The sequence below is a fragment of the Paenibacillus xylanilyticus genome (assembly GCF_009664365.1).
In the GTDB taxonomy this organism is placed as follows: Bacteria; Bacillota; Bacilli; order Paenibacillales; family Paenibacillaceae; genus Paenibacillus; species Paenibacillus xylanilyticus_A.
This window is the reverse complement of sequence record NZ_CP044310.1, coordinates 1,158,700-1,216,370: the sequence shown is the minus strand read 5'-3', so window position 1 is coordinate 1,216,370 and position 57,671 is coordinate 1,158,700. Positions and strand designations below refer to the sequence as shown.

The following is a 57,671-nucleotide window of genomic DNA, read 5'->3' as shown; positions in this document are numbered from 1 at the left end:
TATCCAGAGGAACTTTACCTGCTGGTGCCGGGAAGGCTTCATTTAACCGTTCTACTTCTTCGTTTGTTAAAACGATATCCATGGCTGCGGCATTCTCTGCCACATGAGACAACTGTACTGCTTTGGGAATCGCAAGCACATCGCCATCCCGGATAACCCAGGACAATGCGATCTGTGATGCGGTCACTCCACGTTCAGCAGCAATACTTCGTATGACCGGATGCTCCAGCAGCTGGGTGCGCAGCCTGCCTCCCTGAGCGAGCGGGCAGTACGCCATTACGGGAACATTCCTTTCCCGGAGCCAGGGCAGGAGATCCCTTTCAATGCCGCGCGATGCCGCATGATACAATACCTGATTCACGGCACAATGCTGGCCAGCCGGAATATCCCACAGCTCCTGCATATCCTCCGTGTCCAGATTGGACACGCCCCAGCGCAAGATTTTACCCGCATGTTTCAAGTCTTCCAATGCTTGAACCGTCTCTTGCAGCGGTACGCTTCCCCGCCAATGCAGCAGATATAGATCCAATCGGTCTGTACCCAGACGCCGGAGACTGTTCTCACAGGCTGTGACCATCTGTTTGCGATCTGCATGATGCGGATAAACCTTGGAGACCAGAAAAACTTCATCCCGGCATTCCGCTATCGCTTCTCCGGTGACTTCTTCCGCCCCGCCCTCAGCATACATCTCTGCGGTATCAATCACTGTCATGCCAAGTTCAATCCCGTTACGCAATGCTCTTACCTCCTGCGCACGGGCTGAACGGTCTTCTCCCATGTACCAGGTACCCTGCCCTATAGCAGGCAGGGATGTACCGTCAGGAAGCAGAACGGTACGGTTCTTCGCTCCATGTGTTGCCATTTTGCATTCCTCCTATTCTTATGAGGTATTTTGAAATCATAGTTTGTCGTGCTGGCCTGGCTTGTATATTTCACTCGCACGCTTCCATCGTCCCACCATCATGATATACAGCTGTTCCAGCGGCAACGACAGACTGCTCTGGGCTATACTCACCGTAGCATCTACCATCTGTGTATTCACGGTCATCAGCTTGCGCTTCACACCGGTCTGACGATCCAGGAAGGCTTGCTCATCCTTGAGTTTAACACCGATCATCGACTGCCCCATTAACTCATACATGAAAATGTTCTCTACATCTTTCCAAGGAATGAAGCCTCCCGAGGTATACGAGGAGGCATCCACGAATCCTTGCTCATTGACGACAAATGAAGGTTCCTTCTTGATCATCTTCACCAAGCTGTATGCAAGACAGAGTCCAAAAAACAGGACGGAAACCAGGCCTACAACCGCGGAAATTACAGAATCCCCTGTATCAGAAGAATCGCTGAACATCAAAAAAAATCCGGCGGCCACAAAAAGTGCAGCTCCGGCCGCAAGCCATCCCATTCGTTTACGGCTCGGATATTCCACATGCTGTTGTTCATAGGATGTCGACAATCTCGTGCTCCTCCTTTAATTTGAACGAAATAGGCAATGCTTATATCTTCTATATCAGATTAGAAACGTTAACAGACAAAAAACACATAGGTTATTAACCAAAACAAACCAACTTCAAACAGGAAAATCCAGCCCTGATCCATCGTGTTCATGACAATTCCACCATTAGGATTCGCCATACATTCAGCAATTCCTCCTGGTTAAGATATAAGCCAAGCAACGATCTCCATTCGTGCAGAAGCATGTTGTCCTCCCCACTGCTTTCCTTTAATATAAATGGAAAGGTTAGGAAATTACATTACCGAAATCAAGGTGGGAGGATAATCAATGAACAGTCTGCGTGGCATCACATCGGAAGATCTCTATCAGATTACATGGGTGAACGATCCAACCCCGTCTCCTGGAGGCGAACAGCTGGTATATGTAAGTCGGAAGACAAATGACAACCGGGACGGTTACTCTTCTCACCTGAGACTCCTGCATCTGAAGAGTCAGAAGGACAGAGGATTTACCTCCGGTGACAAGGATCACTCGCCCTCCTGGTCGCCGGACGGGTCACAGCTTGCCTTTTTACGGGAGCATGAGGGAAAAACACAAGTCTGGATCATCGCCGCAGATGGCGGAGAAGCACGACAAGTCAGCCAGTTGAAGCATGGAGCAAGTTCCCTCATCTGGTCTCCGGATGGCCAGACATTACTTGTGAAATCCTCTGTTGATATGCACAGTGAAGCAGAAGAAGAATCCAATACAGACAACAAACTGCCGCAAGAACTTGTTGTTGACCGAATTCGCATGAAATCCGACGGCGGAGGATTGTGGAATGGCAGACGCTCTCACCTCTTCCACATCTCGGTTGACGGCGGTGAAGCCACTCCCGTTACCTCCGGTCATTTCGACGTCGGTGATTATGCATGGTCACCTGACGGAACGTCCATTGCCTGGATTGCCCAGCTGCCGGAAGCAGGCGAGGAGCATAACGATTTTGCACTGACCAACCATGTGTACCGCGCAAATCCAGATGGGTCTGACATAACGCAGCTGACTCCGGAAGGGCTCACCTTCAGCCGATTGACATATGCACCGGATGGACAATCCCTCGCCCTGCTTGCCAGTGACCGCTCGTACGGAAATGCTACTCTGGTGAAGCTCTATACACTTCCGATCTCGGGCGGTCAGCCTCTGTGCCTGACCCGTGACTGGGACGTACAGATGAATCATAGTATCGTTGGAGATATGCGTGCCCACCTGACAACAACGGGGCCATTATTCACTAGGGACGGCTCTTCCATTCTCTGTCTGGCTACCGTTCATGGCAGCGTTCGAATCGCACGTGTTGCACTGGATGGCAGTCAAGCGGAGTATATACTGCCTGCGGAGAAAGAGTTTTATCAGTTTGCAGAACTGGAGAATGGTGACATTGTAGCAGCTGCTGCCGACACGCAAAGCCCAGGAGACCTCTTTTGGTATCCCCATCCGGATGATCACGGAGCCGAGTCCATCCAGCTGACTCGCAGTAATCCCCAGCTGGAAGGAGAGATCCGGCTCAGTGTACCGGAAATGTTCTGGTTTGATACCTCGGATGGGCTTCAGCTGCAGGGATGGATCATGAAACCAATCGGCATGGTAGACGGTGTCAAAATCCCAACCATTCTTGAGATTCACGGCGGTCCTCACATGATGTATGGCTTTACCTTTATGCATGAATTCCAGATGCTTGCTGCGCAGGGCTACGCAGTCGTCTATACCAACCCGCGTGGTGGATTGGGTTATGGGCAGCAGTTCGTGAATGCCTGTCGTGGTGACTACGGCGGTGGCGATTACCGCGACCTTATGGAGACCGTTGATTATGCCTTGTCCACCTATGAGTTTATTGATGAAACCCGCTTGGGCGTTACCGGAGGCAGCTATGGGGGCTTCATGACCAACTGGATTGTTGGACATACTGACCGGTTCAAGGCAGCCGTCACGCAGCGGTCCATCTCTAACTGGCTCTCTTTTTACGGTGTCAGCGACATCGGATATTTTTTCACCGAAGATCAGATTGGCGGCAACGCGTGGGAGGATACGGAACTGTTATGGAAGCACTCCCCTCTGGCTTATGTAGGGAATGTAAAAACACCTCTGCTGATCCTGCATGGTGAACAGGACCTTCGGTGTCCGATTGAACAAGCTGAGCAATTGTACATTGCCCTGAAGCGCCGCAGACAAACGACCCGTCTCGTTCGTTTCCCTGGGGCTAATCATGAACTTTCCAGAGGCGGTCACCCGCATCTGAGAGTGAGACGTCTTGAGCACATAGCCGGATGGTTCAACGAGCACTTGTAATTATTTTTTTCCATGGGACAAGCCAAGTAGAGATACAACCATCGCAGGAAGGAAGTCATCGGGAAGATGGCGCTGCGATGGTTTTTTTATTTGTTGAACTAAACGTTTTAGCCAAACAGCAGGTTTAGTTGCAAGAGTTAGAGTTGAAAGAGATCAGAAGACAGACTACATAGATCCCCATTGAAGTACATGCTCAGTTGAATAAACCCAAGGAATTTGGACCATACCGTAAGGGGTTTGGAAGCAGGTCAAAAAGTTGCGAAAATAACGAATTTATTAGATAATTATCTGTCGATTGTGGTCGAATGAACGGATTAGAAGGGGGAACCTAATGATGAAAAAAAACACATTTGATGAGCCGATTAATCGTCTCTCTACCGGTTCGGAGAAATGGGACGCACTTGAGGAAATCTTTGGCGTGGCCGATGCACTGCCTATGTGGGTGGCGGATATGGATTTTGCTGCACCACCATCTGTTATTGAGGCATTGCAGACACGGATGGAACATGGCATTTTCGGTTATACCGTGCGCACGGATGCATATCACGAAGCCCTGAGAGGATGGATGGAACGACGCCACAACTGGAAGATCAACGATGATTGGGTTGTGTTTACACCTGGAATCGTTCCAGCCCTAAGCATTGCCGTTCAACGTTTTACGGCACCGGGTGATGCTGTTGCGATTCAAACTCCAGTCTATGCCCCCTTCTATGAAGTGGTACGTGGCCAGGGCAGAGAATTGATGACGAATCCCCTCCGTCTCGAAGACGGGCATTACACCATGGATCTGGAACATCTGGAATCCTGCCTGCAGACAGGCCGGGTGAAGATGCTTATCCTTTGCAGCCCTCATAATCCTGTTGGACGTGTATGGTCTCGCGAGGAGCTTGAAGGCCTTGCTGCCCTGTGCGTGCAATATAATGTACTTGTGGTGTCGGATGAAATTCATGCCGATCTTGTGCACCAACGCGGCACGCATACTCCGCTGTCCCAGGTTTCGGAGGCCATTGCCGACCTGAGCATCATCTGCACGGCACCAAGCAAAACATTCAATATTCCCGGTCTATGCACCTCGAATATCATCATTCCGAATGCCTCCTTGCGTGCATCCTTTGCCCAGGGCGTCAAAACGATGGGCCTCGCCAGTATCAGCACACTGGGCGCCATTGCAGCCGAGGCTGCATACAACGGAGCCGAACAATGGCTGGACGACTGCCTTGCCTATATTCGGGGGAACATGGAATACGTTCAGGAGTATGCGGCGAAGCACATGCCTGATGTTGGCATTGATTTGCCGGAAGCGACCTATCTGCTCTGGATGGACTTCAGCAAGCTGGGTGTTCCCCAGGAAGAGCTTGTACGGCTGCTCCTGAACGAAGCAGGTCTCGCCCTCAATGACGGCACCGTCTTCGGATCGGAAGGCACGGGATACATGCGGATGAATGTCGCCTGTCCACGGTCCACGGTTGAAGAAGCGATGCGCAGATTATCCCTGATGGTGAATCAATTGAACAAACAAAACTAGTGCCTATAAAATAAGCCATCTTCCTCGATCAAGTCGAAGGAAGATGGCTTTTCTTATCATTACAGCTCAGATACAGGCATGGGCATGATTCGGTCACAGAGTCTGTTTAGCAGGTCCAGGTCATGACTGATCACAAGCAGCCCCAAATTACGCTGTCGCGCCGTTGCCATTACAGTATGCCAGATCTGGGCTTGCGTGATGGCATCCAGCATCGTTGTCATCTCATCCGCAATCAGGTAACGCGTTTCCTTGCCCAGTGCGCGGGCCACGCAGAAGCGCTGCAGCTCTCCACCAGACAATTCATCCGGTCTGCGATCCAGCCATTCAGGCTGAATGCCGAGAGCATTCAGAACGGGATGCTCGGCCATCTCGGCTTCATGTAGCACACGGCGCATTCGCCAGCGTGGGTTGACTGCTTTTTCCGGGTGCTGAAATACAAGTTGAACCGGACAGACTCCAGCTCGTGGAAGCGGCTTCCCGTCCATCAGCACTTCTCCTGCCATAGGTTCTGCATACCCTGCCAGGATGCGTCCCAGGCTTGTTTTGCCAGATCCACTGGGTCCCCACAATCCCACAACTTCTCCCTGCTCCAGCTTCAGGTTCATATCCCGAAATAACCAATGGTTCTTGTCGTATCCATAACCGGCATTCCGTGCTTCAAGTGGCATGAATACACCTCACTTCTCCGCCTCGCAGCGTCCTCAATTCAGGATGTTGATCTGTACATGCAGATGTCGCAGCAGTACAGCGGGGTGCAAACGGACAACCGCTTCCCTTCCGCTGATTCGCCAGCGGCTGAGAGCCCGGGATGGGCTGGAAACCATTTTGCGGCAAAGCATTCCACAGTGCACGTGTATAAGGATGTCTCAATCCATCTCCTGTGTCCGTAAAATCCTTGACCTGTGCGATCTCCACACAGGAACCGGCATAGAATACAGCGATATGATCTGCTGCGGTCAGTGCCGAAGCTATGTCATGGGTAATCCACAGGATGCCTGCCCCCCGGTCAGCCATTTCCCGGAATTGTTTCATCGTATCTGCCAGCACTTCGGGATGGATTCCCGGTGTCGGCTCATCGGCAATAATCAGCTTGGGCTCACCGGAAGTCGCCGTTGCCATGAGTACCCGCCGAGCCATGCCTCCGGAGAGCTCATATGGATACTTCTTGCTGGTTCCCTTGGGCAATTGATAGCGATCTGTAAGTTCTCTCTCTGCCTTATGCATCTGTAACCTGGTAGATACCCGGCGCTCACCCGGCTTTCGGTGAACTGGCTGAACCTGCTTCCCTACCTTGAGCAGCGGGTCCAGGTGAGTAACGGATTGGGGAATGTACACCAGTTCATCTCCGCGCAGACGAAGCTGCTGCTCTCTCGTCAGCGGCTCCTCAGCATAACAGATCTGTCCCTCAAGCCTGGCACTGGCAGGAAGGATGCCCATGATTGCTTGTGCCAGCACGCTTTTGCCAGATCCGCTTGCCCCTACGACAGCTACAATCTCGCCTTCGTTTACGGTCAGATCCAGATCCTGAATGACCTCGCTCTCTTCATATGCAAACCAGCCACGAGCTCGTCTGAATGAAACGGAGACCCCTTTTACTTCAAGAAGAGCCATCGTTATCCTCCCTCCCTTGAACTACCTGTCCCTGTCAACACTTTAAAACTGTTCCCGAGCACATCAAAGGCACGAACGACCAATAACAGCGCCAGCCCTGGGAAAAAAGCAAGCCACCACATGCCTGCGGACAGATATCTCATCGACTCTGACAAAATAATCCCAATGGCCGGCTGCTGAGGCGACAGCCCGAGCCCCAGAAACGTAATTGCAGCCTCATGCAAAATGGCATGAGGGAAGATCAGCAATGTACCCACGAACAACTGTGGTACCAAGTGAGGAAGCATGTGCTGTGTAGCAATCCTGAACCGGGATTGGCCCAGCCTGCGGGAAATATGAATATAATCTGCCGACTTCAGCTGAATCATCTCCGCACGAACAATCCGGGCCAGATTCGGCCAGTGCGTCAGGGCGATGGCTGCAGCCACACCAGGCAGGCCTCCACCGAAGACAAAGGCCAGCATCACGAGGGACACCAGATGAGGTACACTCAGGAACAGATCAATTAGCCATGAAACCAACCTGTCGGCAAGCTTGCCTGAAGCAGCGATCAATCCCAGCACGAGTGCCACGATCCCTCCTCCGCACGCAGCCAGCAAACCAACCTGAATGCTGGTCGTTAATCCCTTCAGCGTACGCATGAACATGTCCCGTCCCAACCAGTCCGTACCGAAGGGATGTGCCCATAACGGGGCCAAATTCCGCTCTTTCAACGAAGTTAGCGTGGACTCTGCGGGGAGCACGAACCCTGCCAGCCATACGATAACAACCCAGCCGAGTGCCAGACTCCCCCAGATCAAGGCCCGTTTGCGCGGGTTGGCATAGCTCCGCTGCTTCTCGAATCCAGACACGCCTGGAGACAATTCGGCTTGACGCCTCCACCGTTTACCGTAATTCCGCTTCTCCGTTTCTTCAGATCCGCCCGATCGCAGCCGCGGCACAGCACGAATGGGTCTGGAGGACTGCTCCATTTCCTGCTTCATGTTAACAGTTCCTCCTTCATCCGCGGATCAATGAACCGATAGAGTATGTCTGCCAGCAGATTGCCAGTAAAAACAAAGATCGTACTGCACAGTACAAGTCCGAGCAGCAGCGGCACATCCCCTCGCAGTCCAGCCTGAACGGTGGCCTGTCCCAGGCCCGGATAAGAAAATACCTGTTCTGCAAGAACAGCCCCTCCAAACAGTTCACTGAATGAAGCAAACTGCAGCGTTAACGCAGGCAGCACGACATGTCTGAACCCATGCCTGCGGAACAGCTGCACGCCACGTTCGCCCCTAGCTCTGGCGAAGAGTATATAGTCCGAGTCCAGCACATCCAGCAGCTTCTGGCGGGTATGCAGAGCAATGGCTGCCACACCGGTCAGACTCAGGGTTAATGCAGGAAGAACCATATGAATGGCTCGATCTGTCCATGTCACCTGATCAGCTGCCATCCCTGCGGGAACACCCAAGCCAACCGGAAGCCAGCCGAGCCACACGCCGAACACCATAAGCAGCAGCAAGGCAATCCAGAATACCGGAGTGGAAGCCAGCGTATAGCAATACCAGCAGATCAAGCGATCCAGCATGGATTCCCGTTTCATTGCTGCGACTACACCCAGACTGAAGCCAATCAGTCCGGATAAAATCCATGCCACCGCCATAAGCGCGACAGAATTCAGGAATCGTTCCTGAATGATATCCGCAACCGGCTGTCTGTAGATCATCGACGTTCCCAGATCACCCTGGAGTAATGCCTGTCCCCAGGTGAACAGACGCTGGGCAGGCGGGTCATTCAATCCCCACCGCTCTTCAATCAGACTTCGCTGCTCGGCGCTCACTCTGATCATGTCTCCCCCGATGTAGGCCTCAATCGGGTCCACAGGCGAGAACTGCATCAATATAAAAGCCACCACGCTGACTCCTGCCAGCAGTGATAGGAGTCGCAGCAGCTTCACCCCAACATACCTTCCCCATTCAAGAATGCCTGTCATACCATCTCTCCTCAATGTCGGTCAGAACTCGCACTATATTGCCTACTTCGAGTTGTCATCCCAGGACCATTCCTCCAGATTGGATGTCACCGGCCAGCCATGTCCATGGGGGTGAATCTGTTGTTCACCAATGTTCAGGCCATCCTTGACCAGATACAGGTGATCAATATTGACCAGCCATGCCCAAGGGGCGTCGCCCTGATAGCTGAATCCCGTCTTCCCGTCCCACTCTGCCTTCTGCCAGAACGGAAGGGCTGCTTCTTCACTCGTAGCTTGGAGGGCCTGCTGCATCCAGCTATCCACCGCCGGGTTGGAATACAGCCCCACATTGTAGTATCCCTCCCCCTTGTGCGTGCTGCTGTACAGATTGTAGGTTTCCAGCGGGTCATGACTTCCCCATCCGAATAACACGGCATTGGCGTAAGCCTGCTTTTTCGTCTCTTCACGGCTCTTGCCTTCCACATTGATTTTGATACCAGCCTGGGCCGCCATATCCGCAGCAGCAAGGGCAAGGGATTGTCTGGTCAGATCTCCTGCAAAATAGAGCAGGTTGAACTCGGCATCCATGCCGTTTTTCTCCACCACGCCATCACCGTCTGTATCTGCCCAGCCGCCAGCCGTCAGTATCCGCTGCGCTTCTTGGACATCCGCATCTGCAAATACAGCGTCCGGATTACCCCAAGGCAGATCATCACTGACCGAGTATGCAGGACGACCATGACCCTCCAGCACGCCTTCAACCAACGCATTACGGTCAATGGCTACGTTCACCGCTTGGCGGATGGCAAGGTCGGACGTCACATCGTTCCCAGCAGGGAAACCGTCAGCAGAAGTACCGCCCGCAGGCTGCATCGGGAACATGATTCCCCGGTTATCCACGGTTTTGACCGATTCCAGCGTCATGCCGCTTACCTGCTGCTTGCTGAAAGCGGCGGGAATGGCTGCAATGTCGACTGAACCCGCTTGGGCTGCCGCGAAGGCTGCATCCTCGTCCAGATAGAGAAATGTCAGTTTGCGGAATGCAGACTTTTGACCGTAGTATTGCTCGTTTGCTTCCACAATGGCCTGTTGTCCCTTATCCCACTGCACCAGCTTGTACGGGCCGGAGCCGACAGGATGCTCAGCATAATCGGAGCCATAGGCATGTTCAGGCACAATTCCAAGTGTAGTCAGAATACTGATAAACGTGGACTGCGGAGACTTCAATGTAAAGACGACCGTTGTTGAATCGGGGGCCTGCACTTTGGCCATATTTGTCAAATCAATCACCGATCCGCTGCTGGCCGCTGTTTCAAATGTGAACTTTACATCTTCCGCCGTCAGCGGTTCACCATCCGAAAACTTCACGTCATCCCGCAGCGAAACGGTCCATGTGAGCCCGTCTTCACTAACGGAATAATCTGTTGCCAGGTCATTGACCAGTTGCAGCTTAGCATCCCTTTTTAGCAGAGTACTCTGAAAAAGCGGCGAACCATACTGCCCCCAGCCCGTTGTCGGATCAAACCCGCCTTCCGGCTCTGTGCCTACCGCAAGCACCAGCTCATCCCTCGGGTGAGAAGCTGCAAGTGCCTGACTCTCCTGAACCGATGAAGCACCTTGCGTACATCCTGCGAGTCCAACTGCACACAATAGTAAAAGACTAAGCCCTGCCTGACTTGAACGTTTTCTCCATGAAATCCCGTGCATGTTTCCCTGTTCCCCCTTTTGAAATTGACCCCTTGCTCTCCTCTAGTAGATGCAGTATTTCTTCCAACCAGATTCGTTCCAGTTCATATTCGTGTTACTATTTTTAGCAATTGTAGCACAATAACAAAATTACGTGTCAATAAAGTTGACTTCAAAATCCATATTTTTTCATTAATAAAGGTGTTCAGAAGAATTGGTCTGGAATTATGGAGTTTCTCAAATCAATAAGTAAGAATAGGTGACAACAAAAAAGACTGTTGGTGATGAACCATCAGTCTAACTGAATAAGGATATGAAGTTACAGGATGACGAGCTATATATAGAGGGCTTCACTCCTAAGTTACCAAATGTCATACTCCCAAAGCGTGGTCAATGAATTGAATAACTACTTTACTGACTTCTCTGCGGATTCACTTAGTGCACTAAGTGAACCAAATACCCAAACAAAGGCTAGTAGATAAATCAGTTTAACTTGGATATCTTCGTGAAAAATCAGAATACATGAGAATAGAATAACTCCTGCAATCATTTGAATAGACATCATTGATCTTCTGAAGTAGATTGGAGCGAAAAAACATATGATACCCGCTAGAAAAATAAACGGTTCTTCAGCCATGTGCCTGCACTCCCTTAGTTTTATAAGAAAGATGTTCAACCGGTAGCCACTCAAATTGAAACATCCTACAAAAAATATCTGCAAACTCACTTATTTTTGTACAATGGATTCCAGCTATTATTATGATATTATAACAAGGTAATATGTTCCAGATCATGGTATATTTTTATTATTAAAATCGTATAAGGAGAGCGCCATGAATCATACATAGTTGAGATCACCGAAATCAGAGAATGAATCCAGATACTAATTTTAAGGAGTTTACTATGCCTAATCCATTTGTAAAAAGTTTAATCGTATTGTGTTTGATGCTTTTAGTAATACCGACAACAACAATTTTGGCAGCCCCACTCGTTAAGGATCCCGTTTTGGCACAAGTCATTCGAACAGATTTGAAGCTATCGGGTAAAAAAGAACTGAAAGCAAGCCATTTGAAAAAATTAAAATCCCTATATGCAATGGATGCAAAGCGTAAGATTTCAAGTCTGCAAGGACTTGAATATGCAGTTAACATAGTGGAATTAGTCCTACCTGGCCATCAAATTAAAAATATAAAACCACTCTCCAAGCTGACAAAAATAAACCTATTGTCTTTAGACGGAAATCAAATTACAGATCTATCTCCTCTTGCAGGATTACGCAATTTGGAAAGTTTATTAATTAGCGATAACCAAATAAGAAGTCTAGAACCTTTAAAAAACTTGCGCAATCTTACAAGTTTGCTTGCCAGCGGAAATCAGGTATCGGACTTAAGGCCACTTCAGAAGACGAATCTCGAATGGATCATTATGGACCATAATCGGATTCAGGATTTGACACCATTAAAGAACCATCCAACTTTACAATATCTATATCTGCAAGATAACCTCATTCAGGATATTGCTGTGCTTGAAACCATACCTCATTTAACCGAGGTATATTTGGGCAATAACCCGCTGAATGAGCATGCGGAACAGGTCATAAAAAATCTAGAGAAAAACGGAGTCATTGTAAGCCTGGAGATCACTGAGGCTGATGAATCAAAATAAGTTAGTTTGAGAAATTCATTAGTTCGAAGTTAACCTGCTCTTCATACAGCACAAATAAGGCCGTTATATATTAACGACCTTATTTGTACATGGATCAAATTAAATCACATGAGCGTATTTCCACTGCTAAATTGATTTTTAGCTCAACTATTAATTGAATTCATTAACTCGAAGAAGTATTCAGGTTTATGAGTCTTATTAAGGTTATACCAGGAATGCAATGTATCTGGTGCAAATACATCTAATGTTTTCAGTACTTCCATCGCAAATTCCAGAGGAGCTATTCCTGATGCAGTAACTACATTCGTATCAGATACCGCTGATTCCATCTCATAGAACTTTTCTCCTTTATAATTAGGACATACCATTTTAGTATATTCCAAATTATTACTTGTATGCTTTCTGGTGTCTAAGTATCCCCTATTCGCAAGAGCGTCCGTTGCACCACAAATGGCAGCAACAATAGTGCCAAGCTCTAAAGCTTGACCGATTCTTTCCAGGATAGGCTGATGAATTTCTTCATTCCAGGTAGTCCCTCCTGGCAAAATTAAAAGATCTTCACTCTCGAGAGTACATTCATTAAGGGAAATCTCTGGTTTTATACTCAGTCCTCCCATCGTAGTAATCATTTCTTTATTAGCTCCTACTGTAATTACTTTTAAAGGTGCTACCTCTTTTTTGAAATATCTTCCCGAGTTTAGTTCAGCCACTAAATATCCATATTCCCAGTCCGACATCGTATTAAATACATATAGATAAACTTTTTTGGTTTGCATCCAATAACACTCCAATCCCAATTGATATAGCCAACTGTAACATGACTTCACTGACAACTAGCGTCAGGGAAGTCATCCATTTTGATGAAAATCTATTAATTCCGACAAAACTTCAATCATTCTTTTCTTAAGGCTTATGGGCTCAACAATTCGAATAGATTTACCGTACGATAAAAGGAAATAAGGAACATATGTATCTAACATATCTTTCTCAAAATGAAATACGGCTTGATGAGAAGTCCGCTCTTGTAAATAATGTCCTATAAACCAATGTTGGCAAATATCAGCTAATACACTTGTATCCCCTTGAATAACCAAAGAAATAATCTCTTCCTTATCTTCTATGGTTGGAAGAAAATTTTTCATGAAAAAAGCACGTGCTGAAAAATGTTCTGGCTGGTCAAACTTATTTTCGGTTAACATTAGATCTTCAATTCGATCTACTCTAAAACTACGGATATCACTCCTAAGATGACAAAATCCAATCACATACCACTTATTATTCCAATAGATAAGTCTGTACGGATCAACCAATCTATCATGTGTTTGCTTTCCTCCACTTTTATGGTGGAGAATTTTTACTGAGTACCCGTCTGCCACGGCCTGCTCCAACTCCTTCAAAAAAGGCTGCATAGAGGGTGAACTTAATCGACTTATGACTTCAAGACTAGTTAAATGTTGGTTTATCTTGGTTTCCTGCTCTTGATTGGAGTATTTACTTAGTTTTGAAATGGCCCTATTTAATGCTTCACCTCCATAATATCCGGCTTCTTCTGCAAAAACTGCAGCATGAAATAGTGAAGTTTGCTCCTCAAAATCAAAAAAAAGAGGAGCCTCAATAAAATTGTTCATTAAAGTGTATCCACCGTTATGTCCTGGTTCTGAAATGATAGGTACACCACTTGTTGAAATGGTATCGATATAACGATATACAGTCCTTATATTCATCTCTAACTTTTCTGAAATTTGTTTTGCTGTAATTTTTTCACCTGATCGAAGCATCCATAGAATGGCTAGCATGTTGTCTATTTTAGGCATGTCATTCCACCCCCATATAAATTCTCTTGTTAGTTTAAAACATGTTCTCCAGAGAGCTGTTGAATAAGGTCAGAACCCAGCAATAGAAGCCACGAGTTCCAATTAATTTCGCATCGGTTTTGCTGAAAATCCCCCAGCGACAACCCGTATCCTCCAGATGAAATCTTATGATGTCTTCTGCATCATCTAGGGTAAGAACAACCAGCTTCAACCGATCTGTAACGATGTCAGGAAATATTATGGACAATTCTGATGGCCTCCGTTAAATCAATTTTACCAATATTTAGACTAACACATCATGCAGCTATTCTGCTTAATAGCTTAAGGAAGATTAACAATGGATGAACTGACCCTGTGTTTCATCCACACCGCTTGTTTAGTGTCTGAATATTACTGTATTTAGCTTAATGAAAACTACCGCTAGAGTATGAGGTTATAGAAGGTGGGATGGGAAAAATGGCTACTTTATCAACTGGGCCGATTGAAAACAATCCCGTTTCCGGGGTTAGACCGACACAACAGGTTACGATTAGATTGGCCAATCGTGCTGCGGACTCTCTAACTGTATCTGTCCAGGGGTATGTGCTTAGCACAACAAGAACACTGTATGTGAGCGAAGTAATCAGTATCGCCCCTAACGAAGCATTGACCAGAAACTATTTTGCGGATTTAGATGCTTATGAGTTTGTTTTTGAAACAAGCACGGAAGGTGCAGAGCAAGTAGGGATTTCAGTGTGGGGCAAACAAGCCTCTGGACAATTGGTTGATGCCCATCGTGTAGTAGAACACGAAAAAAACAGTTAAGAAAAGTCTGGCAGATAAATCTGCTCAAAAGAAGGAGATGTGGCGATGAGCTTTTTATCGACAGGGCCAATAGAAAATAACGCTGTGAACGGTGTAAGACCGACTCAAACAGTTACCATCAGAATCGATAACCGCAGCGATGTGACAGCATCATCCGTACAAATACAGGGGTATTACATGAATGGTGGATTGAGAGTTCTGTATGTCAGTGAGTCCTTTGACATCGCCCCCAATCAAGTAGTAACCAACAATTATTTTGCAAACTTTGATTCGTTCGAGTTTACCTTTACAACAACCACGACGGTTAATGATCCTATACAGGTATCCGTCTGGGGTAAGAGCAGCACAGGCTCTTTAGTAACTGCCCATCGCTTGGTCTCTTCCGAATTGCTGGGTGATATTCCAGGCCTCACCGGTGTCACAGGTGCAACGGGGGCTCCGGGGGCTACCGGTGTCACAGGTGCAACGGGAGCTCCAGGTTCTACCGGCGTCACAGGTGCGACGGGCTCTCCGGGGGCTACCGGTGTCACAGGTGCGACGGGGGCTCCGGGCTCTACTGGTGTCACAGGTGCAACGGGGACTCCGGGGGCTACTGGTGTCACAGGTGCAACGGGGACTCCGGGGGCTACTGGTGTCACAGGTGCGACGGGCTCTCCGGGGGCTACTGGTGTCACAGGTGCGACGGGCTCTCCGGGGGCTACCGGTGTCACAGGCGCAACGGGGGCTCCGGGCTCTACCGGTGTCACAGGTGCAACGGGGGCTCCGGGCTCTACTGGTGTCACAGGTGCAACAGGCTCTCCGGGGGCTACTGGTGTCACAGGTGCAACGGGGACTCCGGGGGCTACTGGTGTCACAGGTGCAACGGGGGCTCCGGGCTCTACTGGTGTCACAGGTGCAACGGGGGCTCCGGGCTCTACTGGTGTCACAGGTGCGACGGGGACTCCAGGGGCTACTGGTGTCACAGGTGCAACGGGGGCTCCGGGCTCTACCGGTGTTACAGGTGCAACGGGAGCTCCGGGCTCTACCGGGGTCACAGGTGCAACGGGGGCTCCGGGCTCTACCGGGGTCACAGGTGCAACGGGAGCTCCAGGTTCTACCGGCGTCACAGGTGCGACGGGGGCTCCGGGCTCTACTGGTGTCACAGGTGCGACGGGGGCTCCAGGCTCTACTGGTGTCACAGGTGCAACGGGGGCTCCGGGGGCTACTGGTGTCACAGGCGCAACAGGGGCTCCAGGTTCTACGGGGGCTACTGGAGCGGCAGGTGCTGGCGCCATCATTCCTTATGCGTCCGGACTTCCAGTTTCGCTGACTACCGTATTAGGGGGGCTTTTGAATACCTCCAGTTTAGTTGGATTTGGTAACAGTGCTTCAGGTGTAAGTGTCAACGGAGGAATCATTGACCTCACAGGCGCCGCAGGCACCTTGCTAAACTTTGCTTTCTCCGCATCCCGTGCAGGAACGATTACTTCACTGGCCGCTTATTTCAGTACGACAGCTGGACTAAGCTTGGTTGGATCTACCATAACCATAACTGCACAACTATTCAGATCTACCACACCAAATAACTCCTTTACGGCCGTACCGGGTGCTGTAGTAACCTTGACGCCTTCATTGACCGGTGTCTTGGCACTCGGAACAATAACCAGCGGATTGACAACAGGATTGAGCATTCCGGTAACTGCCGGTGACCGCCTGCTTATGGTGTTCTCGGCATCGGTAACAGCGGGAATTGATGTGGCTACAACGTTGGCTGGATATGCAAGCGGCGGACTTAGCATCACTTAACCTAGAGTTCAGTTTCAAATTTAATCAAGATACAGAGACCCTTCGCAGTTCATGGCGGGGGTCTCTATCTATGTATGAGCACTCAAGTGGTCTATTTGGCCTGCTTGCTGAACAAAAGCAGCCGATCATATGGATCAGCTGCTTACTACATATTTATTCAGTTATCGTTTCGCGTTCATTGAACTTTTCGTTTTGATTGTTTGTTCATGAGCTTACCCGATCATGCATGCTGAAGTGCCAAGCGTACCCTCTACCTCGTTTCCTTCCTTACGCCAGTACTCCATGCCTCCAAGCATTTCTTTCACCTGAAAACCCAGACGGGATAAGCGGGCTGCTCCTTTGCTGGCGCCATTGCAAGCCGGTCCCCAGCAGTAGACGACGATGACCTTATCTCTGGGCAAAGACGCCGTTGTTGCTTCGCTGATTGTGTTGGAAGGAAGACTAAGAGCTCCCGGGATATGGCACTCTCCATAAGCAATAGCGCTTCTGACGTCGATGAGTACAAAGTCATTGAGACCATGCGTCATATCGTGCTTTACATCTGAGACGTCCGTTTCTACGGCAAGCTTGTTCATGAAATGCCGATGAATGTTCTCAGGCGAAGGAGCAGGCGTCTCTAAGACAAGGGAATATCGGGTTGGATTTGTCATTTGGGTTACCTCCAAGGGGGCTGATTTGATTTCTTGCAATCAATGTAACACAGCCTCTAACCATGGAGTTATCGATAGAAATCTATAAGATACTTCAATCATATTGATAATTGGTTCCACTGATCAAATCCACGAAACCTTGAAAAGCTTTGGACTTCCACTTCTTTTTAGAATATATGAGTTGCGTATAAAAGTTACACTCCGGATGGACGAAAGGAATAGCGACAATTTGGCCCTTACGGATTTCCTCGGTAACCGCTATACGCGGCAGCAAGGCAATACCAAGATCGTAAATGACGCACTGCTTGATTGCTTCCAGATTGCCGAATTCGTAGGAAAGACTGTAATTCACTTGGTTCCCTTTCAAAACATTGAGAAGCATGGCCCGGTAAGTGCAGCCATCTTCTGTCATAATCAACGATTCACCCTCAAGATCTTCAATGTGGACTTCACTTCGACAAGCTAGTTTATGATCAGGATTCGTGATAAAAACTAACGGCTCTTCTCTCAAAATTGCGCAGTGAAGATCGGGATCCTTAAATGGAGGATCCAAAATGATCCCTATGTCTAGTTCGCCACTTTTGACTGACTCAATAATATAAGGTTCGTTACCAGGCTGGATAATCACATTGATACCAGGATATTCTCCACGATACTTTTGAAGATATGGCGGAAGGCAGAAGGCAGCCAATGTCTCGATAGTTCCTATGGACAGTTTTCCCTTGGATTGTTTGGATACGACTTCTTTGGACTCTTCATGCAGTCTGTGTATATCGTTGGCGTATTGCAACAGCGTTTCGCCAGCCAACGTTAGTTTCATTCCTCTGCCAAAACGTTCTAAGAGAACGACCCCGTAAGCTTCCTCCAGCTTCTGAATCTGAGTTGTGATGCTGGACTGTGCATATCCAAGTGTTTCCGCGGCTCGCGTATAGCTTCCCCACTTCGCCACTTCCCGAAAGGTTTTCAAATAAGTTAGTTCCACTAGTATCCCCCACCTTTGCAAGTTCCCGATACTCTATCATGAACTCTCGGTTATGACAATTGAAACATCAAAATTAATGATCTTACCTATTCATAACTATCGATAACTTTGAGGAGAATCAGATGTAAAGCGAACCGCGGATAGGGAGCTTGAAGTGCTGACAACTTTGCGGAAATTAGTCGATTAGTAGAACAACATTCTAAGTAACCCACAAGCTTTAAAAACCATTAATTTTTATTAACTAACCTGTGACCTGGATCATTCTGATTCTCTTTTTGTATCGGCAACCTGTATCACAGGATATGTTTTAACCGATTGGTCTAAAGTCTGCTTCTCCATTAGCTTCCCATCTAAGACAACCGCTGATATGCTTGTCGTGTTTCGAATGTCCTCCAGCGGGTTCTTGTCTAGCAGTACGAGATCAGCTAGCTTTCCTTCCTCTACAGTTCCTAGCTCCTGCTCTCTCTCCAAATATCGGGAGGGGTTCAGCGTTGCCGTCTGCAATGCCTGCAACGGGGTAAGTCCGCTTTTCACTAACATTTCGAGTTCATCGTGCAAGGAAACGCCGTATATAAAGTTAGTCATCTCGTAGCTGGAATCGGTACCTGCAAGCATCGGTACTCCGGCATCGTTTAACTTTTTGACCATGCCTGGCGTTGTGGAATTTATAGCCGTCATTAATTCCGTTTGTTCAGGAGGAGTGGCGCGAATCACTTCAGTCCAGTACTCCTGTACAGCAGTCGGTACGTATTTGGATCGCTTGTCAATTTCAGTTTTCGCCATATTATAATAGGTAACCATCGTCGGGACAGGCCATACTTCCTTTTCTTTGAAAGTACGGAACAGCTTGTCTGCCTTTTCAGAATCATAATGTTGAGATGCCTCTATCTCCGCAAACGAATAACCAAGCAAATCGCTCATATCGGCATTTTCGAAAAGTTCGTCCTCGATGCTCGAAGTTCCGATAAACAAACCATGCAAGTGTTCGATGCTCTTGAATCCCAGTTGAACAGCTTCACTGGCGCGCACCTCCACTGGTAAATGACCGACTACTGGTAAACCAAACTTTTTGGATTCATCCATGACTGCCAAAAACAAAGAACGTGGCAACCAGGAGTATACCTTGATATGACCTGCGCCTATCTCCGCATTGTGACGTACGGCTTCGCGCGCTTCTTCCTCTGTTTTTAAGTAAAGCATGTGAGGGGCTTCATCAGCCGGCCCTCCATTTAAGGTCAAACCTGCATAGACAAGACGTGGAGCTGTCATACCAGCCTGAATACTCTTGTTCCACTGATCGACGTTTGTGAGCGCTGCCCCCATCTCCCTTACTCCAGTCACTCCGTTAGCCAAAAAGAGTGGGAAAGCATTTTTATAATTTTCTTCCAGATGCACGTGCATGTCCCACAATCCAGGAATGACATATTGTCCTTTAGCATTCCTGACCTGTGCCAAATCGGGAATGTCCACGTCCTCACTGTTTCCAATGTGAGTGATCTTATTTTTCGTAATGGTAATCGTCTGATTATTGACTAACTTGCCGGACCTTACGTCCACTATCGTCGCATGCTGAATCACCAGCGTCTGACTAGGATCAGTCTCCTTGTTTGTATCATTGGGATCTGTACATCCTGTTAATAGAATTAATAATGCCATAAATCCTAATAGCGGCTTCCCTAAATAACGATTTTTGTTCAACAAACTCATCTTTATCCTCCTCGTAGTTATGAATCTTATTGGGTATAATTTGATAGTAAAGTACAGATCCTGCTTTTTTATTAATGAATCCTTACAAAAAACTTACATTAGAATGGGTGCAAGAAATTTATATTCAACTGTAGACGCTTTAAATGATGCATTAGAATTTGGGTTTTGAGTTTTGGAAAATGTTAAGTCCGATGGTATACAACGTTTCTCTCAACCTTGCATCTTTCATCTGAAAGAACATCAATAGAAAAAACAACCTCCCGACCATAATCAATTACTATTAGCCGTTCATCATTAAACTAATCTGCCCGTTAGTTGAATAAAAGCAGCGGATCATATTGATCAGCTGCTTTCTTAGTTTTAACGCTATCGTTTCCCGTTAATGTAATGACGGTCTAATTCTACTCTTGTTTTGAAGCATGGTCATTGCGTCCTTATCTTCAAATATTATTTTGTAATTTCATTATGCTGATTAATTTTTGAAAATCACGACCATGTGCTTGCTTCCCATATATTCAACGGAAGTATTTAACTGCTCCGCCACAAAACGAACAGGAACGAACGCACTGCCGTTCTTCAGAAGTAAAGGAGCATCTTGCATTACCGTTTGCTGGTTTACTTTTACCTGCCTGTTCCCTACAACCCAGCGAATCGTTTTACCATCCTTCTTAATCGTTACCTCTTTGGTACTCTGGTTCCAATTCACGGCTGCCCCAAGCTTCTCGGAGATGAAACGGATCGGCACATAGGTACGTCCGGTCTGAATAAATGGCGCTGCGGTAATACGATAAGCACTGTCTCCCACATAAGCTGTTGTGCTGCCAATCACCAAGCGCTGTGTCTTACGCTGACCGCCAGGCAACTCATTTCCCGCCATTTTCACAAATAATTTATATGTTTTCGATCCCTTGGTTACATCTAAATAGTTATTTTGCAGTGCAAGTGGTTCAATGAATGCACCCGTATCATAATACGGTAAAAAACCACGTTGTTGGAGCGGCTCTAAATCCCAGATTCGATTGTTTTTCAAATAGAGGTAAGACAATCTTTGAAGATTTCTCAACGGCTCCAAATCATAGATCTCGTTAGATGATACATCCAGAGAAAGTAAGTTAGTTAATTTAGATAACGGAGCAAGATCTTTGATGTTATTATTCGCAGCATCGAGTCTCCAAAGATTAACCAATCCTGCTAGCGGCTTTAGATCTGTGATCTGGTTAGAACTTATGGACAACGTATTCAGATTCACTAGTCCCGCTAGCGCTGAAAGATCATTTAATTGGTTCCTTGATAACGATAAATCTGTCAACTTCGTTAACTTCCCAAGGGGCTTAATATCCTCAATTTGATTGTCACTCAAATCCAAAGTCGTCACATTGGCCGCATACTCCAACCCCTGCAAACTCTTAATTCCTTTACCTGCTAAAGGAACGTCGGTCAGTGACTCTAGATCCTCTTTGGTTAGGGATTCATCGTCGTTTTTATTCAATAATGACTTAAGCGCTTGTTCTAGATTGAGATCCTCAAAAGCCAAAGGCTGTTGGTTAGACGCCTCCATGTAAGCCTGTCCTGGTAAGCCCAAACATAGGACAAAAATAATTAATAATCCAGCAAGATATTTCTTCATTCTGACCCTTCCTCTCCAATCCCTGTATAAACTAGCCATTAGTTGCTTGAATTAAGACGCAGTTTCCAAAGAAAAGTTGTATTGAAGAGTCATGTAAATAGTTGAATAATAGCAGCCAATCACAATGATCAGCTGCTTTCTTGTTGTTATGGGCTAACGTTTCCCGTTAGTTTAATGAACCTCTATTAAGCATTTAGTCGAGACCACGCCTGGTTAACTACGGAACAAAGGAGCACACCAAGTACCCGTAGAAGAACTTCGGCTCGTGCTCCTAGTTTGTATCCTCCCATAGTTGAACGGAAAAGAAGTATCTCTATATACTAAAAGGGAGTAATCTTCATCTTCTTTAACAAAAAGTTCATAACGTCTCTTTAACCATTTAAGTGACCTACTCATGAAGTTTGTAATTACATATGTATAAGTGATTCAGTAGGACGTCCAATTTTATAAAAAAAAAAATCCCAACCTTTATTTCGCCTGGCACACTATATAATTGTCAGGAATTACAGATGCAAATATGGAGGAAAAAATGGATTCAATTCGTAATAACGGAAAAGAAGCCGCTGAAGCGATTCGGAGCTATGTCAAACCGATTTTCGGTTTTGCGTTAAACCGGGTCAAGCACCGGGCCGAGGCAGAGGATCTGGCTCAGGAGATTATGCTGCAGTTGTTGAAATCCTTCTCTGGGATTCGGGACATTAGAAGCCTTGACGCTTACGTCTGGACGGTTGCTCGATACACTTGGGTGAATTGGTTGAAAAAACGTGCGCATGCTCCCCAAGCGATCGAAATCAACGGCATGTCTGAACTGTCTGCCGCCCCTTCCCGGGAACCGCTTGAACGTCTGCTGGCAACCGAAGCTTCACGCGAGCTGCGCCGAGAAGTGGCGTTTCTGTCCGACATCCATCGCCGGATCGTGGTCATGCATTACTACGATGAGCTTAAAATTGGCGATATCGCGATTGCTCTGAACATTCCTGTCGGCACGGTGAAGTGGCATTTGAGCGAGGCTAAAAAGAAGTTACGGAAAGGGATGAAACGTATGCGTACAACAGGAACTTTAAGTGTCAATCCGGTCAGCATGGGGGAAATGGGCCATTCCGGTTCGGCCGGCAGTTTGGGCGAAACCAACGATTTTCTTGGACGCGCCTTGGCGCAAAATATCGTTTACGCGGCTTATCACAAGGCGCGGACCGTACATCAAATCGCGGAGGAACTGGGTATGCCGCCGTCTTTGTTGGAAGACGAAGTCCGGCACCTGGCCGATTACAATTTTCTCATCCAAACCTCTCCCGGCAAATATCAAAGCAACACCATCATCTGGGACCTCTTCGAATTGGCCGTAGCCGGTCATCAATTCTGGCAAGATTGCGCTGCCGAAGTGGCCGATGTTCATTTTGACGCGTTAATGGAAGTTCGCCGGCAAGTTGAGGATAGCGGAGTGTACGTTCCGGACGGCGACTATAACTTCCTGCTCTGGACCTTGCTGCCCAAGAACGTCGAGGAGCAATCTTGGCGGAGCATGCCTGCGGGCGAAAACTTCGACGCGGTCGCACCAATACGAAAGGACGGAGGTCAGTATATTGCCTATGCAGCGTTGAATCGGAGCCACTATACCGATCCGGGTTTTGATATGAGTAGTTACGTCACCTTCGGTCCGTCGCTCCGCTACGTCGAAGACACTCCCCTATACTTGTGGCAATTCAATACGCACTGGAGCGACCGCGAGATGGATTGGCGTTTCCTGGAATACCGGAATGTCGAGATTTGTCATGCGTTCCAACAAGGGGAACTGCCCGACAACGAAGAGAACGCCGAGCAATATTCGTTTCTGCTGGAGAAGGGGTACATCCGCAAGACCGAAGAGGGGTACAAGTTCAATGCGGTTTGGATCGACTCTCCGCAAACGTTGGATCGGTTGAACAAGGCAATGCCGGATTTGTCCGCTCTGTATGCGCCTGCTGTCGGCAAGCTCTACGACAAAATGCTCAACCTGTTCCTGCAAAATCAGCCGAAGCATTTGGAGCCGCAGCTTGCTTACATGGTGAGAGGCAACACCGGCGGAGGCCGGCTTGTCGCCTATATTTTGAAGCATTTGATCGATAACGGGAAGTTGAAACCGCCGTTGCCGCACCAGCAGAAGACGATTTCAACCTGGATGGGACCGGTCAAGTAAGTTGGTTCAGAAATACGAAGAATGGCCGTTCCCGGGTGGTGGTCATTTTTACACAAAACTTCCAACGAAGTGATTAGGACATCGCTATTTCACCACGCCCCCATCCTGAACGTATGAAAATGATTAAAAAACTACCTATGACGCATGTGCGTCATGGGTAGTTTTTTAATCGCAATCGTATCTGCCGGATTTCTCCTTTACTTTATGATTTTTAATCTTTCTTGTCCGCAACCAACCTTGAGAGGCTACATGCTCCACTACTAAGCAGATCTATTCAGCAAAACTGCCCGTTAGTTGAACAAAAGCAGCCGATCAGATTGATCAGCTGCTTTCTTTATATTGTTACATTAACGTATCCCGTTAGGTCAATAAGATAGATGAGCAAATTCCGGTTCTGAACCAGCTGATCCCCATACTTCTCCATCAACACTATAACCACCACCACTCCATTGGAGTACATAACCTCCATTAAGCATGCCTTGTTCGAAACCTTCATTAAAATTAATCCAATCAAGGGATTCCCCGACAGCAATTTTTCTAGCGAAATACAGATTACTGGTATCTAAGTGCGTTAAACTAACATTGACTTCATGGCTACTATTGTTCTTCATTCGAAGTCTTATACGTACAAATCCCGGATCTACTGAAAAAGGTTGTTGTACAGTTGCTCCTCCAGAAGCAATGTAGTGGGAGGGTTTATTCTCTTCTTCGCTTAAAGAATTAGTAAGGTTTGTACTTGCCGACTTGCTTGATAGTTCACCAGACTTTGGATTAGACGTATTCTCTTGAGCTGGACTTGATGAATCACAGGCAGTTACAGTCGCTATTATTAAAGTTAAAGATAAAACAGTAAAAATAAGAACCTTTTTATTCACAGTTTAAACCCTCTCGTATCCCTTAATTAGTTATTGTAAAACCTATAAAATGTTTCTCGTTATTAACAACGCCTCACAGTCAACAAAAGTTACATCTGTATTTACAATATGGCATTGAGCTAACCTGCTCGTTAGTTGAACAAAAGCAGCTGATCACTTTGACCAGCTGCTTTCTTGGTTTTCTTAGCTCTCGTTTTTACGTTAGTTGAATGCTAGATTAAGACGGGTCCCTGCTTTCATTATTACGGCTTGACCGTTTCGTTAATCTTCTCGAAATACGGGGACAGCTTGGAGGCTAGTTGTTCAAATTGCTGCTGCTCTTTTAGGGTCAATTTTTCCTCATGACTGACCCCATTTTCATCAGTGATCTTCAACTTCAATACCATCAACTGCTTGGTCAGTTCCATATATTCTTTAAACTCATCTTCCGTGAGCTTGCCTTTTGCTGCCTGAAGCATTCCTTCAATCTCTTGATAGTCTTCTTGTGTCCCCCCTTTCTGTTCAATGGTCGAAGAAGAACCAAAAATATCATCGGCCAAATAGGAAGCTGCAAATGCAGCTGACGGAATGAGGATTGCTACTGCAGCAATACCTGTGAGTATACGTTTTTTCATTGGAGATCTACCTCTCTTCTCATTTACATAGTTTTGATAGGACTGTCGTACACGTCCATACAACTCGGGTGGGCAGTGCATCGAATCCGCCACCTGGCGAAGTTCATCACTCAACTCTTTGTCAATGGACATACACGTCTCCTCCTGTCATTTCATATCGTTTCCGAAGTTCTTTCCGTGCTAGATGATGCCTGGATTTAACTGTGCCAACGGGGATCTGCAACATGTCCGCAATTTCTTCCAAGGTATAATCGTGAAAATAGCGCAGGATGACGACCACACGTAGTTTGTACGATAACTGGCGGACAAGGCTAAAGAGCTCATGCTGCGTTTCGGACTGCAAGACGACTTTGTCCGTCCAATCGAACTGTTGTTCACAAGTCATCTGGCGATTTCGTTCAAAAAGGCGAATTCGTCTCCAGGTCTTTCTTTTCCAATCCTGTACAAGATGGACAGTGATCCCGTGCAACCAAAACCGGAATGGTCGGTTAGGGTCTTATTTCTGATATGACCGCCACATGTGCATATAAACTTCATTCACAATTTCCTCAATGTCCTGTTTGTTGTAGACGAGAAAAGCAACGGTCCGATAGACATCTTGGTGAGTAGCCTGATAGACCAGCTGGAAAGCTGACTCATCACCAAGTATTGCTTTTTCAAGCCATTGAATTAACTCTTTATCATTCATGGGGGCCCCTCCTGAACGTGATACAAATCTTATTTCGCTCCCGTGCGGGAAAAGGTTCAGTAGAAGAAAAAACTTTTTCAATAGCCTTAACATTAGCTTTTCTTTGTCAAAGCTGTTCCTCTGCGGAAACAAGGTGTATATGGAAGAAACATAGCTAGGCTGTGTAAACTGTCCTTCAACAAAAAAACAGTTGATCGTTATTGACCAACTGCCTCGCTATCTTTATTGATCTAAAGTCTCCCGATAACTTAATGTGTAGCTTCACTTTTTTAATTGAGTCATTTTTTTAAGGAGTACCGCGGTGCAGACCGATATAACACTGGCTAAGTATAAAAGTGCATATGCTATGGCAGCATAATATGTAAGTTCAGCTTCAAGATCGGAGTCTGTAAGAAAAATAATAATGAAAAATCCAACAACAAAAACTACTAAACCTAATAGAACATTTTTAATTAATTCCATCACATACTCACCTCCCAGGGATTTTTGACAGTTCCCGCATACTACTTTAGCGTTTATAATTTTCCTCTCTTAACTTATTCTCGATCGTGATTTAGCCCTTTCCCAAAACAAGTCTTTTGAGGTAAATCCATATTGTTATATAATTCGAGTAATTCGGAACGAATATCCAATGTTTTAATAGTAAGTATATATTCATTTATCATGTTAGCAATCATTTCAATTTCAGTTAAATTGTATGAAGTGATATCCATTTTCGAAATGTTCACTTGTTTACCAAGCACTTTTGATAAAGAAGAGGTAATTTGTTTCTTTACATCGTCATTTAAACTTTCAAACTGGAGTACAAGATCTTCAAGGTCATCCTTGCTACCTTTCATCAAACTGTGGGATTGGATAGCACAATGCTTTGAAGATGAAGATTTGATAACATAAATCTCAATGATGTCATCCATTTTAAATTTAGTGTTTTTACCTTCTTCTGTTTCAACAAATAGATAGCCCTCATTTAATTCTTTAGAAACACCACGGAAAAATTCATTTTGATTATTAACTTTAAATATTACAGAATGCTGATCTTTAACTGTCATCTCAATAAATTGTCTTTTATTTATCATATTATGCAATGTGTTCCCCTCCGTTTTAGAACTAATTAGCCAGTTTGTTGAACAAAGGTAGCTAATCACGTTGATTTGCTACCTTCTTTTGTTAGTCGAATTGAAACAGGGCTTCTACCGTATCACTTGCGACCGGCAACTCGGCGCCCTTTTTCCAAATGAGGATAGGTTCCTTAGGCGACCCATAATATACGGCTCGAATTTCAACACCTTGATTGGCTCTTATTTGTTCAAGGTTAACAAAGTCATACTTATTGGCTAGTCCAATTTGATAATATTGTTTAGATCTAATAAGAGGACGAACGGGTACCATATATACATCCCCATCACTATTCACCTTATAATTAATTTGGTTTACATTGTACCCATCCGTCATTTTTACATGATATACAATTTTTCCGTCACTCAACTGGCTTATATCCGTTATTCGTATTACCTCGGTAGGTACAGTCACAATATTCCATTGGGTAAGGCCTATATACCCCAAGATTAGTAGAGAAAAAATAGAAATAGCAACTAATACTCCCTTAGCAAATGCCCTTGCCTTTGATCGGTCCCAAAACGCTGCAATACTTTTAAGTCCATTTCCCTCAATCATATTTCTCTCAATATTTTCAAGGGAAAGATACTCTTGCTCTTTCAATTTTTCCAGCGTCAGCTTGCAATCTGAACATGTATTAATATGTGCTTCAATATCTTCTTTTGTGGCTGTGCTGCATACATCATCATAATAAAGAGGCAATAAATCTCTTACAATATCACATGGTAGTTTACTCAATTCTTTTCCTCCTTCAGCAAATCTTGCAACTTGTTCCTCGCTCGGTGAAAAGTGACTCTAGCCCAGCTTTCCGTTTTACCAAAAACTTGGCTTATATGGTTGAAGGATAACTCTCCGAAGACTCTTAACATAAATACTTCCTTGTATGGATCATCCAAGTTATGCAACAATTTGTGGATGTGTAGGGATTCTGCTTTGTCAATTAGTTTATTTTCAATATCAAAATCATTAGTTATTGCTAGCGGTTCCTCTGTCTGCAACTTTTTTTGCTTTTGCAAATACGTAAAGTAGTTGTTTTTAGCAATTTGACACAACCAAACTTTAATGCTGCATTCGCCTCTAAATTGATTTATATTCTTCAACGCTTTAAAAAAAGTTTCTTGCGTAATTTCCTCCGCGATCAGCTTATTCCGGCTTAAGGATAAAGCAAAACAATACACTTCTTGAAAGTACTGATCATAAATTCTTCTCAAGTCCGCCAATTGTTCACCACCTTCAGTAATAAGACAGCAAAACAAACGATTTGTTACAATTTTATATATATATTTTTTCTGAGTTGTGACTGCCAATAGGTTGCAAAAAAGATACACTAAAAAAGGACCATAATCTGGCCCTTTTCACTTAATTTCTATTCATTGCGATTATATTCTTATTTAAATTTTTTTCAGAGTAAGTCACTCTTTTTTATCTAGTATTTGTTAGAGTGTGCTTCTTATGATCTCCTTACAAACAGATTTATTACACTGTTATTCTACCCCTTTTATTCAACTATCCTGCCTGTCAGCAGAATACTTAATTATTAATCCAATCATTGTAATGATCTGCTACAAATCGAATTTCGCTCTCATAGTGGGCCAAGTGTCCTTCATAACCTTCTATTCTGCTTATAAAGCTTCAATGAACCACCCTAATTGCTAGATGGCGTCTATCAATTGGATACAGCTCACTTTTAACGAGTAACTCAACTATTGGATATGTGCTTAAAGTACCCATGTCTGAACACAAAAAACTCAATCCCATTCCGACGCTAAAACTCCCATAATATATGTATTATGAAATTCCCCCTCAAAAAAAGCATGTTTCCTTAACTCCCCTTCCACAACAAATCCCACTTTCTTATACAAACGAATAGCTTGTTCATTAACTCCTCTAGTTGTTAAGTAAATTTTATTTAAACGTAGCTGCTTAAAGCCAATGTCAATCATTTGCTTCATAGCAGGTGCTCCATAACCTTGTCCACGCGCTTCTGGAGCTAACAAGATACCGATACTTGCTCTACCATGTTCAAGTTCTATATTTTGAAGAAAAACCCATCCAATGAGACCCTTTTCTTCATTTTTTATAGCTAATAAAAGATCTCCGTCTTGACGTTTTCCCTCCACATGTTTGACAGTTTGCTCATAGGTCAATGGAGTTCTTCCAACCATGGAAATAGATACGGAGTCATTCAACCAGTGGTGCAGCTCTTTAATGTAATCTGTTTCAAAAGCATGTAGAGTTACTTTTTTATCGTTCATTTTTCTTCCTCATTTCATAAAATTATTTTCCATTATATACTTCAAAGAAATGACTGAAAGGGTCATATTTGTTATCCATTTCCGACTTTTTTTCATGTAGTGATATAGCTAATGATGCTAAAATTAATATACAAGCACACATAGAGATTAAACTCAATAAGCCCAACATGATAACCATACAAGTACCTCCTAAACTTTTTATACATATTGATAAAAGTTTAGATTATGGAAAGCGTTTCAGAGCAAGCGCAAAAAATTTGAAAGGAGAACAAATGGCAAACATAAGAGATATCGCAAAAATGGCCGGCGTCTCAATTACAACCGTATCCCGTGTAATTAATAATCAGCCGTATGTAAGCTTAGAAAAAATAGAAGCGGTTAGACGAGCTATTGAGATAAGCAAATATGAAAAAAACATAAATGCCGTCCATTTAAGTAAAGGAAAAACCTTTCTTATCGGTGTTGCCATCCCATTTTTTAATCATCCATTTTTTGCTTTGATCGTCGAGGGTATCGCAAACGAGGCATTGAATTCTAACTATAAGATGGTTTTGTTCCAGACTAATTATGAAGAAAATAGGGAAATTGAAGCCTTAGATATGTTAAAACAAAAGCAAATCGACGCTTTGATCATATGTTCCAGAATTTGCAAATGGGATGTGATAGATACCTATTTAGATTATGGTCCAATCATCTTCTGTGAAAATACGGGAGACAGAAAAGTTTCTTCAGTATATATGGATCATTATAAAAGTTTCTCCAAGGGTTTAGAGTATTTGTATTCTAAAGGTCATAGAAAGATTGGCATTTGCGTGGGGAGAAAAGCGGGAACAAACGGTGTGCAAAGGATAACAGCCTATAGGGATTTTTTAAAAAAGCTCAACGAACCATTTGAATCTAAAACTATTTTCTCAGACAATTATGATTTCGAGGATGGGCAGGAGATTGTTGAAAAATTATTATATATGAATAATCCTCCCTCAGCTTTATTAGTTTCAAACGACCAAGTCGCTGCAGGAATAGTTACATGTAGTAAGGAAAAGGGAATTTTAATACCAGGTGACCTGGCAGTTATAGGGTTTGACAATCAACCAATAGCTAAAATTATGAATATTACTACAATTGAAATACCTCTAGTGGAAATGGGAAGAAAGTTATTACTTCGGGCAATTAGTAATGAAGTTCTTTCATGCGAAGAAATAGCAGTTAAATTAGTTGAACGACTCACCGTATAACAAAACTAACGTTTGTTAACGCAAAAAAATAAGCAGCCTGCTGATCCGCAGACTACTCATGGCTTTTCAACTAAAATTTCTCGTTGGCTTAATGATTAAAGGCCTTGTTTAAGTATATTTCTTATATTTCGGCTTGATCCATGTCACTTACCTTCTTTCAAGAACTGCTCGATTCGAGCTTTAATTGAATCGCGGACCTCAGCGAATGTAGCTGTGATTTCTTCCTCTGTACCTGTCGCCTTGGCTGGATCATCGAAGCCCCAGTGCCATCTTTCGGCTTTGTCATTACGTACAACTGGACAATTATCGTTGGCATGACCACAAAGCGTGATGATATAGTCTGCTTGTTTTAAAATCTCAGGATCAATCACATCGGATGTATGATTCGAAATATCGATTCCGGCTTCTTTCATCGTTTGAACAGCACGAGGATTTAAGCCATGCGCCTCTAATCCAGCACTTCTCACCTCATATTTGTCACTACCAAGTGCTTTTAAAAATCCATCAGCGATTTGGCTTCTGCAAGAATTTCCTGTACACAAAAAGTAAACAAGTGGTTTGTTGTTCATGATTATTGATCTCCTTTATCTTTGGTTTGACTTATTTGTATTTTCGCTTCGTCCATTTTCGAGTTAATTAACGTTTTTATGATCATAGAGATAACTACCAATGCTACGGTGATTACGGCAATCATCAACCATACGTTTATGTTAGTTGAATGAATCAAGTGCAGCCACAAATACAGTCCTGTTAACGTGATAATGAGCGTCGGAATGGTAAGCACAATCCCGATTTTGAAATAACTTCCCCACGTTATCTTTACATCCTTCCGGGACAGTACATGCAGCCACAAAAGTGTGGCGAGCGATCCGATCGGTGTGATTTTTGGACCCAAGTCACTGCCGATAATATTGGCATAAATCAGTGATTCCCGGATGACACCTTGCGTGCTGGTTCCATCAATAGCAAGTGCATCAATCATTACTGTCGGCATATTGTTCATTACCGAAGACAATATCGCAGCCAGGAAGCCCATACCAAGTGTGGAGAGGTATAGCCCCTTGTCGGCAATAACCTGGATGACCTTCCCAAGTTCATCCGTCAATCCCACATTTCGCAGTCCATAAACGACGACGTACATACCGATTGAAAAAATCACGACTGCCCATGGAGCCTCTTTGATGAGCTTCCAGGTTTGAATAGCGTGACTCCGCCTTGCAGCTAAAATAAACAAGATGGCAATCACTCCGGCGATAACAGACACCGGAACTTGAATGAACTCACTCATCAAGTACGCCACCAGGAGCACGGCCAAAATCACCCATGATATGTTGAACAGTTTCTTATCCTTGATCGCTTCTGCTGGCTTTTTGAGCTGACTGACTTCGTAGTTCTCTGGAATACTCTTTCTAAAGAACAAGAACAGGACCAGAAGACTTGCCAATATTGAAAAGAAATTCGGAACAATCATACGACTTGCGTACTCCACAAAGCCAATACCAAAGTAATCGGCAGAAACGATATTGACGAGATTGCTCACAACGAGCGGAAGTGAAGTTGTATCTGCAATAAAACCACTTGCGATGATAAAAGGTAAAATCATCTTTTGATCAAATTTGAGCGCTCGGACCATAGCAAGCACGATAGGCGTTAAGATTAGTGCGGCACCGTCATTCGCAAAGAACGCTGCCACCCCTGCCCCAAGCAGCACAACATAAACGAACATCAGCTTGCCATTACCTCTTGCGAGCCTTGCCATGTGTAGTGCAGCCCATTCAAAAAATCCAATTTCATCTAAAATCAGCGAAATTAAGATAATGGCTACGAATGCAAGTGTGGCGTTCCATACGATTCCTGTGACCGCACCTACATCGGATAGACTGACGACTCCAAAAAGAAGTGCAAGGATAGCTCCAGCAGACGCTGACCATCCAATATTAAGCCCCTTAGGTTGCCAAATCACAAACGTCAGTGTAAGCAAAAAGATTACTATCGCGATGATGGTCATGCTTCCTCCTGCGGACCGCAGCAGTTTTTCAATCCTGCTATTTTATCTTTCATCGATGGCAGATACGGATACACACACTGAACATAGGCTTCTGCATCTGGATGAAGAGAGTAGTACACCCACTGCCCTTTTTTCTTTTCATTAAGGAGACCGGCTGCCTTTAGTTTTCGAAGATGCTGACTGGCGTTTGGTTGTGACATGCCAATAATGTCTGTGATATCACATACACAAAGTTCCTGTTCCTGAAGTAGCGCAATGATGGTCAAACGTGTTTTATCAGCCAATAACTTATACGCCTCAGCCATCTCCTGAATTCTTTGTTCCATATGTACACCCCCTGTTATTCGTCTTGTCGGCTTCATTTAATAATATAAGCATATAATAAACCACTTATATAAGCAATGACGAATATAAGGTGTTTTGGTGCATCAAAAAGCTACTGCATCACGATTCGGATGCAGTAGCTCTAAATTCTTGATTATCCGCAGCAGGAATTTGATCCTGCTTTTTCCGTTTTCGAAGGTGAGCAGCAATCCGAAGATGCTCCCTTCACCTGAACCGGTTCACAGCAGCTGTCCGTGCTACTGGCACCTAGACTGCAAACTCCCGTCTCCGGCAGTTCCAGTTCTACTTTTTGTGCTGACTCCATATCTCCCACTAATGCAGCTACAATGGATCTGACTTGCTCATATCCCGTTGCCATTAAGAAAGTTGGCGCTCGTCCATAACTTTTGGCACCTACGATATAAAAGTCCTTTTCTGGTTGACGGAGCTCTTTTTCGCCATGTGGTCGAACTGTTCCGCAGCTGTGGATGTTGGGATCAATTAATGGCGCAAGTTCATAAACACATTCTAAGCTTGGATCCGTTAATACCCGTACTTCTCGCACCATCGATAAGTCAGGGCGAGAACCTGTATTACCTACAATTTCATCGATGTGATCAATAACCACTTGTTCATCTTTAATGGTTCCGGAAACCTGAACCTGTTCACCTTGTTTTTTAAGTTCTTCAATATGCATTGCCGTTAGGACCTTTACTGCACCGGATTCAACCACTTTTTGAATTCGAGTACCCAGTTCTCCCCTTGCCTGAAGCCCATCTAGTTCTCGTCCGCCATAAACATCCTCGATATTTGCTTTGCGAACAGCCCACACAATCTCAGTTCCTGATTCTTCTTTTTGAAGCTCTACAAGTTCAAGCAACGTGTTAATCGCAGAATGTCCGCTTCCTACAACAAGCACCTTCTTGCCGCTATATCGATTTCTCTCTTTTCCTAATACTGTAGGGATACCGTATGAAATGTTACTTTTAAGCGCTTTTTCCTCTTCTGAAAATATACCGTCTGAACGAAGAGGATTGGGATTGGACCATGTACCCGTGGCATCGATAACAGCCCGCGCTTCATAAATAAGTGAAGATCCGTTTTGTTCAACATGGATCACAAACGGCAGTTTCTCACGCCCATTTGTTTTCACTTTACTTAACCCTTTACGACTGATCGCAGTAACTTTCGTATTCAAATGCACATTTGGACTTAATTCAGGCAGCGCCGCCAAAGGTTTTAGATAATGCTCAACAATCTCCTTACCCGTTGGGATCTTTTCGTTTTGTGGAGCAACCCAATTCGTCTTTAGCAGCAACTCTTTAGCAGCTTTATCGATGTTATATTGCCATGGCGAGAACAGTCGTACATGTTCCCATTTTCGAATGTTTGCCCCCACTTCATCTCCAGCTTCAAACAACATAAACGACTCACCTTTTGAAATGAGTTGTGCGGCTGCAGCAAGACCAACCGGTCCAGCTCCAATGATCGCAACAGGTAATTTGCCCTTCTCTTGTACTGGTGCTTCGCAGCAGTTCACTTGGTTCACAGGAATATTTTTAATCATTTTAGTTTCCTCCTCATAATTGTTTGCATTTTGCAAGTATTTTATAAAATTAAGGGGATAAATATTATCCCAGTGGTGTACAGCATACGCTGGATTTCGCCATACTTTCGTTTAGCAGTTTGACGGCATTAATCACCATATCCCGTTCAAACTCAGACATATGTGAAAAGACTTCTTTTAAATAATCATTCATCTGTTCATCAATGACCGTAGCAACAAACTTCCCTTGTGCGGTTAAGGATAATATGTATATCCGTCGATCTTCAGGTAAGGGCGTTTTTTGAACCAAACCCAACTTTACGAGACTTTGAACCTGGCGGCTAAACGTCGTGATGTCAATGGAGAGTGCATCTGCCACCTGCTGAATGGATGGATTATGCTTACGATCAATTTCGTAAATAATATGACTTTGAACAAGTGAAATATCCAAGCCTCCTGCAGTGCAACAGTTTTTATCCAATAATCCAAAACGCCGTGTCATGATCTGAAACATCTCTCTTACGTTGTTTTCCAATGACCTCACCTCTTGTTATAGTTATACTCTTATTATTTGCAAAATGCAAATGTTTTTTTTTATTTTCCTCTCCCCTTCCCATTTCAAATTACATTGTGATATATAAACATATACAAAAACAAAACACAGGAGTGATCAACATGGTGATTCTTCGGCAAGCTATTGAAAGCGATCTTAGAAGTATTCTAACTATCTATAACCAAGGTATTGAAGACCGAATTGCCACACTAGAAACCGAGTTAAAAGACGAATCATATATGTACGAATGGTTTAAAAAACACCAGGGACGCTACACCGTACTCGTCGCTGAAGCAAATAAAGTCGTTATTGGATGGGCGTCCATTAATGCATACAATCCCAGAAGTGCTTATGATGGGGTGGGTGACCTTTCAATCTATATTCATCGTGACCATCGCGGCAAGGGGATCGGCCAACAGTTGCTTCAGAAATTAGAGGACATCGGTAAGCAGAATAATTTTTATAAGTTTGTTCTTTTTACCTTCCCATTTAATACGCTAGGTCAGAGCTTATATCATAGAGCCGGATACCGAGAGGTAGGTGTATTCCAGAATCAAGGTTTATTAGAAGGGAATTTTGTAGATGTGATGGCAATGGAGAAATTATTATAAGCAATGGTCTGTATTATTGTTTAATGTTCAGTCGCAAATAGGACATTTTAATGGTGAAACTGTGGTGTTAGCAAAATTGTAAATTGGTTACGAATTACTCGGAAATTCAATTCATTCAACTAACTGCCCGTTAGTTGAACACAAAAGCAGCCAATGACTGATCAGTTGCTTAGTTGGTTTTATGAGCTATCGTGTGTTAGATTAACAGTCTAACCCAATTCGGTATATAATGTGCAAAGTATTGCCCCACCTTAGTTTGTTCTTTCATAACCAGAGTACTGACTTATCAGATTGATTTTAACGATACAGCTTATTCCACCCCTCATTATTCACTTTAGTTATATTACTATATATTGGAGCTGCAGTACGGCTCATATTCTAAAGTACTAACTGTATGGGTTAAGAATCGCGAGTGTCTGATGATCTTCCCATTTCCCATTAATATGAACATTCTGTCGAGCAATGCCTTCTTTTTGAAAGCCAGCCTTCTCCAGCACTCGAATGGAAGCGATATTATGCGTCATTGCCCCTGCTTCTATTCGATGTAATTTCAATGTATTGAAGCCATAGTCAACGACTAACCGAACAGCCTCTGTTGTATAGCCTCTACCGTTACTTTTTTGATCTAAGTCGTATCCGATATATGCACTTTGAAGAGGGCCCCGCATCACGTGGAAAAGGCTTACTGTCCCCACTAACATATTATCGGTGTTTGTAAAGATTCCAAAATTATATGCTTGGTCATTTTTTCGATCTTCGGCCTGCTTTTCGATACGCTTGAGCTGTCCTTCCAGCGTATAAAAGTCGTCCGTGCGTGTCGGTGCGTAGCATTCAAAAAAATCACGGTTTTCTATCTGTAACTGGAGCAGTCCAGCAGCATCATCGACGGAAATTTCCCTAATATGTATGTTGACGCTTCTCAAAGTAAGCCACTCCTCTTATATAAATTTATGTAAATGATCGAGCGTCGAGCTTCGCTGTTAATCTAGCAATAAAAGTAATGTAAATGATAGCATAGGTACTATTAAAACTCAAAAAAGTAACCTCGTCGAATCAAAAACGATCGTGCCCGTTAGTTGAACAAAAGCAGCCGATCACTTTGATCAGCTGCTTTCTTGTTTTATAGCGCTATCGTTTCCCGTTAGTTTAATGACCGTTTGCTGAACTTCTTTGGATAATACTAATCACAAAACAGCAAGACTCAATTTAATCAGAAAAGCGAAACCAGCATATTTATTTCATTATCGATCGATAAGATATTACCCCAGATCTTATCATTAAATACTCCATCTTCACTGATTAATTGGCTCTGCTGCAATGATAGATCTTTATATAGAGTAGATAGCTTTTTCAAAAGATCCATCTGCTCTGTTGAGAGTTTACTTTCTTTGAATGTTTCGTAAATATAGTCACTCGTATTCGGGCCGTTTAGCAGATGTTGATACTTGTTATCAAGCGCAACATATAAGGCATCGGATTCATAACCGTAAAGTGTAAGCAGGGAACGTATAAATTCGATATCAAGCTTATTATTTTCCACCGCGTAGGTCAACGTATCGCTTATTCGCAATTGAGTTTGCCATATTACTCCGTTCAATAAATATAAAGTTTGTGGATTATCGTTTTGTTTTTCCTTAATATTTTCTTGAACTACGTATACTACACCACAAATAATGATCAAAAGGCCTAGGATATATATGAGCTTTCTTTTCAAGTGAACACCCCGTTAAAATTTTGGTTAAATATAATGAAATTGCCTCCAATAACTGATAGTAACTAAAATTCATGACTATAATATGTCTCAATTTTTGGCGTTACAAAGAAGGCTAGTGATTTTCCAATATTACATAGGTATACTGCCTTAGCTTTAATAAACATTTTATTCGTACCATCTGTTTGCTCCTCAAAGAAGAAGTATGCCGCAGTACCTCCATCTAAGTCTGCGGAAGAGGTCACTCCTGCAGTTTTACTTGGAAGATCTGCTTTCTTGGCAATAGCACCGTTCCCTGTTGTACTCCTTATTTTGCGCTCAGCATACGCTTTCCAACTACTCAAGACATTCGAATCTATTGTCGTTGTAGTTACCCCTAATGTAGCGTTTTGATAAGCAGCCCAAGTGGTAGCCAGAAGGTTATAGGCTTTTTTCAAATAGCCTTTTAAAATTGGAATTTGTATAGCTTTAACTGGTGTGCTATCAAGGGGATAACTTAGATCTTTTCGATAATTGATTAGTAATGATGAGTTACCTGCACCGACAACGAACATGTCTAAGTAAGCCGTCATTACTTCTGTTCCATACATATTATCCTCTGTGGCTTTAAGATACTCTTCTACAGCAGGTGTGTTACTCCAAAGTCTTGTTTCGATCATGGAAGAACCATTTCCCGCTTGGGGTCTCTCTCTAGTGTATATATTGACGCCCAGAGTAGCATATTTTGCTGCCGGGAAACTACTTGGTGTGCCTGTAGCTGTTCCAGTTTTACCTATCGCCTGAGTCATAAATGATGTTTTATAGTTGAACGTACTCGCCGAGTCTATTTTAAGAGTTTCGGCGTGAGCCACTCCTGTCCAAAAATTGCTGTTGAATTTTGATGGTGTAGATGAAGCTACCTTTTGTTCATCAGAATTTTCCATATCCGAAATAATTTGATCTTTCAATTCCAAATAACTTGAGGGTACCTCTCCAAAAGCCAAGATGCCAACTCCATTGTCACTTTGTAATGTTCCATAGGTCTCTGTAACATAAACTTTCTCGGTCTGAGGATCAATGAACAGAGTAATCACCGTATCAATATCTATGTTTTTTTCATTTTTAGCCTCAGCAATAACAGGACCAAAATAGACAGTTTGATTATTTACGGTATATTTCGTTAGCTCTCCATCCATCAAAAACTTAAATTTTTCAATCGATTTAACTTTAATCTTACCTTCCCCAATAATATGTACTGAAGTTTCATCTATTTCATCAATAGAGAATTTTAACTTTGCAGATCCGTCTGTTTTATCCGAATTCTTGAAATCATCATTAAGATAATGTTCATTTCCTTCTTTTAGGGCATCACTCCATAAAAATGAGTCTGTTTCTTTTGGGTTTAATGCAAGCTCAATATTATACTTGTCATTCCCTTTTGCCATCGTGTAGAAAGGAAAGCTCCCAAATATCATAGTAAAACAGCAAATCAAAATAAGTATTCTTTTAGGCATATCTTTTGCACTCTCCAATATGTAAATTTAACCTATTAAACTTATCACATATAAGTATATGTTTTAATGTCCAATTAATGGTAACATAATCAGGTGCCCCACTTGGAAATTAGGCTCCGGTTTGATTTATCATTAGACCTGAGTATTGGATAAAACAAAAAGATTCCTTTCTTTAATGAGGGACGTCAAAGTTATACCCTTGAGCTTATAAAAGAAAATATCTCGCCCTACTTGTTAGTCAGTTCACCCCATTGAACTTCATGGCGCGCGATAAATCTGCTCCACCAGCACAAGTTTGGGACATAGATCCCGTATAACAAGCGATGCTATGGAGCGACAAGAGGAAATCACAGGGGCTGCCGGTAAATTTAAATTAGGAAGGTGCATTTTAATGAATCCAGTGATTGGCCTGGATATTTCTAAAGTTGAAAGCCATGGACAAGACTTTTTAAAGCGAGGCAAACCGTACAGAGGGACGTTTCAATTTGAACGTACCCAGTTAAAAAAAGAGGTGTTCAACTGCTTAATTTGCGTTATCTAACAAGACAATATGAGTCTCTTTCAAAGATGTGTGTACAAATTAAACTGCAGTTTCAAGCTGTTCTTGATCAAGTTTTTCCTACGTACAAAAGTGTTTTTGGAGATATCTATTCCCATATTTCACTTTCGATTTCTAAGTGAATTTCCAACTTCATATTTGGTACTACAATCGTACGAAGGAATGCTTAAATCCAAATTCAAAGAGCTGCTTTCCTCAAGACGAGGACGATCAGAGAATTGGATCTGTGTGCGAGTTAAGCGTCTACTTCTTGCGGCAAACAAAATCCTTTTCAGCAGAATATGTACTCTAGTCACTTGGTTAACCTGAGAGTTTTGATTTCGCTCATCCTTGAGTACCAAGAACATCTACTCCATTGGAAAAGAACATAGATGCTCTCGCTCAAGGAATTCAAGAATATGATTTAATCCAGTCGATTCCCGGTATAGGTCCTAAATTGCGGCAACAATTTTATCGGAAATTGGAGAAGTCGACCAATTTGATCATCCAAAGAAACTAGTAGCCTTTACGGGCATTGACCCGAGTGTATTCGCATCTGGAAAGTTCACGGCAACACGCAATCGAATTACCAAACGTGGTTCACGACAACTTCGTTATGCTCTAGTTATGGCCGTCCAGTGTGGACTCATCCGCTCTCGAAATCTGCGACTTAAAGATTTTTATGATCGCAAAAGAGACGAAGGAAAGCCACATAAAGTAGCTTTAATCGCATGCGCAAATAAGCTGGTTCATTGGCTTTATATCATCCTGAAAAGTAAAAAAACTTTCCGCGCTGTCTAGGCACTCATATTGGTTTAACCTTCAAAACAAAGAAATTGGAGGGTATTTGTCATGCTTAATTTTACTATACCACATGACTTAAGTTCATTTTGCTGGTAATCTTGACAAGCTATTAGCTGGTATAGTTTAAAAGCGTATTTCCGTTTAAATGCGAAAGAAAAAGCCAACTATTTATAGTTGACTGCTCCAGAATACCTTATTCAACTATAGCTGCTTCGCAGAAAAAACATTTCATTTATAGCACAGGAATCCAAATTTCCATCTCATATTCAAATGTTTCTTCTTTTCCGAACATGTTCGTTTGTACGATTTCAATCTCAGGCATTCCTTCTTTTATTGTATACCCTTCCCGGTCAAATACCTTCCATAACTCCCCATACGTATTTGGAATTTCTGTAGAGGGACCGATATGGTTGAATACAACATATTTTTGTTGGGGAAAGGTATGCAGCGTCATTCCTTTTTCAACTTTTTCGTAAGCAACAGACTCGATCTCTATTCCACAAGTATAGAAATAATCGTTACTTCTAGGAGGAAGGCAGACTCCTAAAACTTTGTCTACATTGTATCTAGAAATAAATTCATTCGATTTCACCCATAATTCTGGAATAGGGTAAACTACATCACTCCCCCATTTTCCTGCTGCACTATAACCTACGATTACAAATGAATCCTTAATAATCTCTTTAAATTTCATAATTGATCCCACCTTAATAAAATTTCGAACCTCAAGGTAAGTTTACTTAAAAATATTTTGTCTCTCCTGTCTTCTTTTGCTTTTTGCGGACTGGGTTAACAAAAAAAGCCGACTATTTAGCCGGCTACATACTTGATTTAGTAGAAACGTTTGAACGAGAACTCACAGCAACTTGTATGCCTCTAATTTCGACTCGTGGCACACGGATGCTGTCAATTGCGTTCCAAAATAACAAATAACAACGGACATTAAGCTATTTCCGGGGACATACTGCTCGGAAAAGATTCATCATATAGATTCATCTCATTCATGATGGTGTTCGCCGTGATGGTGATCATGGCTGTGGCGGCTTGCGAGTTCGTTCAGCTCATCCACATATGTAACAGAGAGCTCGGCATAGAGCACCCCTTTTTGCACCTGAATCTGTTGATGCAGATGGCGCAAGCGCCCGAGGTTCCCCCTTACGGCGATAACCTCCAAGCATTGGTCGTGGTTCAGATGTACGTGCATATTGGAGATAATGTCATGATGGGCCAGATGCTGCAGTTCCATTAAACGGACCGGCAGATCACTGATATGGTGGTCATAGACCATGACAATCGTTCCTGCCACATCCTGCTCGGACCGCAGACGGGAAGGCTCCAGCAATGTTTTGCGAACCAGATCACGAAACGCCTCAGACCGACTCTTATACCCCCGCTCTTCGATATATTCATCAAACTGTTCAATCAGCGGAGTAGGGAATGCCACGCCGAATCGGGTCAAATCTTCTTTATCAGCCATTCATAGCCTCCTGCACATCGTTTACACCTGAGTGTACCATAGTCCGGCCGCTTCATCGACGATGCTTCTGCAAAAATCGGACAGCCTCCTCCAGCGCCCTTTTCCCGCCACCCGTTCGAAGTTGAAATTGATAGTCATGTCCCAGCTTTTCTGTAGAAGCGGTAAAAAACAGCGTTTCCGTTTCAACATCCAGTCGTTTCAGCGTCTGTGCCAGTTCAACTGATTGCCCGGTTAACGGGTCATGATTGCCTGAAGTAATAAATGAAGGCGGATAGTTCGGCGTAACCTGCAGCACGGTCGACATCTCATCCAGACGGGGAAATTCCTCAAAAGCCTTGACCCCCGTATAAGACCAGAGGAATGTCCGGATAAAAGGAAACCCGCTCTCACCAACGGTACTCATGTTATAAGGGCCACAGTATAGAAGGACACCTCGCAGCGCTTCCGGTTGAATCGAGGGTTGTATGTTCATTATCTGAGCAAGGGCCTGATTGGTTACCACTGCTGCGGTCTGACTGGCAATCTGAGCACCCGCGGAATTGCCTGCGAGAAAAATATTATGGGGATCTCCCTTAAATTCGGCGGCATGATTCTGGATATAAGTCAGAGCCTGATTGGTTTGGAACACAGGCGTCGGATATGTAGCATCTGGTGCAAGTGCATAGTTCATACTGACGACCACGAACCCCCGCTCAGCCAACTGCATCGCATAGTCGGCTATGTCTTTTTTGTCACCCAGGACCCAACCGCCCCCATGCACCCACAAGACAACAGGCAGCAATTCAGTTGCTGCTGACGGATAGTAGATATCCATCGTACTGCTGCTGCGTCCCCCTTCGATGTAGGCAACGTCCTTTAGATGACTTACTCCTTCAGCCATAACAACATCTGAATCAGATGGAGCAAGCTTGATTAGTGTTTTTAAAAAGAAAATAGGAATTTTGGGTGTAATCTGTGCGCCGATATAAAGAGTTAATATAGTTACCATTACGATCACGCCCGGAATCCAATACAACCTGCGTCTGTACCACGGCCTCGCCGTACCTTCGGTGTTTAACTTTAACTGCAACAGGGTCACCTCTGATCATTCGTCTGTCTGCATCTAAAGTGGTGTACGCCTGGGGTACTGGCAGGGTTTCCATTTATTATGACTTCTTGGCCAGTTCTTTTTTCACTTTCAGGTAGGTATCCGCAACTTTTTGCTCCAATGTGTAGATATTTTGTTTGGAGCCCGCCCACTTCTCCGCAGCAGAAGAGAGCTGATTCAATGAACTCATTACACGTGAAGGCTGGCCGTCTTTGATATTCTGTTTGAACAATTTCAATGCGTTCGTATATCGCTCTTTGGACAGGCTTGCCTGTTTTTTGGCGGTTTGGATCTGTTTCTTGAACGGGTCAGCAGCCGCAAGCATGGTACGCAGACGCTTATCCTCTGTACTTTTGCGTTTACGGGCATCGGCCAGCTGCTGTTTCTTGATGCGAATGTCTGCCTTCGCCAGCTGTACAGCCGGTTTCAGCGTGTCTGCCTGAGCACGGAGCGCGGCAGTCCAATCCTTGTTCTTGGCAGCTCTGGCTGCAGCAAGCTGCTTGTTGACCGCCGTATACAATGTAAACATCGGCTCATACCGGGTTTGGGTACGCTTCAGCGTATCAGCCAGTGCAGCCAGCTTCGCTTCATCGGTTTTTCGTATTTCCTGACGAAGCCTGGCTACCTCAGCTGTATTCGCTGCATGAAGGGTTTTGGTTTTCTGCTCCCAGCTCTGCTCCTGCGCTGTCCATGTGCCCACTTTTTGATACGTTTGCTGAAGAGAAGCTTTCGTTTGGGCGTCTGCCTTCTTAAGCAAGGCATCCCACGACTTCTGGGCGGTTACACCAAGATCCGGGCCAGCCGCCTCGGCAGCTGACGTAAAAAAATGCATGGAACCTAAGCTGGCTACCAGAAGCAGCGCGATGCATAATCGAGCGATTAAGCCTCTCCCCATTCTGCCACTTACGCTGCCGGAACTCGCAGCGCCATCCTTAGTGTGGTGATCTTCCACCATGTTCATTGAACCTTCCTCCTCGTTTACTCAAAATGTAGTGCAACCTTCCTCATTCTCAGTTGATCCAAGGTGAATCGGCCGAAAGAAAACACAAAAAAAGCACCCGCAAAATCAGACTATTGCCTGATTCTACGGGTGCTTCCCTTATTAACCGTTCCCTGTATGATTCGCGGTTATATCTTAATCTGGAGCGAATCTCAACCTTTTCAAATATATTCCAATACAATCGTTTCGTCAAGCAAGCCTCATGGGCTACATATTCGGCAGCGGGAGAACCCTTCCCGCTCACCATTCGATCTACTTTTCGGACAAAATGGCTTTCATCTCTTCGGTCAAATCTTCTTCCTTCAACATCATATAGATGTTTTCCCCACGTATGGCATTCAGCTTGATCTGATAAACGGTGGCTTTTTCCGTCCGCTCTCCTGATCGCTGACGTTCTAACAGGTCGCTAATCATTTTTTTGTTTTTAGTTGCGACCTGCTTGCTGCTGCCCAGACTTCCATCAATATATTCCGGCTGAGCAAATACCCACTGAGGATTACCCGGACTGTTGATCTCCTGCTTCACGAACTGCGCCGAAGCAATTTCGTCTGCCGTGACAAGCAGTTGATCATATAATTTGTTTTCTTTCAGCCACCCGATTACCCGGTCATAGCTCGGTTTAATTTCGTAGTTCCACATTTCCCTCGGTTGATATGGATCCTTGGAATCAGATTCCTGATTTAATTCCGCATATGCAAACGACTGCCATGGAGAACGTTGCTCCTCATAGGTTTGATCCAGAATATCCTGCTTCAACAGTTCCTTGAACTCCCGAACCTGATCAGGACTGCCAATATAAATTTTACGATACGAACTGATGGTGGAACGGATACCAATACTGAGGATATCCTCGTCCAGTTTGTACGTATCATAGGCTACCTTTTTATAATCCTCCAACTGTTTCAAGGCCATTAATTCCTGCCGGAATTCAGTTTCGGGAATTTGGTATTTCCGCTTCATGACCTTGCCGTTATTAAGCTTATAGCTGATATACACGTACTCGTCATAATCCTCATTCGGATTTACCGGGTCTTGCAAAGGCAGATCGGAATTGATAATTTTCTGATGAAGGGCAAGTACTGCCTCCACAAATTCAGGATTATCCGAGTAAAATGGATGATCATCCATTTTCTGATTCACTCCGTTAACGTAAGTGTAACGATCTCCTCCAAGCTTAATGCTTTGGACATCATTCACTTCCGGCACTCTGCTAGCATAACCGTTCCATTCTGCGACAGGCACGTACAGAATTAACCCGGACAAAAGGCCATATAGGGCCAGCTTGGGCAGTAGTCTGACGTTCCAGATCAGCCACGTTTTGCGAATAATCATCTCGGCCACAATGTAACCGACAATGCCGCCTAGAACATATCCGAAGATGGTCCACCCGGTGGATCCTGGCGGTGCAATTATAGTGAAGTAGGCTCCACCAATTAAAACCAGCGTAAACATCAAACCAAAGCGAAATATTGGTTTTACAAGAGTAAACGTAATCGCCTGGGTAGCGGATTCCACTTTACGCTTAGCGTAAAGTACGTAAGACAGTGGGATGAACAGGATGGCCAAAGCTGCGTAGATAACGAGTTCCGTGCCGATCACCGGATAGTTCCTAATAGAAGCCATCCGAAGGACCAGAGATATTTTCTCTGCGTAGCTGTTCATGTCACCATATGGATATCCAAACAGATAATGCTGCAGGTGCAGTGTAAAGATAAACCAGAACACCACAGGCAATAACAGGATGGCATAAACCGTTAGTCCCTGCAGTACAGATTGGCCGATGCACATGCCCACAGCTACAGTCAGCATAAACATAAAGAGTGAATAAATGCTCATGCTGAGGCCCCACATCCAGATCTCACTGCCGTCAAAGATAAAGGCCATACGATCATGCACAGCCCACACCCAACCTGTAATCGCCGTGGTAAGCCAGATCGGGATCAGGATCATTCCGAAGCCGGAGAGCAGATTGACCGTTAACAGATGTTTGCGCTTCAGTGGCAAACCGTGGAACAAGTCCGACGGCGCCCCGGATTGCATATAACGGAATAAGAAAATGCCCATCGCCACCGGGAACGTGATCGCAAACAAAATATGGGTTTCCCCATTTGCCTGAAACAAGCTGGTAATTTGCTGCGTTACACCACCTCTATGCCCTGTTGCAATGTAGAGCGGAAGCGAAAATAGCAATGTGAGCAGAAATAGTATTCCGAGCCAACCGTGCTGCCTGAAATTTTGGAACAGGATGCCCCGGTTACAGAATAATCGGTTGAATATCATACCCTGCATCCTCCATTTCATAAATAAATATTTCTTCCAGCGTCAGCGGCAGCACGTCCAGGAGATAAGGATTCAAGGCCCGGAACCGTTCCGTCACTTCCTCGCGACTGCCTTTGACAATGTACAGCGAGACACTCCCCCGCATCTCTTCATGTAGAATATTCAGCTCATCCATCGCCTTGGCATCGTCAGGATGACGGAAAGCCACCTGAATCTTATGGGTATCAGCCTTCAGATCATCGAGATCCTTCTCTACAATAATGCGGCCCTTGTGCATAATGGCGACGTGGTCACACAGATCTTCGATTTCGCGCAAGTTATGGGACGAAATAATAATGGTCACCTGACGCTCAGCGGCTTCCTGGAACAGCAAATTTTTGATCTGCTGCCGCATCACCGGATCAAGGCCGTCAATCGGCTCATCCATGAGCAGCACTTCCGGCATGCAGCTCAGCCCAAGCCATACAGCTGCCTGCCTGCGCATGCCTTTGGACATGCGATGCAGCTTGCGTTTTACATCGAGCTTGAACACCGTGGCCAGCTGTGCGAATCGCTCCTCATTCCAGCGCGGATACACGGAGCGATAGAAGGCCGCCATCTGGGCAATGGAGGACTGCGGGAAAAAGTACGGCGCATCTGCCATGAAAATCGTGCGGCCTTTGAGATCCATATTTTCATAAATCTCGGCTCCATCAATGCGAACGGTCCCGCTGTCCTGACGATAAATGCCCGCCATGATTTTGAGCAGCGATGTCTTACCTGCCCCGTTGGAGCCAAGCAAACCGTAGATGGATCCTTTATGTATGTGCATCGTAACGCCATCCACCGCTTTTTCATGTTCAAACGCTTTAATCACCTGATTCAGCTCAATCATTCGGCTCCCCCTTTTCGATACGGGCCATCGCTTCCTGGAACAAAAGCGTCATATCCGACTTGGTTAAACCGGAGTACGTCGCTTCTGCAATCAGCTTCACCAGTGCCGCTCTAATCTCATCTCTCATGGCTGCATTCGGATGTTCCACAGACGATGATACGAAGCTCCCTTTTCCCTGCAAAGAGTAGATATACCCTTCGCGTTCAAGCTCCCGATATGCCTTCTGAATTGTATTCGGATTGACGGTCAGCTGCGCTGACAGTGTGCGAACCGAAGGAAGCTGCTCATCAGGTTGGAGAACACCGTATACGATCATTTCCTTGATTTTGTCCACTAGCTGTTCGTAGATCGCCTTACGGCTGCGTACATCTAATTCGAACATCCCGCACCTCCTCTCCCAAATTGCTGTAATACCCCAGAAGCGAATTGAATGACTGTATATGAAGTGTATGCTTTCTAACACTAGGTGTATCAACTGTGCTATTATTATTAATACAGTTGAAATGGATTGTCAACGGTAACTTTGACTTCACTCTTAATAAGCGATACCTTTATATATATGAAGTGACATATATAACATCCAATCCCCGTTAACGAGGCAGCACATGTAAGTGGATCATGTTCAGACAAATACATGGAAAGGTTGTTCCTCTCTTTCCCATTCCGTTATGATGGAGATGACCAAATATAGCGTTGAATCTAACACCTTATAAGGGAGAACTCCGATGAACAAGCAAAATCAGGCTTTAACTCATACAGAGTCAGACGGCTCGGCACCGAACCATGCGGTTCCGCGCGTATTAATCGTGACCGCTGTGGATGCGGAAAAAGAGGCCGTACTTCGCGGTCTGGGTGACCAAGCCGCGGAAATGTTTGACGTGATCGCTGGCGGGGTGGGCCCGGCAGCAGTTGCAGCAAGTACGGCAGCCAAGCTGGCATTCGCCGCAGCGGCTGGCGGGAAGGCGCTGGCGCAGGGCTCACCCGCGCCAGCCGGATCGGATGCGGCGCAGGCATCTGCCGCATCCGCGGGGCCCCTTGCCGGAGCAGGTCTGACCCCAGCGTACACGCTGGTGATCAGTGCCGGCATCGGCGGCGGGTTCCCCGGCCGGGCGGACGTCGGCTCACTCGTGGTGGCCGACGCCATGGTGGCAGCCGATCTGGGCTCGCAGACGCCAGACGGCTTCCTCTCTGTAGACGAGCTCGGATTCGGCTCGTCCCGTGTGGCGGCGGACGCAGAGCTTGCCGCTCGCCTGCGCCATGAGCTGCAGCGGGCCGGGCACGCTGTCCGCGGAGGCACAGCGGTCACCGTGTCCACGGCGACCGGAACGGCCGAGAGGGCCGCGGAGCTGCTGCGCCGCGTGCCGGATGCCACCGCCGAAGGCATGGAAGGCTTCGGCGTGGCAACGGCGGCCAAGCAGTTCGGCGTACCTGCGCTCGAACTGCGGGCCATATCCAACGCGGTCGGTCCACGCGACCGCGATGCCTGGCGCATCAAGGATGCCCTGGATGCGCTCCAGGCAGCAAGTTCCATTTTACGGGAGGTACTTACATCATGAAAATTGCATTTTCCCCTTGTCCTAACGATACATTTATCTTTCACGCCTGGGTGCACGGACGGATTCCCGGTGCTCCGGAACTGGATGTCCGCTATGCGGATATTGATATTACGAATGGTCTGGCTGCCAATCCCGGCGGACCGGATGTGTTGAAAATTTCCTATGCAGCCCTGCCATACGTGCTGAACGAGTATGCACTGCTGCCTTCCGGCGGTGCCCTGGGAAGAGGATGCGGACCACTCGTTCTTACAGCTAACGGAACTACCGATCCGGCATATCTGTCTGGACGCCGGGTTGCCGTGCCAAGTGAACGCTCCACCGCTTATCTGCTGTTCCGTCTGTGGGCAGCGCAGAATGTCCCAGGAGGTGTGGGCGAAATTGTTGTGATGCCGTTCGATCAGATCATGCCGGCGGTGCGGGATGGCAAAATCGATGCAGGTCTGGTCATCCATGAAGCGCGTTTCACGTACCAAAACTACGATCTGAAGCTGATGACCGACCTCGGCAGCTGGTGGGAAAGCGATACCGGCCTGCCGATCCCGCTCGGAGCAATCATTGCACGCCGCAATCTGGACGCTCATGCACTCGCTGGATGGGCACGTGCATCCGTGGAATACGCCTGGGCACACCCGGATGAATCCAAAGAATACGTCATGGCGCATGCACAGGAAATGGACCCGGATGTTGCAGCACAGCATATTGATCTGTACGTGAACGAGTTCAGCGCCCATCTGGGAGATGACGGCTATGGGGCAATCACAGCCCTCCTTGGACGAGCAATGAAAGAGGGCCTTGTTCCCGAATTCGACCTGAATCTGCTGCGAATCTGATCTGAGCCAGCAAACAAGCTGTTCGTTAGGATGGCAACGGAGCCTGCTTACGTTGGGTTTTAGCAAAAGGAGCTGTCCCATAGTCATCAATATGACTTCATGGGACAGCCCCTTCTATCTAATTTTCGTTACTACCAATCGAACCCATCACATTACAAGTTAGAACAAGACAACTTCCGGAAAACGTTTTAGTTACTTTATTCTTACTCCATTCAATCCTATTGCATCGAACGTTACTCCATCCAATCCCTATTGCAACGAACGTTACTCACTGGGTAAAGTCAAAGTCACCCTTAACTTAGCTACTACCTTACATACAAGAAGACCATGATTTACGCTTCCGCCACAACGGTGCGTATCATGACCCGCAAGGCATCAAGCATTGCACTTAATGGCAGCGAAGGCACCGACGGCTGCAGCAATGACATCTCCGTTGAAGCCGGGAAATGGACAAATCCCGCCCGGATCGGCAGCTGCTGCAATCGAATGTAATCCAGCACTCGATACATCGTATTGTTGCAAATATACGTTCCGGCGGTATTGGATACCGCTGCCGGAATACCTGCCGCAGTCATATTATTCACCATCGCGCGGATGGGCAATGTCGAGAACAGGCCGTCCGGGCTGCCTTCGGTTATGGGCTCGTCCACAGGACGCTGTCCCTTGTTATCCGCATAGGAGCCAGGCGGAATGTCTTTTACATTCACGGCGATGCGCTCAGGCGTTACGGCTGTCCGGCCTTTGGCTAACCCGCAGGCAATCACGACATCCGGGCCGTATGCTTCCATCTCGGCAATCAGCAGATCCGCACATTCATCGAAATGTACCGGCAGCAGCACGGTTTTCAGTTCGGCACCTTCCACCACTTCCTGTGCGAGAGCATCCATCAGTTCTCCCGTGGGATTCACGGCATCCCCGCCAAATGGCTCAAACCCCGAAATCAGAATTTTCATCCTAGTCCCACTCCCATCCATTCATTCATTTCGTATCCCGTATGATTTCTCCGCACACTTATCTACACAGAACAAACCCGTTATGATGGTTTACCATTACTCAAATTTATATCGCAAGCCCCACTGTCCACGAATGGTGTCCATCAGCTTCATGATCTCAAGGGACTCGTCCAGCGGGATAATCGAACTTTCCGTTTTGCCTTCCAGGATACAGCGTCCTGCTTCTTCAGCCTCAAATGCATAGCCGATGCTAGTCCGATCATCCGTAAACTTCTCGGGCTCGTCCTGACCATTCACATGCAGATATGCTTCTTTTCCAGCGAGGAACAGCGGTAAACGGATATACCCTTCTGTACCATACACGACAGCTTCATTGCTCAGGTTCAGACGAACTGCCCCGTTCAATGATGCCGAGCGTCCCTCCGAGTATGAGAGCAGTACGGAGAACTGTTCATCCACACCGGTCTCCCCGATGTTCGCCGTGCTCCAGACATGCTGCGGCTGCTCGCCAAAAATCATGGACGCAAATGAAACAGGATACACGCCAGCATCCAGCAGAGCGCCCCCGCCCAGATCCGGGTTCAACAGCCTTCCTTCAGGCTCCCAGCCGATACGGAAACCAAAGTCTGCTTTGACAAGCCGCACTTCACCGATTCGTCCTTCGGCAATCCAATTCCGCGCCTGAACAATCGGAGGCAAGAAACGCGTCCACATGCCTTCCATCAGGAAGAGCTTGCGGCTGCGAGCCGTCTCTACCAGCTGCTCCAGCTGACGTCCGTTCATCGTAAACGGCTTCTCACACAGCACTGCTTTTCCCGCTTCCAGACAAGCCATTACATTTTCTTTATGAAAAGGATGCGGCGTAGCAACATAAATAATGTCCACCTCTGGATCCTGCAGCAGCTCTTCATACGATCCGTATCCGCTTGCAAAACCATATTCAGCTGCAAATTTCTCCGCACTTTCCCGAGTACGCGAACCAACCGCTGCCTTCACGGCATTGCCCGCATGCTCCAGATCTCTGGCAAACTGGGATGCGATCCATCCTGTGCCCATAATGCCCCACTTTACCTTGTCCTCTTGTCCCGTAACTCCTGTCATATGAAAGCCTCCCTTGTACCCTATTGGTAGAACCAATTCTGACTCTCCTCTATATTACCAAAAAGAACCTCTGGCGTCAGACGTTGGTTTCACCTCCTGCCCCCCATGCTTGCCCAGAGCTGCTTTCATTTCAATTCTCGAGCATTTTTGCTAAGATTATCAGCAGATCACGGATGAAAGGAAGATGCCGCTGTGTCTACTCTCGTAACCATTCAACAACTCACCAAACATATTGGAGCGACCGAGCAGCGTCTCTTGTTCGAGAAAGTGAATGCCTCTGTCGATGAAGGAGAGCGAATTGCTGTACTGGGTGCGTCCGGCCAGGGCAAAAGCACGCTGCTCCGCATCCTGTCCTTATTGGATGTACCTGATGGCGGAGATATCCTCTGGCAGGGCACCTCTTACCTCAATTCCGATCCCAGGATCTGGCGCATGCGCATGTCCTATGTTGCACAACAGCCTATTATGCTCGCAGGCAGCGTTGAAGATAACTTGAAAACCGTTCACTACCTCCACCGGACACCCTATGATTCGAATCTGGCTAGCCGCCTGCTGGCCGGAGTGGGGCTGGAAGAATTGAATATACATAAGCGGGCCAGTGATCTTTCTGGCGGAGAAAAACAGCGCATAGCGCTGATCCGTTCCATCATGCTTCGTCCCAAAGTGCTGCTTCTGGATGAAGTTACCGCTTCTCTGGACCGGACCAATGCCAAGCTTGTCGAACAGCAATTGACCGAATGGAGCAAGCAAGAGGGCACTTCACTCGTATGGGTCACCCATGATCAGGAACAGGCACGCTCGTTCAGCACAACGACATGGTTCATGGGCGAACAAACCCTGCTGGAACGCCAGCCCACCTCCCTTTTCTTCGCCCATCCGCATTCGGAACTGGCCCGTCAATACATTCTGCGTCCTGCCCCTGAGGCAGATAAGGAGAAGACATGTCCATCCTCGCACTGAGTTTCACCATCATATTTATTATGCTGACCATGCTTATTTCTGTTTGGCAGAAGCTTGGTCTGGAGAGAGATATTGCTGTAGGTACCGTTCGTTCGGCGGTTCAGCTGCTGCTGGTCGGATATGTACTTCAATTTATCTTCAACTCGGACCACCCTGCACTCATCATTGCGATTGTAGGTTTTATGATAACCGTGGCGTCCTTCAACGCGGGCAAACGAGGCAAGGGACTACGCCGAATCACCCTAAATATCGCAGCAGCGATAACGGTGACCGAGCTATTGATGATGGGACTTCTGTTGGGTCTTCATATCGTCGAGCCGACCCCGCAATACATTATTCCACTCAGCGGAATGACGATTGGCAATGCGATGGTTGTCTCGGGGCTGTTCCTGAATCAGATGAAACGTGAGGTTGAGGCTTCCAAAGGGGAGATTGAGACACTGCTCTCTCTGGGTGCTTCGCCCAGACGTGCATTTCAGGATGTATTGAAGCGCTCTGTCAAATCCAGTATGATTCCGACCATTGACGGCATGAAAACGGTAGGCCTCGTTCAGCTTCCAGGCATGATGACCGGCATGATTATCGCGGGCGCCGACCCCGTCGAAGCTGTCCGTTACCAGATTCTCATTGTGTTTGCCTTCACCAGCTCGGCTGCCATAACCAGCATCATACTGAGTCTGCTGACGTACAGACAATGGTTTACCTCAGATATGCGTCTACGCTCGTTATAGAAAGAATCGATTCATTGAATCTATAGAACGAAGGGAGGTCCCTCCATGATAAGCAAATCAGATATAGTTCATCATCCAAACGCTCATCCCCCTGTGTCCAGCAACATGAACCGCAGCATTATGGCTACGGGCAGGGAAGCTATTTCACCGAGTGATCTGGGGCTTTTCCTGGAAGATACCCTGCTCGAACTTCACCAAACAGACCTGATCAGGTTCACGAGCAAGGAGTGGACTTGGAGTAAACCCGATATTGACCACCATACCTTTATATACATGCATAAGTTTACGGGGAAACTGATCATGAATGGTACCGAGCACCTCGTTACCCGTAAATCAGCCTTCCTCTGCAATCCAGGCACTGCCCTGGAATTATTCAGTGACGCGGGGCATGAGACCGAGCTATATATTATCAATTATGATCTGTTCCGGGCAGCGGAGAAAAGCGAAACACGAATGATTTATGAGCGTGAATCAAGCTTCCCGGTAGAGGGCTGGATTCAGGGCCCTTATTACGGCATACAGCGTATTGCAGCACAGTTGACTGCGGATGACGGACCAACCACACATAAAAAGAAAATGCTCATGACCGAGCTGCTGCACATGCTCTGGCCTCAGGAAGAGCAGATAAATAACGATAGCGCAGAGGACGCCCCGGACCATTGGCTCCAGGTAACGATGCAATATATGCGCGACAACTATATGCATGAGATCAAACTGGAGAAGCTGGCCGAACTTGCAGGTATGCATCCATCATATTATTCGCAGCTTTTCAAGAGCCGGATGTATAAAAATCCAATTGAATACGTAACCCATCTGCGCATGAACCGTGCCAAGGAACTGCTGATGACCTCGGACATGCGTGTTCGCGATGTGGCCCGAAGTGTAGGTTACCGGGACGAATTTTATTTCAGCCGGCGTTTTCGGAACCATGCTGGCTATGCGCCAACGTCCTATGCGAAGCAGGTGCACCGCAATATTGTTTCGCTTTCATACCCTTATACCGATCATCTGATGACTCTCGGCATAACGCCTTGTGCGGCGCAGATTCAGGGACATCTACCCCATATCCCGAAATCACTCAGTCTGCCATTTCATGCCTATGAGCCCTGGGAGCAAGGACGTCAGGCATTCCTGGATGTGAAGCCCGACCTGATTCTGACCAAGGACAATGCAGCCGCAAAAGCGATGGAACATATCGGGGATATCGCTCCGATCATCACCATCCCCTGGAATCAGACCGACATGTTCGGTCATCTTCATACGATTGCATCCATCGTGGATCGCACCCAGGCAGCAAATGACTGGCTGGAACGGCACGAACGCAAGGTTGAGCGTGCACGTAAAAAGATCAGGGAGTCGATTGGACAGGCAACGGTTGCGGTATGCACATTAACTGCGAAGGGGCCGCGTATGTACAGCACCCGTAACTTCGGTCATGTGTTTTACCGCAGTCTGCAGCTGACTCCACCTGAACGTATTCAATCCGAGCTCGCTGGTAAAGCTCCGGGAGTAGGATTCAACTGGATGTCCATCACTCCAGGAGAATGGGATGGACTAGAGGCTGATATTCTGCTGCTGGCCGTTACTTCGATGAAAGAACGCGCCTCCCTGCTGCATCAAATCCATGCTGATCCGCGTTGGAATCAGTATCCGGCCGTCCGGAACGGGCATGTTCATGTCATTGATTGGAATTCATGGGTCGTATATGCACCCTATTCCATCAACATCCAGCTGGATGAGGCCGTCATGTTATTGACGAACAAAGGATCCTTTTTGTAATCTAAAAAATGTCCATCACCCGAATCTTAATTTATGCCATGTACGGGCCTGAATTAAGATTTTATAATGAACTCTAATTGATAATGATAATCAATAACAGCAGAGCTATTCTTGCTGGCAACAAAAGGAGTGACCCCCATTCAACATCCGGGACTGCCACATCGTCCATCCAATTCAAGAAAATCCCCGGTGACCATTAGCCTGATGTTTTTGTCAGCCATCGCCATTCTGCTGATTAGTCTGTTTGTCGCCATATCGCTTGGTGCCAAATCGCTGACACTCGAAACGGTATGGGCTGCCATATTTCAGTACAATCCGGCTCTGACACCGCATCAGATTATTCATGAGCTCCGTCTCCCCCGGGTAGTTGCTGCCGCTGTCGTTGGCGCAGCCTTTGCGGTTGCCGGGGCGCTGATGCAGGGAATTACGCGCAATCCGCTGGCGGATACGGGAGTACTCGGCATTAATGCAGGTGCCACCTTCATGGTGGCGTTGAGCTTTGCCATGTGGCCGGGATTGTCTTATGCCTGGCTTATGGGTCTTTCATTCATTGGTGCCGTGCTGAGCACCCTATTTATTTTCCTGCTGGGGTCGGCCGCGCCGGGAGGACTGACATCCATGCGGCTGACGGTTGCAGGTGCTGTCGTTGCCGCCATGCTGAGCTCGCTCAGTACAGGTGTCGCGATTTATTTTGACCTAAGTCAGGATCTCGCCTTCTGGTATGCCGGTGGCTTTGGCGGTATTGAATGGCGGCATTTGAGACTCCTTGTTCCTGTGCTTCTGATTACGTTGCTGCTGACCATGCCTCTTGCCCGGAGAGTATCCCTCATGTCGCTCGGAGAGGAAGTTGCGCTGGGCCTGGGTATTCATATTCGCATGACCCGATTCCTTGCACTCACGGCTGTGGTCATACTGGCAGGCGTGTCCGTATCCGCCGTTGGCTCGATCGGATTCGTCGGGTTAGTCATTCCGCATATTTCCCGTAAGCTCGTCGGTGTCAATTATCGTCTGATCATTCCCATGTCCTCCCTGCTCGGAGCCATCCTTCTGGTATTGGCCGATTTGGGGTCACGCATCGTAAATCCACCTGAGGAGCTGGCGGTAGGTATCATGGTTGCTTTTGTCGGTGTACCGTTCTTCCTCTATCTGGCCCGCAAGGAAAGGAGGGCATTGTAACATGAGATCCACTGTGCCTTCACGGGGAAAACGATCCATCACAGTCAGCGTTACGCTGCTCTGTATTGCATGCGCAGTTATCGTGATTAGCCTGAATACGGGTACAATCCGTCTCTCTCCGCTCGCTGTACTGCAAACGCTGCTTGGCCATGGCAGCCCGGACGATCAGATTGTGTTGTTCGATTACCGTTTGCCTCGCATTCTCATTACGGTCCTGGCTGGAGCAGGACTTGGTATTTCGGGAGCGGCCCTTCAAGGCATTACACGCAATCCGCTTGCCGATCCCGGCATTCTTGGCCTTCATGCAGGAGCGGCATTGGGGCTGATGGTTTTCGTAAGTCTGTCCTATTCCATGGATGGCTCGATTGCCCTATTAATTCCCTTGTTTACTTTTGCAGGCGGATTCATCTCGGCACTGATCATTATGCTGCTCGCCTATGACCGGCATAACGGGGTATCTCCCATCAAGCTGATCCTGGTCGGTATCGCTGTCGCCGCAGGGTTTCATGCGCTAACGTTATATCTGTCTCTTCGGCTGGATGAAGATACGTATTCCTTCGCTGCCCGCTGGCTCGCCGGCAGTGTGTGGGGTAGAGACTGGATTCACGTGCAGGCTCTGCTTCCATGGATTGTAGTCTGTGTTCCCTACATCTGGAGCCGGTCCAAAACGCTGGACGCTTTCGGTCTTGGAGATGCAGCCGCCACGGGGATCGGTACACCCGTCCGATCCCAGCGCATATGGCTTCTCTTATGTACTGTGGCGCTGTCAGCCATAAGTGTATCCATGGCCGGAGGGATCGGATTCATCGGACTGGCCGCGCCGCACCTCGCCCGCAGACTTGTCGGTCCGATGCATCGCCACCTGATTCCGGCGGCGGGTCTCATTGGCATGGTCATTCTGGTTACCGCCGATACGCTTGGACGAACCATTTTCCAACCGAATGCCATCCCCGCAGGTATTGTGGTGGCTGCCATTGGTGCACCTTACTTTTTATATCTACTGGTGCGAACCAAATGATGAAAGTTACTGATCTACTTTATTCAGTCTAATGATTAACATCCAAGTGATGTCCAAGGAGAATGTGAATATTCATGTTAAAGAAAAACCTATTGCTTGCTCTGAGCATTTGTCTGATATTTGTGCTTGCTGCTTGCGGAACTGCCAGCAATTCTGGCTCTTCATCCGCTGCGGGCGACATTTCCACGGGTAGCACTTCCGAGCAGCAGGATAACAGTGCGGCTTCTGGAGAACAACGCATCGCGTCGATGTCCATCCACCTGACGAATGACTTGCTGGCGCTTGGCATCACACCCGTGGGTTCCGTCATTGGCGGCGAAGCCAAAGCGTTCCTGTCTCATGTTGCGGATCGCCTGCAAAACACGACACCGCTTGGTCCGGTGAAAGATCCCGACATGGAAGCCCTGCTTGCCCTGAAACCCGATGTGATCTATCTTGATGAAGAATTTTCCGGAGAGGACATTGCCAAGTTCGAGAAAATCGCTCCTGTGCATGTATTCAATCTGGATGACGGAACATGGCGTGATCACCTGAAAGACATTGGCAAGCTGGTCCATCGTGAGAAGGAAGCAGAGCAATATATTCAGGATTATGCAGCAGAGACCGAAGAGGTAAAATCATTAATTCACGATGAGATCGGTGATGGTAGCGTCATGGCCATCCGTGTAACTGCCAAAGAATTGCGTGTATTCAGCACGCGCCGCCCTA

Annotated in this window: 56 protein-coding genes and 1 pseudogene (2 of these 57 only partly in view); 17 read left to right on the top strand and 40 right to left on the bottom strand. The window is 46.0% G+C overall.

The genetic code is table 11. From position 1 onward, the window contains the following. On the bottom strand, nt 1-862 hold the 5' portion of the coding sequence (locus tag F4V51_RS05415; protein WP_153977177.1) for an aldo/keto reductase. 8 nt of this gene lie to the left of the window's left edge; only the first 862 of its 870 coding nucleotides appear in the window; it begins with the start codon at nt 860-862; the stop codon falls past the left edge of the window. A 36-nt stretch (nt 863-898) separates the two neighbouring features. Then, nucleotides 899-1,459: an STM3941 family protein gene (locus F4V51_RS05410; protein ID WP_153977176.1), complete on the bottom strand. Its 561-nt coding sequence runs from the start codon at nt 1,457-1,459 to the stop codon at nt 899-901. A gap of 327 nt (nt 1,460-1,786) precedes the next feature. On the opposite strand from F4V51_RS05410, the gene F4V51_RS05405 reads away from it, so the two are divergent. Then, nucleotides 1,787-3,784 (top strand): alpha/beta hydrolase family protein, encoded by a 1,998-nt coding sequence (locus F4V51_RS05405; protein ID WP_153977175.1) that lies wholly within the window; start codon nt 1,787-1,789, stop codon nt 3,782-3,784. Between the two features lie 331 nt (nt 3,785-4,115). Then, on the top strand, nt 4,116-5,309 hold the full coding sequence (locus tag F4V51_RS05400; protein ID WP_153977174.1) for a MalY/PatB family protein: 1,194 nt from the start codon (nt 4,116-4,118) through the stop codon (nt 5,307-5,309). Between the two features lie 59 nt (nt 5,310-5,368). Here the strand turns inward: F4V51_RS05400 and F4V51_RS05395 are convergent, their stop codons facing one another. The 6 genes from F4V51_RS05395 to F4V51_RS05370 all read right to left on the bottom strand — a co-directional run bounded on the left by F4V51_RS05395 (nt 5,369) and on the right by F4V51_RS05370 (nt 11,197). Then, the gene (locus F4V51_RS05395) at nt 5,369-5,977 is read right to left on the bottom strand and encodes an ABC transporter ATP-binding protein (protein ID WP_153977173.1); all 609 of its coding nucleotides are present in this window, start codon (nt 5,975-5,977) and stop codon (nt 5,369-5,371) included. Next, complete coding sequence (locus tag F4V51_RS05390) at nt 5,967-6,920, bottom strand: ABC transporter ATP-binding protein (RefSeq protein ID WP_153977172.1); 954 nt, start codon at nt 6,918-6,920, stop codon at nt 5,967-5,969. Before F4V51_RS05390 ends, F4V51_RS05395 begins: the two co-directional genes overlap by 11 nt. 2 nt (nt 6,921-6,922) lie before the next feature. Next, entirely contained in the window at nt 6,923-7,903 is a 981-nt protein-coding gene (locus tag F4V51_RS05385; RefSeq protein WP_236146698.1) for an ABC transporter permease, read from the bottom strand. Further along, nucleotides 7,900-8,895: an ABC transporter permease gene (locus F4V51_RS05380; protein ID WP_153977171.1), complete on the bottom strand. Its 996-nt coding sequence runs from the start codon at nt 8,893-8,895 to the stop codon at nt 7,900-7,902. The genes F4V51_RS05385 and F4V51_RS05380 overlap by 4 nt, the downstream gene beginning before the upstream one ends. A 42-nt stretch (nt 8,896-8,937) precedes the next feature. Then, a complete protein-coding gene (locus F4V51_RS05375; protein ID WP_153977170.1) occupies nt 8,938-10,581 on the bottom strand; it encodes an ABC transporter substrate-binding protein in 1,644 nt (547 codons plus the stop codon). 385 nt (nt 10,582-10,966) lie between these two features. Beyond that, a complete protein-coding gene (locus F4V51_RS05370; protein ID WP_153977169.1) occupies nt 10,967-11,197 on the bottom strand; it encodes a hypothetical protein in 231 nt (76 codons plus the stop codon). Between the two features lie 266 nt (nt 11,198-11,463). Here F4V51_RS05370 and F4V51_RS05365 point away from each other — a divergent pair, with 266 nt between their 5' ends. Next, nucleotides 11,464-12,225, top strand: a complete 762-nt coding sequence (locus F4V51_RS05365) for a leucine-rich repeat domain-containing protein (RefSeq protein WP_162009899.1) — start codon at nt 11,464-11,466, stop codon at nt 12,223-12,225. Between the two features lie 143 nt (nt 12,226-12,368). On the opposite strand, the gene F4V51_RS05360 is transcribed toward F4V51_RS05365, so the two are convergent. The 3 genes from F4V51_RS05360 to F4V51_RS05350 form a co-directional block, all read right to left on the bottom strand. Beyond that, entirely contained in the window at nt 12,369-13,001 is a 633-nt protein-coding gene (locus F4V51_RS05360; RefSeq protein ID WP_153977167.1) for a type 1 glutamine amidotransferase family protein, read from the bottom strand. Between the two features lie 72 nt (nt 13,002-13,073). Beyond that, entirely contained in the window at nt 13,074-14,039 is a 966-nt protein-coding gene (locus F4V51_RS05355; protein WP_153977166.1) for a helix-turn-helix transcriptional regulator, read from the bottom strand. A gap of 34 nt (nt 14,040-14,073) precedes the next feature. Beyond that, nucleotides 14,074-14,286 (bottom strand): hypothetical protein, encoded by a 213-nt coding sequence (locus F4V51_RS05350; protein WP_201281183.1) that lies wholly within the window; start codon nt 14,284-14,286, stop codon nt 14,074-14,076. A gap of 209 nt (nt 14,287-14,495) precedes the next feature. On the opposite strand from F4V51_RS05350, the gene F4V51_RS05345 reads away from it, so the two are divergent. Both F4V51_RS05345 and F4V51_RS05340 read left to right on the top strand, forming a co-directional pair. Continuing rightward, the gene (locus F4V51_RS05345; protein WP_153977165.1) at nt 14,496-14,843 is read left to right on the top strand and encodes a hypothetical protein; all 348 of its coding nucleotides are present in this window, start codon (nt 14,496-14,498) and stop codon (nt 14,841-14,843) included. 45 nt (nt 14,844-14,888) lie between these two features. After that, a complete protein-coding gene (locus F4V51_RS05340; RefSeq protein WP_153977164.1) occupies nt 14,889-16,628 on the top strand; it encodes an exosporium glycoprotein BclB-related protein in 1,740 nt (579 codons plus the stop codon). A 212-nt stretch (nt 16,629-16,840) separates the two neighbouring features. Here F4V51_RS05340 and F4V51_RS05335 read toward each other — a convergent pair whose 3' ends face one another. The 4 genes from F4V51_RS05335 to F4V51_RS05320 form a co-directional block, all read right to left on the bottom strand. Continuing rightward, nucleotides 16,841-17,278, bottom strand: coding sequence for a rhodanese-like domain-containing protein (locus tag F4V51_RS05335; RefSeq protein ID WP_167301685.1), 438 nt, complete (start codon nt 17,276-17,278; stop codon nt 16,841-16,843). Between the two features lie 94 nt (nt 17,279-17,372). Beyond that, a complete protein-coding gene (locus F4V51_RS05330; protein ID WP_153977163.1) occupies nt 17,373-18,260 on the bottom strand; it encodes a LysR family transcriptional regulator in 888 nt (295 codons plus the stop codon). A gap of 258 nt (nt 18,261-18,518) precedes the next feature. Further along, entirely contained in the window at nt 18,519-19,967 is a 1,449-nt protein-coding gene (locus tag F4V51_RS05325; RefSeq protein WP_153977162.1) for an amidohydrolase family protein, read from the bottom strand. A gap of 472 nt (nt 19,968-20,439) precedes the next feature. Next, the gene (locus F4V51_RS05320) at nt 20,440-21,594 is read right to left on the bottom strand and encodes a stalk domain-containing protein (RefSeq protein ID WP_153977161.1); all 1,155 of its coding nucleotides are present in this window, start codon (nt 21,592-21,594) and stop codon (nt 20,440-20,442) included. A 529-nt stretch (nt 21,595-22,123) separates the two neighbouring features. Here F4V51_RS05320 and F4V51_RS05315 point away from each other — a divergent pair. Then, on the top strand, nt 22,124-23,770 hold the full coding sequence (locus F4V51_RS05315) for an RNA polymerase sigma factor (RefSeq protein WP_162009898.1): 1,647 nt from the start codon (nt 22,124-22,126) through the stop codon (nt 23,768-23,770). A 365-nt stretch (nt 23,771-24,135) separates the two neighbouring features. Here F4V51_RS05315 and F4V51_RS28995 read toward each other — a convergent pair whose 3' ends face one another. From F4V51_RS28995 to F4V51_RS05275, 8 genes and pseudogenes are all read right to left on the bottom strand, one after another. After that, the gene (locus tag F4V51_RS28995; protein ID WP_227779591.1) at nt 24,136-24,645 is read right to left on the bottom strand and encodes a hypothetical protein; all 510 of its coding nucleotides are present in this window, start codon (nt 24,643-24,645) and stop codon (nt 24,136-24,138) included. A 242-nt stretch (nt 24,646-24,887) separates the two neighbouring features. Further along, on the bottom strand, nt 24,888-25,391 hold the full coding sequence (locus F4V51_RS05305; RefSeq protein ID WP_153977159.1) for a DUF3600 domain-containing protein: 504 nt from the start codon (nt 25,389-25,391) through the stop codon (nt 24,888-24,890). Then, a pseudogene (locus F4V51_RS05300) lies at nt 25,381-25,947 on the bottom strand (sigma-70 family RNA polymerase sigma factor). The gene F4V51_RS05305 and the pseudogene F4V51_RS05300 overlap by 11 nt, the downstream one beginning before the upstream one ends. Nucleotides 25,948-26,208: 261 nt before the next feature. After that, nucleotides 26,209-26,409, bottom strand: coding sequence for a hypothetical protein (locus F4V51_RS05295; RefSeq protein WP_153977158.1), 201 nt, complete (start codon nt 26,407-26,409; stop codon nt 26,209-26,211). A 74-nt stretch (nt 26,410-26,483) separates the two neighbouring features. Next, nucleotides 26,484-27,032 carry a hypothetical protein gene (locus F4V51_RS05290; protein ID WP_153977157.1) on the bottom strand — a complete coding sequence of 183 codons (549 nt, stop codon included), beginning with the start codon at nt 27,030-27,032 and terminating at the stop codon, nt 26,484-26,486. Between the two features lie 82 nt (nt 27,033-27,114). Next, on the bottom strand, nt 27,115-27,801 hold the full coding sequence (locus F4V51_RS05285; protein ID WP_153977156.1) for a zf-HC2 domain-containing protein: 687 nt from the start codon (nt 27,799-27,801) through the stop codon (nt 27,115-27,117). Then, nucleotides 27,798-28,283 carry an RNA polymerase sigma factor gene (locus tag F4V51_RS05280; protein WP_153977155.1) on the bottom strand — a complete coding sequence of 162 codons (486 nt, stop codon included), beginning with the start codon at nt 28,281-28,283 and terminating at the stop codon, nt 27,798-27,800. The genes F4V51_RS05285 and F4V51_RS05280 overlap by 4 nt, the downstream gene beginning before the upstream one ends. A 528-nt stretch (nt 28,284-28,811) precedes the next feature. Next, nucleotides 28,812-29,318, bottom strand: coding sequence for a GNAT family N-acetyltransferase (locus tag F4V51_RS05275; RefSeq protein WP_153977154.1), 507 nt, complete (start codon nt 29,316-29,318; stop codon nt 28,812-28,814). 272 nt (nt 29,319-29,590) lie between these two features. Between F4V51_RS05275 and F4V51_RS05270 the strand changes: the two genes are divergently transcribed. Continuing rightward, nucleotides 29,591-30,553, top strand: a complete 963-nt coding sequence (locus F4V51_RS05270) for a substrate-binding domain-containing protein (protein WP_153980573.1) — start codon at nt 29,591-29,593, stop codon at nt 30,551-30,553. Nucleotides 30,554-30,696: 143 nt separating this feature from the next. Here the strand turns inward: F4V51_RS05270 and arsC are convergent, their stop codons facing one another. The 5 genes from arsC to F4V51_RS05245 all read right to left on the bottom strand — a co-directional run bounded on the left by arsC (nt 30,697) and on the right by F4V51_RS05245 (nt 34,945). Beyond that, on the bottom strand, nt 30,697-31,122 hold the full coding sequence (arsC, locus tag F4V51_RS05265; protein WP_024634603.1) for an arsenate reductase (thioredoxin): 426 nt from the start codon (nt 31,120-31,122) through the stop codon (nt 30,697-30,699). A 2-nt stretch (nt 31,123-31,124) separates the two neighbouring features. Further along, a complete protein-coding gene (locus tag F4V51_RS05260; RefSeq protein WP_153977153.1) occupies nt 31,125-32,561 on the bottom strand; it encodes an arsenic transporter in 1,437 nt (478 codons plus the stop codon). After that, a complete protein-coding gene (locus F4V51_RS05255) occupies nt 32,558-32,887 on the bottom strand; it encodes an ArsR/SmtB family transcription factor (RefSeq protein ID WP_153977152.1) in 330 nt (109 codons plus the stop codon). Before F4V51_RS05255 ends, F4V51_RS05260 begins: the two co-directional genes overlap by 4 nt. Nucleotides 32,888-33,039: 152 nt before the next feature. After that, nucleotides 33,040-34,452, bottom strand: coding sequence for an NAD(P)-binding domain-containing protein (locus F4V51_RS05250; RefSeq protein WP_153977151.1), 1,413 nt, complete (start codon nt 34,450-34,452; stop codon nt 33,040-33,042). 64 nt (nt 34,453-34,516) lie between these two features. Then, nucleotides 34,517-34,945: a MarR family winged helix-turn-helix transcriptional regulator gene (locus F4V51_RS05245; protein ID WP_153980572.1), complete on the bottom strand. Its 429-nt coding sequence runs from the start codon at nt 34,943-34,945 to the stop codon at nt 34,517-34,519. 155 nt (nt 34,946-35,100) lie between these two features. Here F4V51_RS05245 and F4V51_RS05240 point away from each other — a divergent pair, with 155 nt between their 5' ends. Next, a complete protein-coding gene (locus tag F4V51_RS05240) occupies nt 35,101-35,595 on the top strand; it encodes an arsinothricin resistance N-acetyltransferase ArsN1 family A (protein WP_153980571.1) in 495 nt (164 codons plus the stop codon). A 386-nt stretch (nt 35,596-35,981) separates the two neighbouring features. On the opposite strand, the gene F4V51_RS05235 is transcribed toward F4V51_RS05240, so the two are convergent. From F4V51_RS05235 to F4V51_RS05225, 3 genes are all read right to left on the bottom strand, one after another. Next, nucleotides 35,982-36,518, bottom strand: a complete 537-nt coding sequence (locus F4V51_RS05235) for a GNAT family N-acetyltransferase (protein WP_153977150.1) — start codon at nt 36,516-36,518, stop codon at nt 35,982-35,984. A gap of 287 nt (nt 36,519-36,805) precedes the next feature. Further along, on the bottom strand, nt 36,806-37,309 hold the full coding sequence (locus F4V51_RS05230; protein WP_153977149.1) for a hypothetical protein: 504 nt from the start codon (nt 37,307-37,309) through the stop codon (nt 36,806-36,808). 62 nt (nt 37,310-37,371) lie between these two features. Next, on the bottom strand, nt 37,372-38,799 hold the full coding sequence (locus F4V51_RS05225; protein ID WP_153977148.1) for a hypothetical protein: 1,428 nt from the start codon (nt 38,797-38,799) through the stop codon (nt 37,372-37,374). Between the two features lie 994 nt (nt 38,800-39,793). On the opposite strand from F4V51_RS05225, the gene F4V51_RS29460 reads away from it, so the two are divergent. Next, nucleotides 39,794-40,138 (top strand): transposase, encoded by a 345-nt coding sequence (locus F4V51_RS29460; protein ID WP_416226531.1) that lies wholly within the window; start codon nt 39,794-39,796, stop codon nt 40,136-40,138. A gap of 235 nt (nt 40,139-40,373) precedes the next feature. Here F4V51_RS29460 and F4V51_RS05215 read toward each other — a convergent pair whose 3' ends face one another. From F4V51_RS05215 to F4V51_RS05185, 7 genes are all read right to left on the bottom strand, one after another. Then, complete coding sequence (locus tag F4V51_RS05215; RefSeq protein ID WP_153977147.1) at nt 40,374-40,835, bottom strand: GyrI-like domain-containing protein; 462 nt, start codon at nt 40,833-40,835, stop codon at nt 40,374-40,376. A gap of 303 nt (nt 40,836-41,138) precedes the next feature. After that, a complete protein-coding gene (gene nikR, locus F4V51_RS05210; protein WP_153977146.1) occupies nt 41,139-41,618 on the bottom strand; it encodes a nickel-responsive transcriptional regulator NikR in 480 nt (159 codons plus the stop codon). Nucleotides 41,619-41,670: 52 nt separating this feature from the next. Next, nucleotides 41,671-42,687, bottom strand: a complete 1,017-nt coding sequence (locus F4V51_RS05205; protein ID WP_153977145.1) for an alpha/beta hydrolase — start codon at nt 42,685-42,687, stop codon at nt 41,671-41,673. Between the two features lie 76 nt (nt 42,688-42,763). Beyond that, the gene (locus tag F4V51_RS05200) at nt 42,764-43,666 is read right to left on the bottom strand and encodes a hypothetical protein (protein WP_153977144.1); all 903 of its coding nucleotides are present in this window, start codon (nt 43,664-43,666) and stop codon (nt 42,764-42,766) included. 291 nt (nt 43,667-43,957) lie between these two features. Continuing rightward, the gene (locus F4V51_RS05195; protein ID WP_153977143.1) at nt 43,958-45,985 is read right to left on the bottom strand and encodes a hypothetical protein; all 2,028 of its coding nucleotides are present in this window, start codon (nt 45,983-45,985) and stop codon (nt 43,958-43,960) included. Next, complete coding sequence (locus F4V51_RS05190) at nt 45,960-46,859, bottom strand: ABC transporter ATP-binding protein (protein WP_153977142.1); 900 nt, start codon at nt 46,857-46,859, stop codon at nt 45,960-45,962. The genes F4V51_RS05195 and F4V51_RS05190 overlap by 26 nt, the downstream gene beginning before the upstream one ends. Next, nucleotides 46,852-47,241 carry a GntR family transcriptional regulator gene (locus tag F4V51_RS05185; RefSeq protein WP_153977141.1) on the bottom strand — a complete coding sequence of 130 codons (390 nt, stop codon included), beginning with the start codon at nt 47,239-47,241 and terminating at the stop codon, nt 46,852-46,854. The genes F4V51_RS05190 and F4V51_RS05185 overlap by 8 nt, the downstream gene beginning before the upstream one ends. A gap of 343 nt (nt 47,242-47,584) precedes the next feature. Here F4V51_RS05185 and F4V51_RS05180 point away from each other — a divergent pair, with 343 nt between their 5' ends. Then, nucleotides 47,585-48,415: a futalosine hydrolase gene (locus tag F4V51_RS05180; RefSeq protein WP_153977140.1), complete on the top strand. Its 831-nt coding sequence runs from the start codon at nt 47,585-47,587 to the stop codon at nt 48,413-48,415. Further along, a complete protein-coding gene (locus F4V51_RS05175; protein ID WP_095288790.1) occupies nt 48,412-49,245 on the top strand; it encodes a 1,4-dihydroxy-6-naphtoate synthase in 834 nt (277 codons plus the stop codon). The genes F4V51_RS05180 and F4V51_RS05175 overlap by 4 nt, the downstream gene beginning before the upstream one ends. A 332-nt stretch (nt 49,246-49,577) precedes the next feature. Here the strand turns inward: F4V51_RS05175 and F4V51_RS05170 are convergent, their stop codons facing one another. Continuing rightward, nucleotides 49,578-50,198 (bottom strand): pyroglutamyl-peptidase I, encoded by a 621-nt coding sequence (locus F4V51_RS05170; RefSeq protein ID WP_153977139.1) that lies wholly within the window; start codon nt 50,196-50,198, stop codon nt 49,578-49,580. Nucleotides 50,199-50,294: 96 nt separating this feature from the next. Continuing rightward, nucleotides 50,295-51,299, bottom strand: a complete 1,005-nt coding sequence (locus F4V51_RS05165; RefSeq protein ID WP_153977138.1) for a Gfo/Idh/MocA family protein — start codon at nt 51,297-51,299, stop codon at nt 50,295-50,297. Between the two features lie 192 nt (nt 51,300-51,491). On the opposite strand from F4V51_RS05165, the gene F4V51_RS05160 reads away from it, so the two are divergent. From F4V51_RS05160 to F4V51_RS05135, 6 genes are all read left to right on the top strand, one after another. Next, nucleotides 51,492-52,259 carry an ABC transporter ATP-binding protein gene (locus F4V51_RS05160; RefSeq protein ID WP_153977137.1) on the top strand — a complete coding sequence of 256 codons (768 nt, stop codon included), beginning with the start codon at nt 51,492-51,494 and terminating at the stop codon, nt 52,257-52,259. Beyond that, nucleotides 52,241-52,990, top strand: a complete 750-nt coding sequence (locus F4V51_RS05155) for an ABC transporter permease (RefSeq protein WP_153977136.1) — start codon at nt 52,241-52,243, stop codon at nt 52,988-52,990. Before F4V51_RS05160 ends, F4V51_RS05155 begins: the two co-directional genes overlap by 19 nt. 45 nt (nt 52,991-53,035) lie before the next feature. Further along, nucleotides 53,036-54,769 carry a helix-turn-helix domain-containing protein gene (locus tag F4V51_RS05150; protein WP_153977135.1) on the top strand — a complete coding sequence of 578 codons (1,734 nt, stop codon included), beginning with the start codon at nt 53,036-53,038 and terminating at the stop codon, nt 54,767-54,769. Between the two features lie 153 nt (nt 54,770-54,922). Further along, nucleotides 54,923-55,945: a FecCD family ABC transporter permease gene (locus tag F4V51_RS05145; RefSeq protein ID WP_416226530.1), complete on the top strand. Its 1,023-nt coding sequence runs from the start codon at nt 54,923-54,925 to the stop codon at nt 55,943-55,945. A gap of 1 nt (nt 55,946) precedes the next feature. Continuing rightward, nucleotides 55,947-56,963, top strand: coding sequence for a FecCD family ABC transporter permease (locus F4V51_RS05140; RefSeq protein ID WP_153977134.1), 1,017 nt, complete (start codon nt 55,947-55,949; stop codon nt 56,961-56,963). Nucleotides 56,964-57,037: 74 nt separating this feature from the next. Further along, a protein-coding gene (locus F4V51_RS05135; RefSeq protein ID WP_153977133.1) for an iron-hydroxamate ABC transporter substrate-binding protein crosses the window boundary here: on the top strand, nt 57,038-57,671 show its 5' portion. Its footprint extends 320 nt past the window's final position; 634 of the gene's 954 nt are visible here — the first part of the coding sequence; the start codon lies at nt 57,038-57,040; the stop codon falls past the right edge of the window.

What these genes read in the sequence shown, in the direction of transcription:
- F4V51_RS05405 (WP_153977175.1), top strand. Translation starts at nt 1,787, where the DNA reads ATGAACAGTCTGCGTGGCATCACATCGGAAGATCTCTATCAGATTACA.
- F4V51_RS05400 (WP_153977174.1), top strand. Translation starts at nt 4,116, where the DNA reads ATGATGAAAAAAAACACATTTGATGAGCCGATTAATCGTCTCTCTACC.
- F4V51_RS05395 (WP_153977173.1), bottom strand. Translation starts at nt 5,977, where the DNA reads ATGCCACTTGAAGCACGGAATGCCGGTTATGGATACGACAAGAACCAT.
- F4V51_RS05390 (WP_153977172.1), bottom strand. Translation starts at nt 6,920, where the DNA reads ATGGCTCTTCTTGAAGTAAAAGGGGTCTCCGTTTCATTCAGACGAGCT.
- F4V51_RS05385 (WP_236146698.1), bottom strand. Translation starts at nt 7,903, where the DNA reads ATGAAGCAGGAAATGGAGCAGTCCTCCAGACCCATTCGTGCTGTGCCG.
- F4V51_RS05380 (WP_153977171.1), bottom strand. Translation starts at nt 8,895, where the DNA reads ATGACAGGCATTCTTGAATGGGGAAGGTATGTTGGGGTGAAGCTGCTG.
- F4V51_RS05375 (WP_153977170.1), bottom strand. Translation starts at nt 10,581, where the DNA reads ATGCACGGGATTTCATGGAGAAAACGTTCAAGTCAGGCAGGGCTTAGT.
- F4V51_RS05370 (WP_153977169.1), bottom strand. Translation starts at nt 11,197, where the DNA reads ATGGCTGAAGAACCGTTTATTTTTCTAGCGGGTATCATATGTTTTTTC.
- F4V51_RS05365 (WP_162009899.1), top strand. Translation starts at nt 11,464, where the DNA reads ATGCCTAATCCATTTGTAAAAAGTTTAATCGTATTGTGTTTGATGCTT.
- F4V51_RS05360 (WP_153977167.1), bottom strand. Translation starts at nt 13,001, where the DNA reads ATGCAAACCAAAAAAGTTTATCTATATGTATTTAATACGATGTCGGAC.
- F4V51_RS05355 (WP_153977166.1), bottom strand. Translation starts at nt 14,039, where the DNA reads ATGCCTAAAATAGACAACATGCTAGCCATTCTATGGATGCTTCGATCA.
- F4V51_RS05345 (WP_153977165.1), top strand. Translation starts at nt 14,496, where the DNA reads ATGGCTACTTTATCAACTGGGCCGATTGAAAACAATCCCGTTTCCGGG.
- F4V51_RS05340 (WP_153977164.1), top strand. Translation starts at nt 14,889, where the DNA reads ATGAGCTTTTTATCGACAGGGCCAATAGAAAATAACGCTGTGAACGGT.
- F4V51_RS05335 (WP_167301685.1), bottom strand. Translation starts at nt 17,278, where the DNA reads ATGACAAATCCAACCCGATATTCCCTTGTCTTAGAGACGCCTGCTCCT.
- F4V51_RS05325 (WP_153977162.1), bottom strand. Translation starts at nt 19,967, where the DNA reads ATGAGTTTGTTGAACAAAAATCGTTATTTAGGGAAGCCGCTATTAGGA.
- F4V51_RS05320 (WP_153977161.1), bottom strand. Translation starts at nt 21,594, where the DNA reads ATGAAGAAATATCTTGCTGGATTATTAATTATTTTTGTCCTATGTTTG.
- F4V51_RS05315 (WP_162009898.1), top strand. Translation starts at nt 22,124, where the DNA reads ATGGATTCAATTCGTAATAACGGAAAAGAAGCCGCTGAAGCGATTCGG.
- F4V51_RS05305 (WP_153977159.1), bottom strand. Translation starts at nt 25,391, where the DNA reads ATGTCCATTGACAAAGAGTTGAGTGATGAACTTCGCCAGGTGGCGGAT.
- F4V51_RS05295 (WP_153977158.1), bottom strand. Translation starts at nt 26,409, where the DNA reads ATGGAATTAATTAAAAATGTTCTATTAGGTTTAGTAGTTTTTGTTGTT.
- F4V51_RS05275 (WP_153977154.1), bottom strand. Translation starts at nt 29,318, where the DNA reads ATGAACGATAAAAAAGTAACTCTACATGCTTTTGAAACAGATTACATT.
- F4V51_RS05270 (WP_153980573.1), top strand. Translation starts at nt 29,591, where the DNA reads ATGGCAAACATAAGAGATATCGCAAAAATGGCCGGCGTCTCAATTACA.
- arsC (WP_024634603.1), bottom strand. Translation starts at nt 31,122, where the DNA reads ATGAACAACAAACCACTTGTTTACTTTTTGTGTACAGGAAATTCTTGC.
- F4V51_RS05260 (WP_153977153.1), bottom strand. Translation starts at nt 32,561, where the DNA reads ATGACCATCATCGCGATAGTAATCTTTTTGCTTACACTGACGTTTGTG.
- F4V51_RS05255 (WP_153977152.1), bottom strand. Translation starts at nt 32,887, where the DNA reads ATGGAACAAAGAATTCAGGAGATGGCTGAGGCGTATAAGTTATTGGCT.
- F4V51_RS05250 (WP_153977151.1), bottom strand. Translation starts at nt 34,452, where the DNA reads ATGATTAAAAATATTCCTGTGAACCAAGTGAACTGCTGCGAAGCACCA.
- F4V51_RS05245 (WP_153980572.1), bottom strand. Translation starts at nt 34,945, where the DNA reads ATGTTTCAGATCATGACACGGCGTTTTGGATTATTGGATAAAAACTGT.
- F4V51_RS05225 (WP_153977148.1), bottom strand. Translation starts at nt 38,799, where the DNA reads ATGCCTAAAAGAATACTTATTTTGATTTGCTGTTTTACTATGATATTT.
- F4V51_RS05215 (WP_153977147.1), bottom strand. Translation starts at nt 40,835, where the DNA reads ATGAAATTTAAAGAGATTATTAAGGATTCATTTGTAATCGTAGGTTAT.
- nikR (WP_153977146.1), bottom strand. Translation starts at nt 41,618, where the DNA reads ATGGCTGATAAAGAAGATTTGACCCGATTCGGCGTGGCATTCCCTACT.
- F4V51_RS05200 (WP_153977144.1), bottom strand. Translation starts at nt 43,666, where the DNA reads ATGAACATGGTGGAAGATCACCACACTAAGGATGGCGCTGCGAGTTCC.
- F4V51_RS05195 (WP_153977143.1), bottom strand. Translation starts at nt 45,985, where the DNA reads ATGATATTCAACCGATTATTCTGTAACCGGGGCATCCTGTTCCAAAAT.
- F4V51_RS05190 (WP_153977142.1), bottom strand. Translation starts at nt 46,859, where the DNA reads ATGATTGAGCTGAATCAGGTGATTAAAGCGTTTGAACATGAAAAAGCG.
- F4V51_RS05185 (WP_153977141.1), bottom strand. Translation starts at nt 47,241, where the DNA reads ATGTTCGAATTAGATGTACGCAGCCGTAAGGCGATCTACGAACAGCTA.
- F4V51_RS05180 (WP_153977140.1), top strand. Translation starts at nt 47,585, where the DNA reads ATGAACAAGCAAAATCAGGCTTTAACTCATACAGAGTCAGACGGCTCG.
- F4V51_RS05175 (WP_095288790.1), top strand. Translation starts at nt 48,412, where the DNA reads ATGAAAATTGCATTTTCCCCTTGTCCTAACGATACATTTATCTTTCAC.
- F4V51_RS05170 (WP_153977139.1), bottom strand. Translation starts at nt 50,198, where the DNA reads ATGAAAATTCTGATTTCGGGGTTTGAGCCATTTGGCGGGGATGCCGTG.
- F4V51_RS05165 (WP_153977138.1), bottom strand. Translation starts at nt 51,299, where the DNA reads ATGACAGGAGTTACGGGACAAGAGGACAAGGTAAAGTGGGGCATTATG.
- F4V51_RS05155 (WP_153977136.1), top strand. Translation starts at nt 52,241, where the DNA reads ATGTCCATCCTCGCACTGAGTTTCACCATCATATTTATTATGCTGACC.
- F4V51_RS05150 (WP_153977135.1), top strand. Translation starts at nt 53,036, where the DNA reads ATGATAAGCAAATCAGATATAGTTCATCATCCAAACGCTCATCCCCCT.
- F4V51_RS05140 (WP_153977134.1), top strand. Translation starts at nt 55,947, where the DNA reads ATGAGATCCACTGTGCCTTCACGGGGAAAACGATCCATCACAGTCAGC.